This is a genomic window from Mesorhizobium sp. P2_B5 (assembly GCF_056404775.1).
This window is the reverse complement of the sequence record NZ_JBFUDJ010000001.1, coordinates 219,235-276,905: the sequence shown is the minus strand read 5'-3', so window position 1 is coordinate 276,905 and position 57,671 is coordinate 219,235. Positions and strand designations below refer to the sequence as shown.

At 63.3% G+C, this 57,671-nt stretch carries 47 protein-coding genes, 1 pseudogene and 1 riboswitch (2 of these 49 only partly in view); of the genes and pseudogenes, 29 read left to right on the top strand and 19 right to left on the bottom strand.

The genetic code is table 11. The features are described 5' to 3' along the window. Positions 1-639: the 5' portion of a hypothetical protein gene (locus tag AC1D1N_RS01400; protein WP_477347346.1), read on the bottom strand. 18 nt of this gene lie to the left of the window's left edge; the window shows 639 of its 657 coding nt (coding positions 1-639); its start codon is at positions 637-639; the stop codon falls past the left edge of the window. Between the two features lie 714 nt (positions 640-1,353). Between AC1D1N_RS01400 and glmM the strand changes: the two genes are divergently transcribed. The 5 genes from glmM to serA all read left to right on the top strand — a co-directional run bounded on the left by glmM (position 1,354) and on the right by serA (position 7,815). Then, entirely contained in the window at positions 1,354-2,706 is a 1,353-nt protein-coding gene (glmM, locus tag AC1D1N_RS01395) for a phosphoglucosamine mutase (RefSeq protein ID WP_112559651.1), read from the top strand. 252 nt (positions 2,707-2,958) lie between these two features. Next, the gene (locus AC1D1N_RS01390; RefSeq protein ID WP_436261793.1) at positions 2,959-3,768 is read left to right on the top strand and encodes an outer membrane protein; all 810 of its coding nucleotides are present in this window, start codon (positions 2,959-2,961) and stop codon (positions 3,766-3,768) included. 228 nt (positions 3,769-3,996) lie between these two features. Further along, positions 3,997-4,770: an outer membrane protein gene (locus AC1D1N_RS01385; RefSeq protein ID WP_436261792.1), complete on the top strand. Its 774-nt coding sequence runs from the start codon at positions 3,997-3,999 to the stop codon at positions 4,768-4,770. A gap of 201 nt (positions 4,771-4,971) precedes the next feature. Next, positions 4,972-6,147 (top strand): phosphoserine transaminase, encoded by a 1,176-nt coding sequence (locus AC1D1N_RS01380; protein ID WP_436261791.1) that lies wholly within the window; start codon positions 4,972-4,974, stop codon positions 6,145-6,147. A gap of 66 nt (positions 6,148-6,213) precedes the next feature. Next, positions 6,214-7,815 (top strand): phosphoglycerate dehydrogenase, encoded by a 1,602-nt coding sequence (gene serA / locus AC1D1N_RS01375; RefSeq protein WP_477346218.1) that lies wholly within the window; start codon positions 6,214-6,216, stop codon positions 7,813-7,815. A gap of 110 nt (positions 7,816-7,925) precedes the next feature. Here serA and AC1D1N_RS01370 read toward each other — a convergent pair whose 3' ends face one another. Next, positions 7,926-8,849, bottom strand: a complete 924-nt coding sequence (locus AC1D1N_RS01370; protein WP_477346217.1) for a DMT family transporter — start codon at positions 8,847-8,849, stop codon at positions 7,926-7,928. A 212-nt stretch (positions 8,850-9,061) separates the two neighbouring features. Here AC1D1N_RS01370 and AC1D1N_RS01365 point away from each other — a divergent pair, with 212 nt between their 5' ends. Beyond that, positions 9,062-10,360, top strand: coding sequence for an adenylosuccinate synthase (locus AC1D1N_RS01365; protein ID WP_436261789.1), 1,299 nt, complete (start codon positions 9,062-9,064; stop codon positions 10,358-10,360). 76 nt (positions 10,361-10,436) lie between these two features. Continuing rightward, positions 10,437-12,113 carry a hypothetical protein gene (locus AC1D1N_RS01360; protein ID WP_477346216.1) on the top strand — a complete coding sequence of 559 codons (1,677 nt, stop codon included), beginning with the start codon at positions 10,437-10,439 and terminating at the stop codon, positions 12,111-12,113. A 53-nt stretch (positions 12,114-12,166) separates the two neighbouring features. Here AC1D1N_RS01360 and AC1D1N_RS01355 read toward each other — a convergent pair. From AC1D1N_RS01355 to AC1D1N_RS01345, 3 genes and pseudogenes are all read right to left on the bottom strand, one after another. Further along, positions 12,167-12,367: pseudogene (locus AC1D1N_RS01355) on the bottom strand (type II toxin-antitoxin system CcdA family antitoxin); the annotation flags it as partial. Between the two features lie 98 nt (positions 12,368-12,465). Further along, the gene (locus AC1D1N_RS01350; RefSeq protein WP_477346215.1) at positions 12,466-14,286 is read right to left on the bottom strand and encodes an ABC-F family ATP-binding cassette domain-containing protein; all 1,821 of its coding nucleotides are present in this window, start codon (positions 14,284-14,286) and stop codon (positions 12,466-12,468) included. 1 nt (position 14,287) lies between these two features. Next, positions 14,288-14,947, bottom strand: a complete 660-nt coding sequence (locus AC1D1N_RS01345; protein ID WP_436261784.1) for a thiamine diphosphokinase — start codon at positions 14,945-14,947, stop codon at positions 14,288-14,290. Positions 14,948-15,051: 104 nt separating this feature from the next. Next, a riboswitch (TPP riboswitch) is annotated at positions 15,052-15,166 on the top strand. A gap of 43 nt (positions 15,167-15,209) precedes the next feature. Here AC1D1N_RS01345 and thiB point away from each other — a divergent pair. The 4 genes from thiB to AC1D1N_RS01325 all read left to right on the top strand — a co-directional run bounded on the left by thiB (position 15,210) and on the right by AC1D1N_RS01325 (position 20,475). Then, positions 15,210-16,217 (top strand): thiamine ABC transporter substrate binding subunit, encoded by a 1,008-nt coding sequence (gene thiB, locus AC1D1N_RS01340; protein ID WP_477346214.1) that lies wholly within the window; start codon positions 15,210-15,212, stop codon positions 16,215-16,217. Positions 16,218-16,395: 178 nt separating this feature from the next. Continuing rightward, positions 16,396-17,973 carry a thiamine/thiamine pyrophosphate ABC transporter permease gene (thiP, locus tag AC1D1N_RS01335; RefSeq protein ID WP_477347344.1) on the top strand — a complete coding sequence of 526 codons (1,578 nt, stop codon included), beginning with the start codon at positions 16,396-16,398 and terminating at the stop codon, positions 17,971-17,973. Positions 17,974-17,981: 8 nt separating this feature from the next. Further along, positions 17,982-18,734 carry a thiamine ABC transporter ATP-binding protein gene (thiQ, locus tag AC1D1N_RS01330; protein ID WP_477347342.1) on the top strand — a complete coding sequence of 251 codons (753 nt, stop codon included), beginning with the start codon at positions 17,982-17,984 and terminating at the stop codon, positions 18,732-18,734. A 334-nt stretch (positions 18,735-19,068) separates the two neighbouring features. Continuing rightward, positions 19,069-20,475: a M48 family metalloprotease gene (locus AC1D1N_RS01325; protein ID WP_352590108.1), complete on the top strand. Its 1,407-nt coding sequence runs from the start codon at positions 19,069-19,071 to the stop codon at positions 20,473-20,475. A 59-nt stretch (positions 20,476-20,534) separates the two neighbouring features. Here the strand turns inward: AC1D1N_RS01325 and AC1D1N_RS01320 are convergent, their stop codons facing one another. Further along, the gene (locus AC1D1N_RS01320) at positions 20,535-22,859 is read right to left on the bottom strand and encodes a caspase family protein (protein WP_477346213.1); all 2,325 of its coding nucleotides are present in this window, start codon (positions 22,857-22,859) and stop codon (positions 20,535-20,537) included. Positions 22,860-23,022: 163 nt separating this feature from the next. Further along, positions 23,023-23,886, bottom strand: coding sequence for an RNA polymerase factor sigma-32 (locus AC1D1N_RS01315; RefSeq protein WP_352589996.1), 864 nt, complete (start codon positions 23,884-23,886; stop codon positions 23,023-23,025). Between the two features lie 402 nt (positions 23,887-24,288). On the opposite strand from AC1D1N_RS01315, the gene AC1D1N_RS01310 reads away from it, so the two are divergent. The 3 genes from AC1D1N_RS01310 (at position 24,289) to AC1D1N_RS01300 (ending at position 26,652) form a co-directional block, all read left to right on the top strand. Then, on the top strand, positions 24,289-25,062 hold the full coding sequence (locus tag AC1D1N_RS01310) for an amino acid ABC transporter substrate-binding protein (RefSeq protein WP_477346212.1): 774 nt from the start codon (positions 24,289-24,291) through the stop codon (positions 25,060-25,062). Positions 25,063-25,207: 145 nt separating this feature from the next. Further along, positions 25,208-25,888 carry an amino acid ABC transporter permease gene (locus tag AC1D1N_RS01305; RefSeq protein ID WP_192247526.1) on the top strand — a complete coding sequence of 227 codons (681 nt, stop codon included), beginning with the start codon at positions 25,208-25,210 and terminating at the stop codon, positions 25,886-25,888. Further along, positions 25,885-26,652 carry an amino acid ABC transporter ATP-binding protein gene (locus tag AC1D1N_RS01300; protein ID WP_477346211.1) on the top strand — a complete coding sequence of 256 codons (768 nt, stop codon included), beginning with the start codon at positions 25,885-25,887 and terminating at the stop codon, positions 26,650-26,652. Before AC1D1N_RS01305 ends, AC1D1N_RS01300 begins: the two co-directional genes overlap by 4 nt. 129 nt (positions 26,653-26,781) lie before the next feature. Here AC1D1N_RS01300 and AC1D1N_RS01295 read toward each other — a convergent pair whose 3' ends face one another. The 6 genes from AC1D1N_RS01295 to AC1D1N_RS01270 form a co-directional block, all read right to left on the bottom strand. Further along, positions 26,782-27,363 (bottom strand): CarD family transcriptional regulator, encoded by a 582-nt coding sequence (locus AC1D1N_RS01295; RefSeq protein WP_112559634.1) that lies wholly within the window; start codon positions 27,361-27,363, stop codon positions 26,782-26,784. Between the two features lie 371 nt (positions 27,364-27,734). Further along, positions 27,735-28,073 (bottom strand): ferredoxin FdxA, encoded by a 339-nt coding sequence (gene fdxA, locus AC1D1N_RS01290; protein WP_027031582.1) that lies wholly within the window; start codon positions 28,071-28,073, stop codon positions 27,735-27,737. A gap of 149 nt (positions 28,074-28,222) precedes the next feature. Continuing rightward, on the bottom strand, positions 28,223-28,609 hold the full coding sequence (locus AC1D1N_RS01285; RefSeq protein ID WP_192247532.1) for an RNA-binding S4 domain-containing protein: 387 nt from the start codon (positions 28,607-28,609) through the stop codon (positions 28,223-28,225). A 15-nt stretch (positions 28,610-28,624) separates the two neighbouring features. Beyond that, positions 28,625-32,071, bottom strand: a complete 3,447-nt coding sequence (locus AC1D1N_RS01280; RefSeq protein ID WP_477346210.1) for a helicase-related protein — start codon at positions 32,069-32,071, stop codon at positions 28,625-28,627. A 707-nt stretch (positions 32,072-32,778) separates the two neighbouring features. Continuing rightward, positions 32,779-33,504: an acetoacetyl-CoA reductase gene (gene phbB / locus AC1D1N_RS01275; protein ID WP_477346209.1), complete on the bottom strand. Its 726-nt coding sequence runs from the start codon at positions 33,502-33,504 to the stop codon at positions 32,779-32,781. 126 nt (positions 33,505-33,630) lie between these two features. Continuing rightward, positions 33,631-34,815 (bottom strand): acetyl-CoA C-acetyltransferase, encoded by a 1,185-nt coding sequence (locus AC1D1N_RS01270; RefSeq protein WP_477346208.1) that lies wholly within the window; start codon positions 34,813-34,815, stop codon positions 33,631-33,633. 298 nt (positions 34,816-35,113) lie between these two features. On the opposite strand from AC1D1N_RS01270, the gene phaR reads away from it, so the two are divergent. After that, entirely contained in the window at positions 35,114-35,728 is a 615-nt protein-coding gene (phaR, locus tag AC1D1N_RS01265; protein WP_112559628.1) for a polyhydroxyalkanoate synthesis repressor PhaR, read from the top strand. Between the two features lie 48 nt (positions 35,729-35,776). On the opposite strand, the gene AC1D1N_RS01260 is transcribed toward phaR, so the two are convergent. Both AC1D1N_RS01260 and AC1D1N_RS01255 read right to left on the bottom strand, forming a co-directional pair. Beyond that, a complete protein-coding gene (locus AC1D1N_RS01260; protein ID WP_477346207.1) occupies positions 35,777-36,238 on the bottom strand; it encodes an N-acetyltransferase family protein in 462 nt (153 codons plus the stop codon). 77 nt (positions 36,239-36,315) lie between these two features. Further along, positions 36,316-36,735, bottom strand: a complete 420-nt coding sequence (locus tag AC1D1N_RS01255; RefSeq protein ID WP_436261775.1) for a rhodanese-like domain-containing protein — start codon at positions 36,733-36,735, stop codon at positions 36,316-36,318. An 87-nt stretch (positions 36,736-36,822) separates the two neighbouring features. On the opposite strand from AC1D1N_RS01255, the gene ftrA reads away from it, so the two are divergent. After that, positions 36,823-37,821, top strand: a complete 999-nt coding sequence (gene ftrA, locus AC1D1N_RS01250) for a transcriptional regulator FtrA (protein ID WP_436262083.1) — start codon at positions 36,823-36,825, stop codon at positions 37,819-37,821. Between the two features lie 59 nt (positions 37,822-37,880). Here ftrA and AC1D1N_RS01245 read toward each other — a convergent pair whose 3' ends face one another. Then, on the bottom strand, positions 37,881-39,020 hold the full coding sequence (locus AC1D1N_RS01245) for a citrate/2-methylcitrate synthase (protein ID WP_436261774.1): 1,140 nt from the start codon (positions 39,018-39,020) through the stop codon (positions 37,881-37,883). Between the two features lie 92 nt (positions 39,021-39,112). On the opposite strand from AC1D1N_RS01245, the gene AC1D1N_RS01240 reads away from it, so the two are divergent. Together AC1D1N_RS01240 and AC1D1N_RS01235 are read left to right on the top strand one after the other, a co-directional pair. Further along, a complete protein-coding gene (locus tag AC1D1N_RS01240; RefSeq protein ID WP_477346206.1) occupies positions 39,113-40,201 on the top strand; it encodes a citrate synthase/methylcitrate synthase in 1,089 nt (362 codons plus the stop codon). A 217-nt stretch (positions 40,202-40,418) separates the two neighbouring features. Continuing rightward, entirely contained in the window at positions 40,419-41,549 is a 1,131-nt protein-coding gene (locus tag AC1D1N_RS01235; protein ID WP_477346205.1) for a patatin-like phospholipase family protein, read from the top strand. Here AC1D1N_RS01235 and AC1D1N_RS01230 read toward each other — a convergent pair. After that, complete coding sequence (locus AC1D1N_RS01230) at positions 41,540-42,136, bottom strand: TetR/AcrR family transcriptional regulator (protein ID WP_436261771.1); 597 nt, start codon at positions 42,134-42,136, stop codon at positions 41,540-41,542. The genes AC1D1N_RS01235 and AC1D1N_RS01230 overlap by 10 nt on opposite strands. A gap of 119 nt (positions 42,137-42,255) precedes the next feature. Here AC1D1N_RS01230 and AC1D1N_RS01225 point away from each other — a divergent pair, with 119 nt between their 5' ends. From AC1D1N_RS01225 to AC1D1N_RS01190, 8 genes are all read left to right on the top strand, one after another. After that, positions 42,256-42,717, top strand: coding sequence for a (2Fe-2S)-binding protein (locus AC1D1N_RS01225; RefSeq protein WP_112559621.1), 462 nt, complete (start codon positions 42,256-42,258; stop codon positions 42,715-42,717). Between the two features lie 2 nt (positions 42,718-42,719). Beyond that, on the top strand, positions 42,720-44,993 hold the full coding sequence (locus tag AC1D1N_RS01220; protein ID WP_477346204.1) for a xanthine dehydrogenase family protein molybdopterin-binding subunit: 2,274 nt from the start codon (positions 42,720-42,722) through the stop codon (positions 44,991-44,993). After that, a complete protein-coding gene (locus tag AC1D1N_RS01215; protein ID WP_436261769.1) occupies positions 44,990-45,589 on the top strand; it encodes a hypothetical protein in 600 nt (199 codons plus the stop codon). Before AC1D1N_RS01220 ends, AC1D1N_RS01215 begins: the two co-directional genes overlap by 4 nt. Positions 45,590-45,790: 201 nt before the next feature. Further along, positions 45,791-46,975, top strand: a complete 1,185-nt coding sequence (locus tag AC1D1N_RS01210) for an efflux RND transporter periplasmic adaptor subunit (RefSeq protein ID WP_436262082.1) — start codon at positions 45,791-45,793, stop codon at positions 46,973-46,975. 75 nt (positions 46,976-47,050) lie between these two features. Next, entirely contained in the window at positions 47,051-50,221 is a 3,171-nt protein-coding gene (locus tag AC1D1N_RS01205; RefSeq protein WP_477346203.1) for an efflux RND transporter permease subunit, read from the top strand. A gap of 97 nt (positions 50,222-50,318) precedes the next feature. Further along, a complete protein-coding gene (locus tag AC1D1N_RS01200) occupies positions 50,319-50,477 on the top strand; it encodes a DUF3309 family protein (RefSeq protein ID WP_112559617.1) in 159 nt (52 codons plus the stop codon). 151 nt (positions 50,478-50,628) lie between these two features. Next, positions 50,629-51,051: a DOPA 4,5-dioxygenase family protein gene (locus AC1D1N_RS01195; protein WP_352589946.1), complete on the top strand. Its 423-nt coding sequence runs from the start codon at positions 50,629-50,631 to the stop codon at positions 51,049-51,051. Positions 51,052-51,299: 248 nt separating this feature from the next. Next, complete coding sequence (locus AC1D1N_RS01190) at positions 51,300-51,641, top strand: hypothetical protein (protein ID WP_112559615.1); 342 nt, start codon at positions 51,300-51,302, stop codon at positions 51,639-51,641. Between the two features lie 76 nt (positions 51,642-51,717). Here AC1D1N_RS01190 and AC1D1N_RS01185 read toward each other — a convergent pair whose 3' ends face one another. Beyond that, positions 51,718-52,590, bottom strand: coding sequence for a hypothetical protein (locus AC1D1N_RS01185; RefSeq protein ID WP_436261767.1), 873 nt, complete (start codon positions 52,588-52,590; stop codon positions 51,718-51,720). A 314-nt stretch (positions 52,591-52,904) separates the two neighbouring features. Beyond that, complete coding sequence (locus tag AC1D1N_RS01180) at positions 52,905-53,972, bottom strand: cyclic nucleotide-gated potassium channel (RefSeq protein WP_477347339.1); 1,068 nt, start codon at positions 53,970-53,972, stop codon at positions 52,905-52,907. Positions 53,973-54,151: 179 nt separating this feature from the next. On the opposite strand from AC1D1N_RS01180, the gene AC1D1N_RS01175 reads away from it, so the two are divergent. The 3 genes from AC1D1N_RS01175 to arfA all read left to right on the top strand — a co-directional run. Beyond that, positions 54,152-55,033 carry a metal-dependent phosphohydrolase gene (locus AC1D1N_RS01175; protein ID WP_436261765.1) on the top strand — a complete coding sequence of 294 codons (882 nt, stop codon included), beginning with the start codon at positions 54,152-54,154 and terminating at the stop codon, positions 55,031-55,033. A 541-nt stretch (positions 55,034-55,574) separates the two neighbouring features. Further along, on the top strand, positions 55,575-56,501 hold the full coding sequence (locus tag AC1D1N_RS01170) for an ArsR/SmtB family transcription factor (protein WP_477346202.1): 927 nt from the start codon (positions 55,575-55,577) through the stop codon (positions 56,499-56,501). Positions 56,502-56,605: 104 nt separating this feature from the next. Then, positions 56,606-57,671, top strand: the 5' portion of a protein-coding gene (gene arfA / locus AC1D1N_RS01165; protein WP_436261764.1) for an arabinosylfuranosidase ArfA. 440 nt of this gene lie beyond the right edge of the window; only the first 1,066 of its 1,506 coding nucleotides appear in the window; its start codon is at positions 56,606-56,608; its stop codon lies off the right edge, out of view.

Here is a 57,671-nt window from a genome sequence, read left to right as displayed (position 1 = left end):
ATTGCAGAGGCTGTAGAAGCCGCCGCCCTTCTGGATCCAGCGCAGGCCATTCAGCGTGTTGGCATCCTTGTTGGCGTAGTAGAGCTCGAGGCAGGTATGCATGCGGCCCTTGGCCGGCGTCTCGCTGGCGTATTTCTTCGAGATCGCGGTCGGGAACTTCACGCCCTTGGGAGCGGTGACCGAGGGCTTCTCGGGCTCGCTGGTATAAGTCGCCTCGCTCGGAGCCGGGACGGTGTCGTCGTCATCGGCGCCGGCGCCGCATTCGGCCTTGCGGAAGTCGTTCCACTTCTTGCCGCCCAGCGTGTTGGCAGACTTGGCCGCCTGATACTTGGCGCTGCAATCGGCCATGCTCAGGCCCTTGCCGCTGCTGTCGGCAGCTGCCTTGGTCGTGGCCTTGGCCGGTGCTGCCACAGCGCTGACGCCGGCGGCGCATTCGGTCTTGCGGAAGTCGTTCCACTTCATGCCGTTGAGCGTGCCAGCGGCCTTTGCCGCCTGGTATTTGGCGCTGCATTCCTTGGCCGTCAGGCCCTTGGCGTCATCGTCGGCTGCGGTTGCAGCCTTGGTCGTGGCCTTGGCGGGTTCTGCCGTGGCGCTGGCGCCGGCGGCGCATTCGGTCTTGCGGAAATCGTTCCACTTCACGCCGTTGAGCGTGCCGGCAGCCTTCGCAGCCTGGTATTTGGCGCTGCATTCCTTGGCCGTCAGGCCCGTGGCGCCGTCGTCGGCGGCAGCAGCGGCCTTGGTCGTCTCCGCCTTGGCCGCGGCCGCCTTCTTGGCCGGCTTGGCGGTCTCGGTGGTGGCGGCCGCGTCGGTGCCGCATTCGGCCTTACGGAACTGGTTCCAGGTCTGTCCGTTCAGCGTGCCGCCGTCTTTGGCGGCATTATACTTGGTACTGCACTCGGCCATGGTAAGCGCGTTGGCGGGCGCCGCCATGAACAAGGTTGCGACGGCAAGACCCGTCAAAGTTGCAAGTCGATGGATGAGCATGGCGTTTCTCCCGTTGCTGCGCCGATGGTGTCCCTTTGGTGAATCAATAGCTCTCAACGCTAGGCTGCGCCGGATGCTAACTCAGGCCGAGACCCTCGCAAAGCGCGTCCTCCCGACAAGGTGATGAAATCATTGCGATCTGTGGCCTCGAAAAGAAGGGTTGCCGGACAACCTGCGCCGAGCGGCTTAGTGTGACTGCTATATTGCGGCAAGACCGTGTCACGGTTTTAGGTTGTGGAAACACTTGAACAGATCGCTACAATGATTTTCTAAGGATTGGTAACATACGATCATACATTGTGATGATTTGTGGTGCCCAATTTTGTGGCATTACGGGCAGCTGAAAAACCGACGGGGATTCTGGCTATCATGGCAGGGCACTATTTCGGCACCGACGGCATTCGCGGGCGCGCCAACAAATTTCCGATGACGGCCGAGATCGCGATGCGGGTCGGCATGGCCGCCGGCCTGTCGTTCCAGCGCGGCAGCCACCGCCACCGCGTCGTGCTCGGCAAGGACACGCGGCTGTCCGGCTACATGATCGAGAATGCGATGGTGGCCGGCCTTTGTGCCGCCGGCATGGATGTCTTCCTGCTCGGCCCGATTCCGACGCCGGCGGTGGCCATGCTGGTGCGCTCGCTGCGCGCCGATATCGGCGTCATGATCTCGGCCTCGCACAATCCCTACTTCGATAACGGCATCAAGCTGTTTGGGCCTGATGGCTACAAGCTCTCCGACGAGATCGAGGAGCGGATCGAGAGCATGCTCGACAAGGACATCGAGCTGGCGCTCGCCGATTCCGACGGGCTCGGGCGCGCCAAGCGTGTCGACGGCGTGCATGACCGCTACATCGAATTCGCCAAGCGTACGCTGCCGCGCTCGATGTCGCTGTCGGGTCTCAGGATCGTCGTCGACTGCGCCAATGGCGCCGCCTACAAGGTGGCGCCGGCCGCCCTTTGGGAATTGGGCGCCGAGGTCATTGCCATCAATGTCGAGCCGAACGGCTTCAACATCAACAAGGAATGCGGCTCGACCCATCCGGCCGGCCTGCAGAAGAAGGTGCATGAAGTGCGCGCCGACATCGGCATCGCGCTCGACGGCGATGCCGACCGCGTCGTCATCGTCGACGAGAACGGCACGATCGTCGACGGCGACCAGATCATGGCGCTGATTGCCGAATCCTGGCATCAGAACGGGCGGCTCGCCGGCGGCGGCGTCGTCTCGACGGTGATGTCCAATCTCGGCCTCGAACGCTTTCTCGGCGACATGAAGCTACAGCTGCACCGCACCAAGGTCGGCGACCGCTATGTCGTCGAACATATGCGCGCGCATGGGTTGAATGTCGGCGGCGAGCAATCGGGCCACATCGTGCTGTCCGATTTCTCGACCACCGGCGACGGGCTCGTCTCGGCGCTGCAGGTTCTCGCCTGCATCAAGCGGCAGAACCGCCCGGTGAGCGAATTGTCGAAGAAGTTCGAGCCGGTGCCGCAGCTGTTGAAGAATGTCCGCATCGCCGGCGGCAAGCCGCTTGAGGAAGCCCCGGTCAAGGCGGCGATCGAAGATGCCCGCAACCGTCTCGGCAGGGCCGGTCGACTGGTCATCCGGCCCTCCGGCACCGAGCCGCTGATCCGCGTCATGGCCGAGGGCGACGACCCGCAGCTGGTCGAAGCCGTGGTCAACGACATCGTCGACATCATCTCGGAAACGCGCAGCGCCGCCTGATCGCACCGCCTCCAGCGGCAGGCGCGAACTGCCGGCTCGAAGACCTCAAGGCCCGCCTCCAGGCGGGCTTTTTGTTTCGGGCAGGGTGGCCCCAGCATGATGCCGGCAGAGACTGTTTGCTAAAATATCGAGAATTCTTGGTTAATCGACAGGGTTAAACGCGTTTTAACTTTTGCAATTCATTATCCACAACTGAGGTCAATCATATTCGGGCGGGTTGGATTTTCCCGACGGTTCTCAGGGGTGACAAGCATGTTCAATACAGCAAAAATGGCTCTCCTTGCCGCGCTGTTCGCAGGCGTGGCCGGGCCGGTTTTCGCCGCCGATCTGGCGGAACCGCCGGTGGTCGAGGAAGCGCCTCCGCCGGTTGCCTATGAGCCGCCCGCCGATTTCGGTGGCTGGTACATCCGCGGCGACATCGACTATCATAAGTCGGATTTGCGCGGCATCGACTATATCACCTACGGGCCGCCTCCCGGCAGCAATGTTTTCGATTCCGGCGAGCTTAAGGGCGGCTTCTCACTCGGCGCCGGCATTGGCTACAAGATCAACGATCATTTCCGTACCGACCTGACAGCCGACTATTGGTTCGCTTCGGACTTCAACGGATCAACCAACGATGGCGTTACGACATCGGTCGAAGTGTCGAAAATGAGCGCATTGCTGCTCTTGGCCAACGCCTATTACGATATCGGCACCTGGCACGGCATCACGCCTTATGTTGGCGCTGGCATCGGCGGCGCGCACGTTAAATGGGATACCGTCCACGACCCGAACACAACCGAGACCAACCCCGGGTCGAAGAATTGGCGCTTTGCCTACGCGCTCATGGCCGGCGCGTCCTATTGCCTTACCGACAGGGTGATCCTGGATGCCGGCTATCGCTACTCTCACATTGAGGGAGGCCGCATGTTCGACTTCGACGTGAGCAGTTCCGGGCCCGGCTTCGACCATGGCATCAACACACATGAGGTACGCGGCGGTCTGCGCTATCAGTTCGGCGGCAATAATGGTTGCACATCGCCGGAACCCTACGTTCCGGAGCCGATCTACACCAAGTAGTCGCTTCGAAATCCTGGAATTCGCGAACCGCCCGGTTATGCCGGGCGGTTTTCGTTTGGCGATTGCGGTGCATTTCCATCCGCCGCCTGCGCTAAAGAAAGCCTGCCGAAATCAATTCGGTAACGCCGCGTTATCCTTAACCCGCACTTAACCACTATGGTTAACAATGCCTACTGAAACGGCGCTTGCAATCAAATGACGCGCGCCAATTTCAGGAGCCGGGGACCCATGAATTTCAAATCGCTGACAGCGCCGGCGCTCGCCGCACTCGTGCTTGCTCCGCTGACGCCGGCGCAGGCCGCAGACTACGATCCGCCAGTCTATGTCGATCAGGCGCCGGACTATCAACCGGTCGAGGTCGGTTCGGGCTGGTACCTGCGCGGCGACGTCTCCTATCTGGCGCAGAAGAGCTACCAGGATCAGGATTTCACCTTCGCGCCGGCGAGCTTCAGCGAAAAGCAGGATCCCGCCTTTGCCAGCATCGGCTTCGGTTATCATTTCAACGACTATCTGCGCGCCGATATCAATCTCGGCTATCTGCCGGGCAACAAGGTTGGCATCCACTATGACGACACCGCGACCGTGATACCGCCGGCCACGGCAACGGTGGCGTCGGCGTCCCTGGAGAATTATTCCCTGTCGGGGATGGTCAATGGCTATGTCGATCTTGGCACCTATGTCGGGATCACACCTTATTTGGGTGCCGGCATCGGGCTGGTCCGGAGCAAATACAAGCTGTCGGCGAGTTACTTCACCGACAATGTCGACCCTACTGATGATTTCGTCCGGAGCGACAACAAGACCCAGTATGCCTTGGCCTATACGCTGGATGCGGGCCTGGCCTATCAGGTGACCAAGAATGTTTCCGTCGATCTCGGCTATCAGTATTTTTCGGCGCCGGATGCCGAATATGTCACGGCCGCGAGCCTGACGTCGTATCCGATCCGAAAGGGCATCAGCAATCATCAGGTCAAACTCGGGCTGCGCTACGACCTCTGGTAGGCTGGCGATAGACACGAAGCCTGACGGCGGATCTTTTCGATCCGCCGTTTGCGTTTGGGCTCACGACATCCTGATCGCGGATCGCTTGTATCTTGTCCGCGACAAAAACTTTCCTCTTGACGCCTGATGGCTGAACGCATATCGCCGTCCGTGGGCCACCCCTCCCCAACGAGGGGCCACTATCTGGAAGGATAGACCACGATGACGACGCATACGAAGCCCGGACTCCGTCCGGCAAACCCCAATTTCTCCTCAGGTCCCTGCGCAAAACGCCCCGGCTGGTCGGTCGAGGCGCTGAAGAACGCTGCGCTCGGCCGTTCCCACCGCGCCAAGATCGGCAAGACCAAGCTCGAACAGGCGATCGAGCTGACGCGGGAAATTCTCCAGGTCCCAGCGGACTACCGCATCGGCATCGTGCCGGCGTCGGACACCGGTGCCGTCGAGATGGCGCTGTGGTCGCTGCTTGGCGAGCGCGGCGTCGACATGGTCGCCTGGGAAAGCTTTGGCTCCGGCTGGGTGACCGATGTCGTCAAGCAGCTGAAGCTCGCCGATACCAGAAAGATCGAAGCGGGCTATGGCGAGCTGCCTGATCTGGCGAAGATCGATTTCGACCGCGACGTGGTCTTCACCTGGAACGGCACGACCTCAGGCGTTCGGGTGCCGAACGGCGATTTCGTTCCGGCCGACCGCAAAGGGTTGACGATCTGCGACGCGACCTCGGCCGCCTTCGCCCAGAGGCTCGATTTCCAGAAGCTGGATGTCGTCACCTTCTCCTGGCAGAAAGTGTTGGGCGGCGAGGGCGCGCACGGCATGCTGATCCTCAGCCCGCGCGCCGTCGAGCGGCTGGAAACCTACAAGCCGGCGTGGCCGCTGCCAAAGATCTTCCGCCTGACGTCGGGCGGCAAGCTGATCGAAGGCATCTTCAAAGGCGAGACCATCAACACGCCGTCTATGCTGTGCGTCGAGGATTATCTCGACGCGCTCAATTGGGCGAAGTCGATCGGCGGTCTCGACGCGTTGATTGCCAGAGCGGATGCCAACGCCGCTGTGCTCGACGGCTTTGTCGACAGATCCTCATGGCTCGGCCATCTCGCAGTCGATGCGGCGACAAGGTCCAACACTTCCGTGTGTCTGTCCTTCACCGACGCTCAAGTCGCGGCACTCGATGCCGACGGACAGGCGGCTTTCGCCAAGGCGATCGTCTCGGTGCTCGACAAGGAAGGCGTTGCCTATGACATCGGCTCCTATCGCGACGCCCCGCCCGGCCTGCGCATCTGGTGTGGCGCGACGGTCGAGACAGCCGACCTCGAAGCGCTGCTGCCCTGGCTCGACTGGGCCTTTGCCGCGCAGAAGGCGTCGCTGAAAGCGGCGGCCTGAGATTTCTTGCGGCGGCCTTCGGGCCGCCCATTCCCACGGATCAAGTTCCATTTGAAGGAGGTCGCCATGGCGCCCCGCGTTCTCGTCTCAGACAAACTCTCCACCACCGCCGTGCAGATATTCAAAGACCGCGGCATCGAGGTCGACTACCTGCCCGATCTCGGCAAGGACAAGGAAAAACTGCTTGAAGTCATCGACCAATATGACGGTCTTGCCATCCGCTCGGCGACCAAGGTCACCGAAAAGCTGATCAACGCCGCCACCAGGCTGAAGGTCGTGGGCCGTGCCGGCATCGGCGTCGACAATGTCGACATCCCGGCGGCGAGCCGCAAGGGCATCATCGTGATGAACACGCCCTTCGGCAATTCGATCACCACCGCCGAGCATGCGGTGGCGATGATCTTCGCACTGGCCCGCCAGATTCCGGAGGCCAACGCCTCCACCCATGCCGGCAAATGGGAAAAGAACCGCTTCATGGGCATCGAGATCACCGGCAAGACGCTGGGTGTCATCGGCTGCGGTAACATCGGGTCGATCGTCGCCACGCGCGGCGTCGGGCTGAAGATGCATGTCATTGCCTTCGACCCGTTCCTGTCGGACAGCCGCGCCGAGGAGCTCGGCGTCGAAAAAGTAGAGCTCGACGAGCTGTTCGCCCGCGCCGACTTCATCACCTTGCATACGCCGCTGACCGACAAGACGCGCAACATTATCGACGCCGCCGCGATCGCCAAGATGAAGACCGGCGTGCGCATCATCAATTGTGCGCGTGGCGGGCTGATCGTCGAGGCCGATCTGGTCGCGGCGCTGAAGAGCGGCAAGGTGGCAGGCGCCGGCATCGACGTGTTCGAGGTCGAACCGGCGGAGAACCACGAATTGTTCGGTATGGAGAATGTCGTGGCAACGCCGCATCTTGGCGCTTCGACCACCGAAGCGCAGGAGAATGTCGCGCTGCATGTCGCCGAGCAGATGTCGGACTACCTGATCAAGGGTGCCATTTCCAACGCCATCAACATGCCGTCGATCACCGCCGAGGAAGCGCCGCGGCTGAAGCCTTTCGTCAAGCTGGCCGAAGTGCTCGGCGCCTTCGTCGGCCAGGTCACCGAAGATCCGATCAAGGAGGTTGAGATCCTGTTCGACGGCTCGACCGCGACGATGAACACACGGGCGCTGATCAGTGCGACGCTCGCCGGACTGATCCGACCGCAGGTCGCCGACGTCAACATGGTGTCGGCGCCGATCATGGTGAAGGAACGCGGCATCATCGTTGCCGAGGTCAAGCGCGACAAGTCGGGCGTGTTCGACGGCTACATTAAGCTGACGGTCAAGACCGAGCACATGACGCGCTCGATCGCCGGCACCTGCTTCTCCGACGGCAAGCCGCGGTTCATCCAGATCAAGGGCATCAATCTCGACGCCGAGGTCGGCCAGCACATGCTCTACACAACCAATGCCGATGCGCCCGGCATTATCGGCCTGCTGGGCACGGTGTGCGGCGAGAACGGCGTCAACATCGCCAATTTCCAGCTGGGACGTAACCGGCCAGGCGGCGACGCGATTGCGCTGCTCTATCTCGATGCGCCGTTCCCGGAGAATGTGCTGGAACAGGTCAAGGCGCACAAGTCGATCGACTCGGCCAAACGGCTGCAGTTCGACGTCAACGCGATGTGATCCTGACGTAGCGACGGTATCGAAGGCGCGGGCTTTGTTGGGCGCAATCCCAAGGGAAAGCGCTGCGCGCTTTTCCCGGGAAAACCGGTTCCCACTTTCCTGGGATTGCTCTAGTCCGCGCCTTCTTCGCTTAAGACCAGCGGCAGGTCCGCCATCTTGCGCCCGCTATATTCGGCGAGCGAGATGCCGCCCAGCACCAGGACGAGCGCCAGCGCCTGATAGAGCTGGAATGTCTCGCCGACGATCAGCACCGACAGCAGCGTGCCGAAGATCGGCACCAGGTTGATGAACAGGCCGGCCCGGTTGGCGCCGATCAGTTCGTTGCCCCTGATGTAGAGGATCTGCGAAATGACCGAGGCGCCGACCGCGGTGTAGACAATGATCAGCCAGCCGCTGATATCGGGGACGATGACCTTGCCAGCCGCGGCTTCCCACAGGACAAAAGGCAGCGAGGTGATCAACGCTGCGATCGACAGCGCCAGCATCAGGCTTTGCCAGCGCATCTCCGGTTTCAGCCGCAGCCCGACCGAGTAGCCGCTGTAGAGGATGACGGCGATCAGCATGATGGCGTCGCCGAAATTGAGTTCCAGCGTCAGCAGCCGGCGCGGGTCGCCGTGGCAGGCGGTCAGCACCACGCCCGCTATGGTCAGCACGACGCCGGCGACCTGCGCCCAGTTCACCCGCAAGCGGAAAAAGATGAAATTGGCGACGATGATCAGGATCGGCATCGCCGCCTGTTCGATCGAGACGTTGATCGCGGTCGTATAGTTGAGCGCCGTGTAGAAGATGGTGTTGAACAAGGTGAAGCCGCAGGCGCCAAGCGCGCCGAGCAGCAGCCAGTGTTTTCGCACCACCGGCCAGTCTTCGCGGATCGTGCGCCAGCCGATCGGCAACATAATCGCAACCGCCAGCACCCAGCGCAGGAAGACCAGCATCATCGGCGAGACATGGTCGACCGCCAGCTTGCCGGCGACGGAATTGCCGCCCCACAGCAAGGTGGTGACCAGCAGGAACAGGTAGGCGCGTCGATGCATTGGGGGATTCCGGCCGCCGCAGGAGTTGCGGCGTTTGCCGGCCTATTGCCCCCGCCAGTCCAAGTAAATGATGTCAAAGCCGAAAATTGTTGTGCCTCAGGGCATTTTCGGCGGCAAAGAAAGGTCGCACTTGCGAGGTCTTGACGCTATAGAGGCCTGTCGTTTCGAACCATATCCAGGCCGCCAGGGCGGCATCTCAAGGGAAAAGAAACATGGCCAATGTGGTGGTCGTCGGCTCGCAATGGGGCGACGAAGGCAAGGGCAAGATCGTCGACTGGTTGTCGGAGCGCGCCGACGTGGTCGTGCGCTTCCAGGGTGGCCACAATGCCGGCCACACGCTGGTCGTCGACGGTAAGGTCTACAAACTGTCGCTGCTGCCGTCGGGCGTGGTGCGGCAAGGCAAGCTGTCGATCATCGGCAACGGCGTCGTCTTCGACCCGCACGCCTTTGTCGCTGAAGTGGCAAAACTCAAGGCGCAAGGCGTCGACGTGACGCCGGACCGCCTGAAAATAGCCGAAAACACCGCGCTTATCCTGTCGCTGCACCGGGAGCTGGACGGATTCCGCGAGGACGCCGCGTCCAATTCCGGCACAAAGATTGGCACGACCCGTCGTGGCATCGGCCCCGCCTATGAGGACAAGGTGGGCCGGCGCGCGGTTCGGGTGATGGATCTGGCGGATTTGGAAACGCTGCCCCTCAAGGTCGACAGGCTGTTGACGCATCACAATGCGCTGCGTCGCGGGCTTGGCCATGGCGAAGTCACCCATGAGGCGATCATGACCGAGCTGACCTCGGTCGCCGATGAGATCCTGCCCTATATGGACCGCGTCTGGAAAATCCTCGACGACAAGCGCCGCGCCGGCGAGCGCATCCTGTTCGAGGGCGCGCAAGGCACGTTGCTCGACATCGACCACGGCACCTACCCGTTCGTCACCTCGTCCAACACCGTCGCCGGCCAGGCCGCGGCCGGTTCGGGCGTCGGCCCGGGCGCCATCGGCTATGTCCTCGGCATCACCAAGGCCTATACGACGCGTGTCGGCGAAGGCCCGTTCCCGACCGAACAGAAGAACGAGATCGGCGAATTCCTTGGCACGCGCGGCCACGAATTCGGCGTCGTCACCGGCCGCAAGCGCCGCTGCGGCTGGTTCGACGCCGTGCTGGTGCGCCAGGCCGTCGCCGTCAACGGCATCAAGGGCATCGCGCTGACCAAGCTCGACGTGCTCGATGGTCTGGACGAGATCAAGGTCTGCACCGGTTACCGGCTCGACGGTGAAATGATCGACTATCTGCCGGCCAGCCAGGGCGCGCAGGCGCGCGTCGAGCCGGTCTACGAGACGCTCGAGGGCTGGAAAGGCACCACCGCCGGCGCGCGCAGCTGGAACGACCTTCCGGCGCAGGCCGTCAAATATGTCCGCTACATCGAGGAGCTCATCGGCGCACCGGTTGCGCTCCTTTCCACCAGCCCGGAGCGGGACGACACAATACTTGTGACCGATCCGTTTCAAGACTAGTTTTCTGAAGCCTTTCCGGGCATCGCGGCTGATTTGCGGGGGCCGGCGCGGAAACAAAATACAGGTCGACTGAAGCATGGCAGATTTCGTTGCTATTCTGAAAAGGGCGCTCGACAAGCACGGCGACGAGACGCCCGAAAAGCGTACGCGCATTTATGACAGCGTTCGTACCATGCTGGCGAAGAAGCTTGCGGACTATTCGCCGCCGCTGGCCACCGAAGCCATAACCACGCAGAAACGCTCCCTGGAAGACGCTATTGCAAGTGTCGAGCGCGACTATGCCAAACCGGCGCCGGCATCCGATCCGCTGGCTGAGCTCGAGCACATCTTCTCCTCGATCGATCGCAACAAGAACCAGTCCAGTCATGTCAAGCCACCAGTCACGCCTGCACCCGCGCCGGCATGGCAGCCGGCGAAACCTGTGCAGCCGACACCGGTTGCTCGGACGGAGCCGAGCTGGCAGAGGCCCGCACCGACACCGCCGCCTGCGGCGCGTGCCGAAACCGTCAACGAGCAAGCCGCGGAGCTGGACGCCGACGACGATAGCGCCGATGTGTTTGCCAATAACGAGCAGCCGGCCGCTGACACGTTCCAGCGCCTGCGCCCGGCCGAGCGCAAGCGCAGCTATGGCGGGCTGATCGCCGCTGTTGTCGCGCTGCTGGTGGTCGCTGGCGGCGGCTACGGCATCTGGCTGAACAAGGATGCGTTTGGCTCGATGTTCGGTGTCGGCGACACCAAGACAGTCTCGACCGAACCGCTGGTGAAGCCGGCGCCGGCCAAGCCCGCGGCCGAGGCGCCCGCACCGGCAGCTGCCGGCGAGGGAACGAAATTCACGCAGCGCCTTACGCCCGAAGGCGGTGAGACCGACCCCGGTCCCGCGGCCGGCCAAAGCGGCATTGGCGAGGGCGAATCCGTCGCCGCGCTGACCACGCCACCGCCTCCGGCTCCGGCACCTGCGGCTCCGGCCCCTGCGGCGCCAGCGCCGGCGACCCCAGCGCCCGGCGATACCGCAGCCACGGTGGCGCCCGCAACGCCGGCGCCTGACGCTTCCGCCACGCCACCGGCAACGCCGCCAGCCGATGGCGCCGCGCCGCCGGCCAATGGGGCAGCACCGGCTGATGCCGCGGCCACGCCGCCAGCGCCCGCAACCGGCACGCCGCCCGCGGCACCGACGGCCGCCGCTCCGGAGCCAACCGTTGCGGTCGGCCAGAAGGCGATCTTCTATGAGGAACGCACCTCGACCGCGCAGGGCTCGGCCGAACCCGGGAGCATCGTCTGGTCCCTGGTGCAGGAATCGCCCGGCGGGGACCTGCCGCCGGAACCGGCGATTCGCGCCGAAGCGAGCATTCCCGGCAAGGACATCCAACTGCGCATGACCATCCGCCGCAACACCGACCAGACGCTGCCGGCCAGCCACATCATCGAGATGATCTTCCTGACACCCGAGGGCTTTGACGGCGGCGGCGTCGACAACATCCTGCGCGTTGCCATGAAGAGCTCGGAGCAGGATGCCGGCAGCCCGCTGATCGGCATCCCGGCCAAGATCGCCGACGGCTTCTTCCTGGTGGCGCTCAACGACACCAAGGCCGACGAGGACGCCAATCTGACCTTGCTTCGCGGCCAGGACTGGATCGACGTGCCGGTCGTCTACAAGACCGGACGCCGGGCGCTGCTGACCATGGAAAAGGGCATCCCCGGCGAGAAGGTGTTCGACGAGGCGCTGAAGGCCTGGCAGGCGAAGACGGCGGGCTGATGGGGCAGCGTTAAAGCTGCCTGCTCTTTCCCCGAGCGGCGAGCGGGCCTAGCTCAAAACGGGCGATGCTTGGCTGGCGGCAGCCCGTTTCGCCTGACGTAGTCGTTCCAGCTTTCGATGGCATCCTTGTTTTCTTCTTGCCATCGGCGTGTCTTTTCCGCAGCGATCGCCTTTGCAAGGCCGGTCTCGGCGGCGTGACCGATGTCGATCCCCAAGGCCCTCGCTTCTTCGATCAATCGGAGGTCAATGGAAAGTTTGAGCGGTTTTCACGACGACTGAGCATCAGCCATTTGAACAGCCCTATCCATACCTACGGACAAGAGCATGGCAGCTCGCTTGAAAGACTGCAAGCTCACCCCTCCATCTCTTCGCGCAGCATTTCCAGTTCCAGCCACTCTTCCTCGAGTGCTGCCAGCGTGGCGCGTTCCTTGTCGAGGGCGGCGATGGTCTTCTGGAATGAGGCGGGGTCGCGCTCGTAATAGGCGGGATCGGCGATGTTGTTCTCCAGCCGCGAGATCGAGGCCGCCACCGCTTCGATCTTCTTCGGCAGCGATTCCAGCGCGAACTTCTGCTTGAACGACAGTTTTTTCGCCGGCCCTTTTGGAGGTGCCAGCTCGCCTTTGCCAGGTGCGGGGGCGTCACCGGTTTCGGCTCTGGCGCGCGCCTTGCGATCGTCGAGCCTGGTGCCGCCGCGCTGCGCCAGCATGTCGGAATAGCCGCCGGCATATTCGATCCAGCGGCCGCCACCGTCCGGCGCGATGATGCTGGTCACAGTACGGTCGAGAAAATCGCGGTCGTGGCTGACCAGGATGACAGTGCCGGCAAAACCGGCGACCAGTTCCTGCAGAAGCTCCAGCGTCTCCATGTCGAGATCGTTGGTCGGCTCATCAAGAACCAGAAGGTTCGCCGGCCGCGCCAAAACGCGCGCCAAGAGCAGACGCGCCCGCTCGCCGCCGGACAGCTCGCGCACCGGCGTGCGCGCCTGTTCCGGCTTGAACAGGAAATCCTTCATGTAGGAAACGACATGGCGCTGCTCGCCATTGATGACGAGGTTTTCGCCGCGCCCGTCGGTGAGGTATTGCGCCAGCGTCTCGGCTGGGTCTACCGACTCGCGCTTCTGGTCGAGCGTGGCGATTTCCAGATTGGTACCGAGCCGCACCGAACCCACATCCGGCTTCATCTCGCCGATCAGCATCTTCAGCAGCGTCGTCTTGCCGGCGCCGTTCGGTCCGACCAGGCCGACGCGATCGCCGCGCTGGATGCGGGTCGAGAAGCCCTTGACCACCGTGAGGTCGCCAAAGCTCTTCTCGATGTTCTTCGCCTCAATCACCAGCTTGCCGGATTCGGCGGCGTCGCTGGCCACCATGGTGGCCGAGCCTTCGACGCCGCGATGGCCGCGAAAACGCTGGCGCATGGTCTGGAGTTCGCCGAGGCGGCGCATGTTGCGCTTGCGCCGTGCTGTCACGCCGTAGCGCAGCCAGTGCTCCTCGCGCACGATCTGACGGCCAAGCTTGTGCTGCTCACGCTCTTCTTCTTCCAGCACAAGGTCGCGCCATTCCTCGAAATGGCCAAAACCCTTGTCGAGGCGGCGGGTCTGGCCGCGGTCGAGCCAGACGGTGGCGCGCGAGACGCGTTCGAGGAAGCGACGGTCGTGCGAGATGACGATCAGCGCCGACGAGGTGCGGACAAGCTCCTCTTCCAGCCATTCGATGACAGACAGATCGAGATGGTTGGTCGGCTCATCAAGCAGCAGAATATCTGGCTCCGGCGCCATGACGCGGGCAAGAGCGGCGCGGCGCGCCTCGCCGCCGGAGAGGTCGTTGGGGTTTTCCGTGCCGGCGAGGCCGAGATGCTCCATCAGATAGGTGGCGCGGTAGGGATCGTCGGCAGGCCCGAGCCCGGCCTCGACATAGGCGCGCACATTGGCAAAGCCCTCCATGTCGGGCATTTGCGGGAGATAGCGCACCGTCGCCGAAGGCTGGCGGAACACCTCGCCGTCCTGCGGCTCGATCAGCCCGGCGGCGATCTTGAGAAGAGTCGACTTGCCGGAGCCGTTGCGGCCGACCAGCGCAATCTTGTCGCCGGCGGATGCGGTGAGTTCAGCGCCGTCGAGCAGCGGCGTGCCGCCGAAGGTCAGTCTTATCCCGTCGAGGTTGAGAAGGGGCGGGGCCATGTCAGCTTTCAGGCAAGGGATAGGGATGAGCGAGCAGCAGTGCGCGGCCATGGCCAAGTGCGATTTCGAGCCGGCCCCCGGTCTTCTCTGACTTGACCTCGTTGGAGATGGTGAGCGACGAGCCGAAGGCAACCTCGACATGGTCGAGCGGCCATTTGGCGCCGGACACGGTAAGGCCCGAAAGATCGGAAAAGCCGAGCACGGAAAACAACGTGCCGTCGGCGTAATCGAAGTCGGCCTTGCCCGGCAGCAAGGGCACCCCCTCCTGCGCGCCGCTGGTCAACAGCACTTTTGTGCCGGTCTCGGCCAGCCGCAGGCTGAGCGCCAGATGAAGGTACGCATGGTCGGCGCGCTTGCCACCGAAAGCGCCGGCCAGCACCAGGCTGGTGGCGCCGCGCTCCAGTGCGGCGGCGATGGCCAGCTCGCCGTCGGTCTTGTCCTTTTCGGGCGGAAATACCTGGCGCGGCACAGCGGCGAGATCTGCAGGAAGGTCCGCCGGCACGGAATCGAAGTCGCCGACCCATAGCTCCGGCAGCAGGCCGAGCAGTCGGGCATGGCCGATGCCGGCGTCCGCGGCGATGACGCGCGTGCCTTCGACCTGGCGGTCGAGCCGCGGCGTGCGGACGAGATCGCCGCCAAGCAGGATGGTGAATGTGCTCATATCCGGTGGCCCTTACCAGCCCCGCCGGCGAAACGGAAGGCCGAGACCCACCACCGCCGGCAAAGTTCCGCTTGCGTGGCACCTTGGCCGGGCCTATGTGTCGAAACGCTCTAACGGGGTGCCGGACGCGATCTTCGCGGACCGGCTGAGAGGCAGTCTCGCCAACCCGCTGAACCTGATCCGGTTTGTACCGGCGGAGGGATTAGACGCTTCGGACAGACCGACGCCTCAATTCCTTTCAACACGAATGAAGGAGGCGCCGATGCGCATGATTTTGTCCCGTCTTGTCCCAGCCCTGGGTCTTGCTGTTTCACTTCTGGCAAGCCCTGCGTCCGCGCAGGACAGACTCACCATCTACACCTACGAGAGCTTCACCGCCGACTGGGGTCCAGGCCCTGCTGTGAAGAAGGAGTTCGAGGCCGAATGCGGCTGCAGCGTCGACTTCGTCTCGGTCGCCGACGGCGTCGCGCTGCTCAACCGCGTCAAGCTGGAGGGGGCATCGACCAAAGCCGATATCGTGCTTGGCCTAGACACCAATCTGACCGACGAAGCCAAGGCCTCCGGCCTGTTTGTCCCGCATGGCGCGGTGGCTGAAAACAGCGTGCCGGGCGGCTGGAGTGACGATACTTTCGTCCCCTACGACTATGGCTATTTCGCTGTCGTCTATGACACCGAGAAGCTGAAGAGCCCACCGAAGAGTCTCAAGGAATTGGTTGAGGGCAATGCCGAAGACAAGATCGTCATCCAGGATCCGCGCACGTCGACGCCGGGCCTTGGCCTGCTTTTGTGGGTGAAGTCGGTTTATGGCGACAAGGCGCCGGAAGCCTGGGCCAAGCTCAAGCCAAAGGTGCTGACGGTGACGCCGGGCTGGAGCGAAGCCTATGGCCTGTTCACCAAGGGCGAGGCGCCGATGGTGCTGTCCTACACGACGTCGCCGGCCTATCACATGGTCGCCGAAAACACCGAGCGCTACCAGGCGGCGTCTTTCGAGGAAGGCGAGTATCTGCAGATCGAGGTCGCCGGCATCACCACCACGGGTGCGAAGAACCCGCTGGCGGCAAAGTTTCTCGCCTTCATGACCGGGCCGAAATTCCAGAATGTCATTCCGGAGACCAACTGGATGTTCCCGGCGGGGAAAACCGACAAGCCGCTCAATCCGGCCTTCGACAAACTGGTCAAGCCGGCGAAGACGCTGCTGTTCAGCCCGGAAGAGGTTGCGGCCAACCGCAAGGCTTGGGTCGATGAGTGGCTGGCGGTGATGAGCAAATGACGGCGGTCTTCACCCTCCCCCTTGTGGGGAGGGTCGATCCGCGAAGCGGAGCGGGGCGGGGGTAGCGACGTTGAACCCAGCCTCACCCCCACCCCGGTTCGCGGACACCGCTTCGCGGCATCCGCGCCCCGACCCTCCCCACAAGGGGGAGGGTGGAAGGCGCGACTCTGACCCCCGCATCGCCGCCGGCATCGTTGCGCTCGGCGCAATAGCGCTGCTGATCGGCGGCGCCTTTGCCGGCCTCATCCTCGAAGGCGCGCACGACCTCCGCGGTGCTGCGTCCGCCTTCGATCTCTATCTCCTGCGTGTCGTCCGCTTCACGCTCTGGCAGTCAGTCCTTTCGACGCTGCTTTCCGTCGTGCCGGCGCTGTTTGTGGCGCGTGCTCTGTCGCGGCATCCGCGCTTCTTTGGCCGCGGTTTCATCCTGCAACTGTTCACCGTGCCGCTGGCACTGCCGGCCATTGTCGCGGCGCTGGGCATACTGGCGCTCTATGGCCGGGCCGGCTACTTCGCCGCGATCGGTGGCCAAAGCTGGCCCGATATCTATGGCCTGTCGGGCATCCTCGTCGCTCATGTCTTCTTCAATCTGCCGCTGGCAACACGGCTGTTCCTTGAGGCACTGGGCACGGTGCCTGCCGATCAATGGCGGCTGGCAAGCCAGCTCGGCATGGGGGCGAGACCAGCCTTCCGGTTGATCGAATGGCCGGTGCTGCGATCGGCTCTGCCGGGCATCGCCGGCCTTGTCTTCATGCTTTGCATCACCTCCTTCACCATCGTGCTCATCCTCGGCGGCGGGCCGGCGGCGACGACGCTGGAGGTCGCAATCTACCAAGCGCTGCGCTTCGACTTCGATCCCGCGCGGGCAGTCACACTGACATTGCTGCAAATTGCGCTGACCTTTGCCGTCGTGCTGGCGCTGACGCGGCTTGGCGCCAATGTGACCGGGGATGCGAACCTGCCTGTGGCGCGGCGCCGCTATCTCTCGGCCGGCCCGGTCGAAACGGCGCTTAATGTCGTATTGATCGCGCTCGCTCTGCTGTTCGTAGCCGGGCCGATGGCGGCAACCGTCGCATCAGGCCTTGGCGCCGATCTCAGCCGGCTGGCTGGCGAGAGCGCGGTGCGCCAGGCGACGCTGACCAGCGCCTGTCTCAGCCTGCTGGCGGCGCTGCTTTCGGTGTCGCTATCGCTGTCGCTGATCATGGCACGCCGGGCGCTGTCCCTGCACCGCCGTGGCGGCGCCCGCTCGCTGCTCGAACATGCCACCGACACCGGCGCCGGTTTTGTCCTCGTCGTGCCGCCCATCGTCATCGGCGCCGGCTGGTTTCTCCTGCTGCGCACGGTCGCCGATGTCTTTGCCATCGCGCCCGTCATGGTCGTCACCGTCAACGCGGTGATGGCGATGCCCTTCGCCATCCGCGCGATGCGTCCGGCCTATGATGCGGCAAGCGAGCGCCACGAAAAGCTGTGCGCACAGCTCGGCATTTCGGGCTGGAGCCGGCTGCGGCTGGTCGACTGGCCGTCGCTGCGGCGGCCGCTGGCCACCGGCTTTGCCTTCGCCATGGCGCTGTCGCTCGGCGATCTTGGCGTCATCGCACTGTTCGGCAGCGATTCAGTGCAGACATTGCCTTATCTCCTCTTGGCGCGCATGGGCAGCTACCGCACAGCCGACGCCGCCGGGCTGGCTTTGCTGCTCGGGGCGGTCTGCCTGGCTCTGGTGGTCGCCGCGGATTGGTTGGGACGAGGAGAAAAATCGTGACTTCCGCCATGGAAAAAGGCGCGGTCGTGCGGCTGGACAAGGTCTCGTTCAGCTATGGCGAGGCGCCGTTCCTGTTCGATGTCGAATTCGCTGCCTCGAAAATCACCGCCATCATGGGGGCGAGCGGTTCGGGAAAGTCGACCCTGCTCAACCTGGTGGCCGGCTTCGAGACGCCGCAATCCGGCCGCGTTCTGATCGGCGGCGCCGATGTCGGCGCTTCCGCACCATCGGCACGACCGGTGTCGATGGTGTTCCAGGAAAACAATCTGTTTGCCCATCTCTCGGTCGAGAAGAATGTCGGCCTCGGCCGCTCACCGTCGCTTAGTTTGACGCAAACCGATCGCGCGGCAATTGCCGAGGCGCTCGAGCGTGTCGGCCTTGCCGGCAAGGAAAAGCGGCTGCCGCGCGAGCTCTCCGGCGGCGAACGGCAGCGCGTGGCACTCGCCCGCGTTCTGGTGCGCGACCGGCCGGTGCTGTTGCTCGACGAGCCGTTCGCTTCGCTTGGGCCCGCACTGCGCGACGACATGCTCGACCTCGTGGCCGGCGTCCATGCCGAGCGGGCGATGACGGTGTTGTTCGTCACGCATCAGCCGGAAGACGCGCGCCGCATCGGAGAGCAGATGGTTTTTCTGGACAATGGCAGGGTTGCCTCAACGGGATCTGCCGCCGATTTTTTCGACGGCACTGGTCCTGAAGCGTTTCGGCGCTATATCGGCGCAAGTTCGGGCGGATCACGCGATATTGCCCGGAAGCGGACATAATTTACGACCAAACCGGCTACAGGTGATGTGGCGCTTGCTTGCCATGGTCCAACTGATGTGGCTAGGTCCGCCCAGTATTGGTCCGGCACGAGCCGTGATTTGCCCCCTACAGCGCCGCATCCATCCGGGTGTGTAAAACGCTGTAGGTTTTTTGATTTGTGCAGGATTGCCACCGAGAATTCGATTTTCGCTGGCGCGGACCCCTGGGTCCAGGTCATGCGCCGAGAGCTGAAGGGACGCCGTGCTGTCGACCGGCACTGACACTTTGAGACGCAGGCCGCTGGCGCGCTTCCTCGCGCTGGCCGGCCTTGCCGTGGCGCTGGCCAGTTGCCAGATGTTCACGCCTCCGGAAGTGCAGGAATCCGGTTTCCAGCCTTCCGACAAGCCGATCACGGTCGACAATGTCGCCGCCAACAGCAAGCTCGCCGAACTGGCGAAGGCGCAGCATCCACGCATCCTCGCGACGTATGGCGGCGAATATTCCGATCCCAAGCTCGAGCGCATGGTGGCCAAAGTCGTCGGCAGCCTGACCGTGGTGTCGGCCAATCCGACCCAGACCTATCGCATCACCATCCTCAATTCGCCGAACGTCAACGCCTTCGCGCTGCCGGGCGGCTATCTCTATGTCACCCGCGGCCTCCTGGCGCTGGCCAATGATTCGGCCGAACTCGCCGCCGTCATTGCGCATGAGATGGGCCACGTCACCGCCAACCATGGCCTGCAGCGCCAGCAGCTCGAGGCCGAGGAAGGCCTAGCGACCAAGGTGGTTTCCGACGTGCTCGGCGACAGTCCGACCGCCAAGGCGGCCCTGATCCGCGGCAAGCTGAGGCTGGCGCAGTTCTCGCGCAACCAGGAGCTGGAGGCCGACGCCATCGGCATCAAGTCGGTCGGCGAAGCCGGCTACGATCCCTATGCCGCCGGCCGCTTCCTGCAGTCGATGTCGGCCTATACCGATTTCCGCTCGATCAGCGGCGCCACTGATGCCAGCCTCGACTTCCTGGCCACGCACCCCAACACGCCGCAGCGCATCGATCTGGCGCAGCGCCACGCCCGCCAGTTCGGCGCGCCGGGCGTCGGTACGCGTGACCGCGATTCCTTCCTGGCTGGCATTGACGGCCTGCTCTATGGCGATACGCCGGAAGAGGGCTATGTGCGCGGCCAGACCTTCCTGCATCCGGGCCTCGGCGTGTCGTTCACCGTGCCGGACGGTTTCATCATCGATAATACGGCCGCGGCGGTGACGGCGACCGGCCCCGGCGACATGGCGGTCCGCTTCGACGGCGTGTCGATCGACAAGGATCGGGCGCTGACCGACTATATCAGAAGCGGCTGGGTGGCCGGTCTCGACGAGACCAGCGTGCGCCAGGAGACGATCAACGGCAACGAGGCGGCGACCGCGCATGCCGGCGCCGATGGCTGGCAGTTCGACATTGCGGTGATCCGCGCCGGCGGCCAAGTCTACCGGCTTTTGACGGCGGCGCCCTCGGCCAGCACTACGCTGGATCCGGTGGCGCGCTCGGTCAGCGGCTCGTTCCGCATCCTGAGTGCGGCCGAGAAGGCGGCGCTGAAGCCACTGCATATCCGTGTCGTTACCGTTCAGGCGGGCCAGACCATGGGTTCGCTGTCGGCGCAAATGGTCGGCGTCGACCGCAAGCTCGATCTGTTCAGGGTGCTCAACGCGATGTCGCCGGGCGCCTCGGTTTCGGCCGGCGACAAGGTCAAGATCGTCACGGACAAGTAGCGCAGTCCGGCTTCGATGGGGCCTGCCCGTGCGAAGCAGGGCTGCGGTCACTGCCACTCTCAGAGGTTGCTGTCGGTGTTCGTGCCGGTATCGGTACCGCTGTCAGTGCCTTCGCTACTGGTGTTCTCACCACCACCGGGATTTGAAGCACGGCGCTCGGAACCATCACCGTTGTTGCCGCTCCAGGCCGCCCGGCCGGTTTGCGGCACGGGTTTCGGGGTCTTCGGTCTTGGCGCGGGTATGGGAACCACCTTTATTTTCGTGATGATTTTCGGGGGCCGGACCTTGCACGCCGGAATCGCCAAGGCGACCCGCTTCGGGGTGCTGAGAACACCCAGGGAATACATCTGCTGCCGCTCCATTCCGGCTCTGAAGAAGGCGAGCGCGCGGTCCGGATCAGTTGGAACACCATTGCGACCTTCCATGAAGATCGATGCGAGATCGTTCATGGCATCGATATGCCCCATCGCCGCCGATTTGAGCAGCAAGTCCAACCCCTTGGCGGCATCGCGCTGGACGCCGCGCCCATTGAACAGGGTGCGTCCCCACGCGGTCATGGCGTAGGGGTCACCCTTTTCGGATGCTTCTGAATAGAAGCGGTTGGCCTGTTCGGGATCCGCGGCCGTCCCTATTCCCGACGAGACGATGGAGCCGAGCGCGAAAACCGCGCGGACGTATCCCTTGTCGGCGGCCTGCTGGATTGCCTGCCTGGCCTCATTGACCTTGCCCGAGGCCAGCAACGCCCGTCCGAGTTGGTAACGGAAGCGGGCAATCTCTGGATAGGCCTTCACCGAGGCCTGGCAGAGCTCAACCGCGTCGTCGCCAATCTCGTTCGCCAACCGGCCCGGGACAATGCCTTGCAGGTCGAGAGGTTCGCCAGCCGCTCGATCGCAGGGATCGACGCTTGGCGACAGTTTCAGCGTCGCCGTCTTCGATGTATTGTCGGCGCGGATCTGAAAGCCGATCTCGACCGGCGTCGCGGAGCCGATCTGCGCCTCGTAGCGCAATTTGTCGACATCGTCGGCCATCAGGCTCGATTGAGGCGACAGGATGCGGTCCGGCAGGGACAGTGTCCCGGTTGCCGGATAGCTTGCAAGCTTCAAGCTGATCGACGGATCCTTGGTCGGGAAATCCAGCTTGAGCGGAATCGGACCGACGCCGACGGGGATTTCGATGTCGCGGTTTTCGATCGCTTCGGCGGCGCCGGCGATACGAATGCCGCGCTCAACCACCGCCTGCTTTTGCTCGGCGGCGATTGAGGCCATGAGTTGCTTGCCTTCAGCGCCCGCGCCGTTTCTGATCCGCAACAGCAGAACGCCCTGGGATTCGCCACCCCACTCGTTGTGCGTGGTGTAGGCCAGCGTTTCCACCTGTTCCTGCCCACCCGCCAATGCGGGGGCGTCCATGCGCAGACGCGGGAGGTCGGTACCCTCGATCCTTTCGCCCATGGCCAAGGGCTTGCCATCAAGTGTCAGCCGTCCGAGTGTCGGCAGGCTGTCGATGCTGACGCTGACCGCGCCACCGTCGACGTCAACTGGCGCCGGCAGATCGAGCGCTACTGGCCCGACGCCGGACGGCACGATTTTCTCCAGTACCGGCGGCAGCGCCGGGCGGTTGGCGCGGGGCATCAGAAAGACATCGTCGAGAAGCGAGGAATTTTCCCATGGAACCTGCTTGCCACCGGTTGCCTTGACCACATCGCGGCGCACGGCGGCCATGACAGCCCTGATCTCCTGGTTCGGCGCCAACGCACGACGGGAGAAGGCGGAGGAAAATGGGCTGAGATTGCCGCTCCCGTCATAGGCAACGGCTCCCGGCTCGGTGGCAAAGGCGATCAGCGCGTTCTCAGAACCCTTCACCTGCGCCAATCCGCTGCCGCTGGCGACGATCAGCTGGTCGCGAAGCCAATAGTTCTTACGCGGAAAAGGATTGTTGCGGCAGGCGTCGAGGATGATTACCTGGATTTTCGATTTCGAGCGCATTTGCTGCAGCATGTCATCGAGCTTGATTGCCTGAACTTCCACGTCGGCCGCATCCTTAAGTGTGGCGTCGACCGGGATGAGAAAGTTCTCGCCGCCGATCTGGAAGCCGTGGCCCGAATAATAGACCACCGCGAGATCGGCACCGTCCGCCGCCGCCAGATAGGTGCGGAAACGCTCCTCCAACTGAAGCCTGGTCAAATCCTTGGCGACGAAAACGTCGAAGCCGGCCGTCCGGAACGTGCCTGCAATGTCTCCGGCGTCCTTGTCCGGGTTCTTGAGCGCCGGAAGTTCACGGTATTCGGAATTGCCGATCACAAGAGCAACCCTTCGATCGGCGCTGGCCTCGAAAGTCGTCAGGGTCACAAGGATCAAAGCTGCAAGAAACACGCAGAGTCGCGACATGGCAAATCCTCATCCGCTATGATCTGGTGAACCCCAACAGACACCCTGCCGCTCAGCAGGTCTGTTAAAGAATTCACAATCTGCGAATGAGAGGCGAGGAAATCTGATGTGCTGGTCTTATGTGCTGATCGGAAAATCTTAATACTGCTGCCAGCCGGGAATTTCAGGCTGCCTGCGTCTGAAATTCCGGGTTCTGCTTGACCAGCGCGACCTTCAGCTTTTCCATGGCGCGGGCCTCGATCTGGCGGACACGCTCCTTGGAAATGCCGAGCGTCTCGCCGAGCGCTTCCAGCGTAGCGCCCTCGTCGGTCAGCCGGCGTTCCTCGATGATCCTGAGTTCGCGGGCATTGAGCGCGCCAAGCGCTGCTCTCAGCCAGAGCAGGCGGCGTTCGAAATCGATGGTGTCGCTGGCGACTTCGTCCGGCAGCGGATCGTCCGAAATCAGGAAGTCCATGCGCTCGGTGGTGCCGCTGTCGTCGGCGAGCGGCGCGTTGAGCGAAGAGTCAGGCGCGGAAAGCCTGGAATCCATCATCGCCACGTCGGCCTCGGAGACGCCGAGCGCTACCGAGACTTCGCGATAGAGCGTGGCGTTGGAGATCGGCTCGGCGCCATTGGCCAGCCGGGCGCGCAAGCGCCGCAGATTGAAGAACAGCGCCTTTTGTGCCGAAGAGGTGCCGCCGCGCACGATCGACCAGTTGCGCAGGATGTAGTCCTGCATCGAGGCGCGGATCCACCAGGTCGCATAGGTCGAGAAGCGCACCTCGCGCTCCGGCTCGAAGCGCGCCGCCGCTTCCAGCAGCCCGACATGGCCTTCCTGGACCAGATCGCCGAGCGGCAGTCCGTAGTGGCGGAATTTCGAAGCCATGGAGATGACCAGCCGCATATGCGCGACGGTGATCTGGTGCAGCGCCTGCTGGTCCTGATCTTCCTTCCAGCGCAAGGCGAGAACATGTTCCTCGTCGCGCTCGAGATAGGGGGCCTTCATCGCCGCGCGGACCATGGTCCGTCCTGCCGTGTCTTCGATCATGTCGCGCTCCTGCTCCCGGACATTTTCGGACGGCCTGGCGGCCGCTGGCTCTATCTTGACGCAATCCCGGACGGAAAACCGGTTTCCCACTTTTCCTGGAATTGCTTTGGGTCTGGCGCAGCTAGGGTTCTTGAAATGGAAACGCAGCGCCCTACAACAGGGCATGAACGTGCCACACCGGGGATTGGTTCCGCCGCCGATGGTGGTTGTTTTATGCTATCCGACAGCGCGCGCCGACAGCACAAAAAACGGGGCGATCGGCACCAATCTGAGTTACTTTGAGAATCTGATTTCTGGATCGCCATTTTTTTGAAATCTGGTTCCTTATTTTGCGGCTCTCTATCTGTCAGTTTCCGGCTCTCACAAGCGCCGGACACCGGCCAAGGACGGGATCACAGAAAAATGAAATGGCTCAATTCGCTCATCGTCGCCGGAACGCTGCAGGTTCTGGCTGTCACAGCCGGCCACGCCGGCGCCAACCTCGACCAGATCAAGCATGCCGGCACCATCAAGGTTGGCACCGAAGGCACCTACGCACCCTTCACCTACCATAATGATGCCGGCGCGCTGGTCGGCTTCGACGTCGAGATCGCCAAGGCGATCGGCGACAAGCTCGGCGTGAAAGTCGAGTTCCTCGAAGGCAAATGGGACGGGCTGATCGCTGGTCTCGACGCCAACCGCTACGACGCCGTCATCAACGAGGTCGGCATCACCGACGCACGCAAGGCCAAGTACGACTTCTCCGATCCGTACATCGCTTCCAAGGCGGTGCTGATCGTGCGCGGCGACGACACCGCCATCAAGACCTTTGCCGATCTCAAGGGCAAGAAGGCGGCGCAGTCGCTGACCTCGAATTTCGGCAAGCTCGCCGAGACCAACGGCGCCGAACTCGTCGGCACCGATGGCTTCGACCAGTCGATCCAGCTTTTGCTCACCGGTCGCGCCGATGCCACCATCAATGACAGCCTGTCCTTCCTCGACTTCAAGAAGCACAAGCCCGACGCCAATGTGAAGATCGCCGCGCAGGAAGAAAACGCCGACTATTCCGGCGTCATCGTGCGCAAGGGCGATCCGGAGCTAGTGGCCGCGATCAACAAGGCGCTGGCCGACATCAAGGCCGACGGCACCTACAAGAAGATCGCCGACACCTATTTCGGCCAGGACGTGTCACAGTAACGAAGGTCTCCGGCGGTTTGCCGGCAATGACACAATATAGCGGCGGGCCGTCTTTGATGGCTCGCCGTTTTTCGCATGATATGACAACCGCACAATCGCACTGCCGGACCGGTCTAGACGGCATTTGCAAGGAGAGGAGCCGCTCGTGCCGCACTGGCTGCAACTGATGCTGGACTCGTTGCCGACGCTGTTGTGGGCGGCGCTGATCTTCACCGTGCCGCTGACTCTTCTGTCGTTTGCGCTCGGCCTGTTCGTCGGCCTGGTTGTCGCCCTGGTGCGGCTGTTCGGGCCGAAGCCGCTGGTCGCCGTGGTGCGCTTCTATGTCTGGATCTTTCGCGGCACGCCGCTTCTGGTGCAGCTGTTCCTGATCTTCTACGGCCTGCCCTCGGTCGGCATATTGCTCGATGCCTTTCCGGCGGCGCTGATCGGTTTCACCCTCAACATCGGCGCCTACAGTTCGGAAATCATTCGCGCGGTGATCGGCTCGGTGCCGAAGGGCCAGTGGGAGGCAGCCTATTCGATCGGGATGACCTGGAGCCAGGCGATGCGGCGCACCATCCTGCCGCAAGCCGGCCGGGTCGCGGTGCCACCGCTGTCCAACACCTTCATCTCGCTGGTCAAGGATACGTCGCTCGCCGCCGCCATCACCGTGCCGGAAATGTTCCAGGCAGCGCAGCGCATCGTCGCCACCACCTATGAGCCGCTGATCCTGTATGTCGAGGCGGCGATCCTTTATCTGGCAATGAGCTCGGTGCTGTCTGCCCTGCAGACGCGGCTGGAGGAACGGCTCAACCGTTACGGCGGCTTCCTGGAGGCGCGCTCATGATCGGCCTCACCGACATCGAAAAGCGCTTCGGCGACAATCTCGTGTTGAAGGGCGTAACGGTCACCATCGCCGAAGGCAGCGTCACCGCGCTGGTCGGTCCGTCCGGCGGGGGAAAGAGCACGCTGCTGCGCTGCATCAACCTCCTGGAGATCCCGACCTCGGGCACGGTGCGCGTCGGCGACGAGACGCTGGAATTCCGTCCCGGCATCAAGATCCCCAGTCGGGACATCCAGCGCCTGCGGCTGCAGACCGGCATGGTGTTCCAGAATTTCCAGCTGTTCCCGCACCGCACCGCCATCGAGAACGTCATGGAAGGGCTGGTGACAGTGCTGAAATGGCCAACGGCAAAGGCGCGTGAGCGGGCGCTGGCGCTGCTCGAGAAGGTCGGCATGGCGCACAAGGCCGATGCATGGCCGGTGACTCTGTCGGGCGGCCAACAGCAGCGCGTGGCGATTGCCCGCGCGCTGGCGCCGTCGCCCAAGGTGCTGCTCTGCGACGAGCCGACCTCGGCGCTCGATCCTGAGCTGGCACAGGAAGTCGTCGACGTGCTGGGAAAACTCGCCAGCGAAGGCACGACAATGGTGATGGCGACGCACGACCTGCGCCTCGCCTCGAAGATCGCTCAAGAAGTGGTGTTTCTCGACGCTGGCGTGGTCGTCGAGAAGGGGCCGTCCGCCCTGGTGTTCAGCAATCCGGAGCGCGAACGGACGAAGCGCTTTATCGCAACACTGAAGCAGGAAGCGGCGAAGGAAGCCGGCGGCTGAGCCCTCTGCCCTCCCCTTGTGGGGAGGTCGGACCGAAGGTCCGGGTGGGGGGCCGTGCCGCACCTCAGGCCCAAAAACAAAAAACCCGGCGCGAGGCCGGGTTTTTCATGAATTCAAATGTGAAAGCGATCAGGCAGCTTCTTCCTGTTCGGATTCCTCATTGTCGGCCTTGGCGCCGCGCTTAGGGCCCTTGTTGAGGTTGACCTCGATCAGGCGCACGGCTTCGGTTTCCGACATGCGGTTAACTGCGGCGATCTCACGGGCCATGCGGTCGAGTGCCGCCTCATAGAGCTGACGCTCGGAATAGGACTGCTCCGGCTGGTTGTCGGCGCGGTAGAGGTCGCGCACGACTTCCGAGATCGAGATCAGATCGCCCGAATTGATCTTGGCATCATATTCCTGGGCGCGGCGCGACCACATGGTGCGCTTGACCCGGGCGCGACCCTGCACGACCTTCAGCGCGCGCTCGACATAATCCTCCTCCGACAGCTTGCGCATGCCGATGGAGGTCGCCTTGGCGACCGGCACTTTCAGCCGCATCTTATCCTTCTGGAAGTCGATGACGAACAGTTCCAGCTTGTGGCCCGCAACTTCCTGCTCGTCGATCGAGACGATCTGGCCGACGCCGTGCGCCGGATAGACGATGTACTCGCCGGTCTTGAAACCGTGACGTGCCGCGGTGGACTTCTTCTGCGGGGTGATCGTTGCCATTACGCCCTGAACTCCTTGTTGTGGCACCGGCGGCCTGCCGGTCCGAACGCGTGCGATCGGGGACGCCGATCGTTAGCCGCACAACAGATGAACCCATCGGAAAAAGCCGGGACCGGCAAACCGCATACATAGCGACTGCCTAGCCCAGATCGCTCTGGTCCGATTGGGGATTTCACCTTTCAGTGATTTGGGGCGCTTGCGCCATAAATCGACGTTGTGTCACCGGCATGTTTCAGCAGATGTAGCACAAAAAGTAGGAAGAATCAAGGTTTTGCTGCAAACGCGAAGGTCGAGCGACATCACCGCCTGTCAAGGCCGTTGATGTATGATGCGCGTTACGCCGCGTTATGACGGCCAAGTCGGCCGTAGCATCAGTCGCCTTCGCCTGGCTCAGCGGAGAAATATTTCTCGAACTTGCCGGCCTCGCCGTCGAAGGTCTTGGCGTCTGCCGGAGGCTCCTTCTTGGCGGTGATGTTGGGCCACTTCTCGGCGTATTCGGTGTTGACCTGCAGCCATTTGTCGAGACCCGGCTCGGTGTCGGGCTTGATCGCATCGGCCGGGCATTCCGGTTCGCAGACGCCGCAGTCGATGCACTCGTCGGGATGTATGACGAGCATGTTCTCGCCTTCGTAGAAGCAGTCGACCGGACAGACCTCGATGCAGTCCATGTACTTGCATTTAATGCAGTTGTCGGTCACGACATAGGTCATTGGTCGGCTCCGGGACGTCCCGTTCTTGCTAGGCTTTTTTGGTGAGGTAACGCCTTTGCCTGCCGCTTGCAAGGGCGGCCATGCCTGGCGGCACCGGCGCTTCCGAAATGGAATTGCAGATCGCCGGCATGGCGAAGAGCGCCAAGGCTTCAGTCTTCGCCGAACAGCCGGTCGGTTTGCCTGCGTTCTTTCTTGGTCGGACGGCCGCTGCCGGCCTCGCGCAGCGCGGGAATGGCATCGGCAACAGCCTCGCCTTTCGGCGCCGGCGGCGGTGACAGATCCTCATAGAGCGTGCGCGCTTCCTCGGCAGGGCCGCGTCGCACACCTGTAGCCAGCACCTTCCAGACGAAGATGCGGCGCTCATGCGTGATGGTCAAAACATCGCCGGCCTTCACCAGATCCGAGGCCTGCGCTGCTTTGTCGCTGTTGATGCGGACGCGTCCGGCGACGACAAGCTTGGCGGCCAGCGAGCGCGATTTCACCGCACGCGAAAAGAACAGCCATTTGTCGATGCGCTGGCGACCCTCAGCAACCATCGAACCGTGCCGTGCCTACTTCTTCAGCTGGTCGCGCAAGGCGGCGAGCTTGGCGAAGGGTGAGTCCGGATCGAAGCGCACCGGCCGTTCCTCCCGCGGCTTGGCCTGGAAGGCCGGCTTGCCGCCCTGCGGACCGCCTTTGCCTTCCGGCCTGCCGCCCTTCCAGTCAGGCCGGCCTTCGCGACGCTCGCCTTGCGGCTTGCCATCGCGGCGCTGTTCGCCTTCGGCCTGCGGCTTGGGCTTGAACTTCGAGCGGTCGAAGCGCGGCTTGGCGGCACCGTCGCGCTGGTCGCGCCGGCCCTGATAGGCCGGCCGTTCGCCCGGTGCCGGCTGTCCGCCGGCAGCGTCGGCAGGCGCACCGGTGCGAGCAGCCTGGCCGTTGCGCGGGCGATTGTCCCGGCGGTTTTCGTGACGATGACGCGGGCGCTGCTCGAAACGGCCCTGCCGCCACAACAGGATCGGTTTTGGTTCTTCAGCCTCTGGCGCGGCTTGGCTTGCTTCACCCTCCCCCTCGTGGGGAGGGTCGGCGCGCAGCGCCGGGGTGGGGTCAGCGCCGGCGTCGCCGCTTGCATCTTCAGCGTCGGCGGCGTCAGCACGACCTGCTTCGTCAGCGCCGTCACCCCCACCCGCGTCGCTTCGCGCCGCGACTCCCCCCATCGAGGGGGAGGTAAGGGCGTCGGCGCCTTCGGTGACAGTGACGTCGGCGAAAGCTTCTGTAACGGGCGGGACTTCTTCCGCGATTTCCGCGGGAGCTTCGATTTGCTCTTCAGAACCAGCCTCCGCTGCCGGTTGGGCGACGGACTCTGCGGTATCCTCTGACGTAACTTCTGCGGCGGTAGCTTCAACAGCCGCATCCGGCTCCACACCCTCGGCCGGTGCTTCGGTGACAGCATCCGCTGCGGCGGCTTCCGCCGCAGCCTTTGCAGCCGCTTCCGCCAGCTTTGCCGCAGCCGCTTCCCGCGCCGCATTGTCCTGCGCTTCGAGCCGCGCCTTCACCTCTGCAGGCGGCTTCGGCTCGGCGCGGTAGCCGAGACCCTTCAGGATCTCTTCCATGTCGTCGGTGGTGGCGCCGAGGATCGACATCATCGGCGGCGTCACCATGAAGGACTGGCCGTCATAGGCGCCATCCGGGCGCTGGCCAAGGCCGGGCTTCCAGTTGGTCGCGGGGCGGATCAGGTCGGCCAGCCGTTCCAGAATGTCGATGCGCACAGCGCGGCGGCCGAGATTGCGGTAGCCGGCGAGCTTGTAGAAGGTCTTGTCGAAAGCCGGGTCGATGACCACCGAGGTGCGGCCGGAGGCCAGCGCGTGCACCACGTCGCCGAAGCCGGGCTTGTCCTTGCCGTCATTCTTCAGCGCCCACAAAAGCGTAATCAGGCCGGCGGGTGCGGGCTTGATCAGCGCCGGCACGAAGACGTGGTAGGCGCCAAAACGCACACCGAGCCGGCGCAGGGCAGCGCGTCCCTCCTGGTCGAGCGACTTCATCTCTTCGGCGATGTCGCGGCGGTTGATGAGGCCGAAATGCTCGACGAGCTGGAAGGCGATGCCACGGCCGATGCCGGTGATCTGCTCGGCATTCTTCAAGTCGACCAGCGGCTTCAGCAGCGACTCGATCTGGAAATTGACGAAACGCTCGGCGCGCGCAGCAACCTTGTCGCGGGCGGGGCCGGTCAGCTGCTCGTCTGCCAAAAGCACCAGGCGCGGCTTCAGCGCGTCCTCGCCGGCAACCAGCGTGCCGATCGGCGCGCCGATCCAGCGCAGCGTGCCGTCGGAGCCGAGCGCCAGGTCGCCATTGGCGCAGGCGCCGAAGCGTTCGGCGCGCGCCTCGAACTCAGCGGCAAGCGCCTTTTGCGCCGCCGTGCGCACGGCCTTGGCGTCTTCGCCGCCGGCGCTCTGGTCGGCGGTGAAGCGGAACCCTTGCAACTCGCCGACATGATGGCCTTCGACAAGGACGGTTCCGGTAGGACTGATTTCGGCTTCAGGCATTGTATTTTCTCTAAGGCGCCGCATGAGGACGGAAGTCCTGCGGTCTACAAACCGTTTCGTCAACCGCTCATGCAGCGCATCCGACAATCTGTCTTCGATTTCGCGCGTCTTTTCCTGCCAGTGTGCCTGATCGGCCAGCCAGCCGGGCCGGTTGGACACAAATGTCCAGGTGCGGATCTGGGCAATACGGTGCGACAGCGTGTCGATATCGCCTTCGGTCGTATCAGCCCGGCGCACCTGCTCGGCCATGTAGTTCTCGTCGACATGGCCGTGTTTGGCGAGGTCTGTGTAGATCGAGGCGATGAGGTCGGAGTGCTGGGCCGGCGCGATCTTGCGGTAGTCCGGCAAGGCACAGGCTTCCCACAGCAGCGCCACGCGCTTGGCATTGGTGGCGAGCGCGCGGATGTCCTCGTCGCGGGAGAGATGCTCGAGCGCCTGCGCATCGACCGCCGGCAGCGCCCGCGTCAGGCCTTCGACCGGCGCATTGATCTCGATCGAGCGCTTCAGTGCGTCGAGGCTGGCGAAATCGAAATGCGCGGTGCGCCACTGCAGTACCTTCACCGGGTCGAACTCATGACCCTCGATGCGCTTGACCAGTTCCTCGTCCAGCGGATCGACCTGGCCGGTGACGCCGAATGTGCCGTCACGCAAATGCCGGCCGGCGCGGCCGGCAATCTGGCCGAGCTCGGCCGCTGTCAGATTGCGGTACTGGTAGCCGTCGAATTTGCGGTTCTGGGCAAAGGCGACATGGTCGAGATCGAGGTTGAGACCCATGCCGATGGCGTCGGTGGCAACGAGATAATCGACGTCGCCCGCCTGGAACATTGCCACCTGGGCGTTGCGGGTGCGTGGGCTGAGGGCGCCGAGCACGACGGCAGCGCCGCCCTGCTGGCGGCGGATCAGTTCGCCGATGGCGTAGACCTCGTCGGCGGAGAAGGCGACGATGGCGGTGCGACGCGGCAGGCGGGTCAATTTCTTCGAGCCGGCATAGGCGAGGTGCGACAGCCGCGGCCGCGTCACCACCGAAACGCCCTTCAGCAGGCGCTGCAGAATGCCATGCATGGTGGCGGCACCAAGCAGCAGCGTTTCCTGGCGGCCGCGCAGATGCAGGATGCGATCGGTGAAGATGTGGCCGCGTTCGAGGTCGCCGGCAAGCTGCACCTCGTCGATGGCGACGAAGGCGGCGTCGGTCTCGCGCGGCATGGCCTCGACGGTACAGACCGAATATTTCGCGCCGGGCGGCTGGATTTTTTCCTCGCCGGTGATCAGCGCCACCTTGTGGGCGCCGACCTTTTCGCAGACGCGGGCGTAGACTTCTCGCGCCAGCAGCCGCAGCGGCAGGCCGATGATGCCACTCTCATGCGCGACCATGCGCTCGATGGCGAGATGGGTCTTGCCGGTGTTGGTCGGACCCAGCACGGCGGTCACGTCGCGGCCCGACAGGATCAGCGGCTCGGTGTGTTTCGGCTGGATGTTCATCGGCCCGGAAATGAGGCTTTCTGCATCGTGTTGTCGGGAGCGCGCCTCGCATGGCGCGTATGACACGCGACACATAGGGATTTCGGGCGCGAAGCGAAAGCGGAATGTTCCGGCCGTCAGTTCGGGAGTCTCGTTCGAGGTCCGGATTCGCTCCCGATTAACAGTTGGAACGAGTCTGGAACGAATCGGCTACGAATCAGTGACTCCAGCAGATTCAGCTTTTGTTCACGGCTACATGTGGATTTTGCGACCGGGAGTCTCACCACATGCTGAATCCATTGAACTGGCCCGATTCATGCAGGGCGGGCTTTGCCATTAACCTTCGCCAGCGAAGAATGGCCACTGCTCAGCTGTCGTTGGCCAAGGTTATGAAATTATTATCTTTTCTTAACCAGCTTTAACCATTTGGCAGAGCTTTTCGGCCTTCGCCATTAACGTTTCGGTCAAAGCCGGAACGAATCGGCGACGAATCAGCGATGGGCGGGTTTTCCCGATTTGTTCACCCCAATATGTTGTGTTATCCACAGCTTGCCCACCGAGAATTCACAGCTTGTGAAGCGGGTTTCACACAGCCTGAGCCGGCGCCGTTAATCTTTGCGTGCCGGAACGGGGCAGTGCCGACATGGAAGCCTGAGAGCGTTGCCTGTCGACGACGAAAAAACGGGCGCGAGCCGGCCCGTTTTTTCTCTCAGGCGAAATGCTGTCGCTCAGGCGAAGTACTGGCCGCCATTGGCGGTGATGGTCGAGCCGGTGATGAAGCCGGCGTCCTCGGAGGCGAGGAAGACGACGCAGCGCGCGATCTCTTCCGGTTCGCCGAGGCGGCCGACCGGGATCTGCGGCAGGATGCGCTCGTTGAGCACCTTCTCGTCGATCGCTTTGACCATCTCGGTGGCGATGTAGCCGGGGCAGATGACGTTGACGGTGATGCCCGCGCGAGCGCCTTCCTGGGCAAGCGCCTTGGAGAAGCCGATGTCGCCGGCCTTGGCGGCGGAATAGTTGACCTGGCCGGCCTGGCCCTTCTGGCCGTTGATCGAGGAGATGGTGATGACGCGGCCGAACTTGCGGTCGCGCATGCCGCCCCACAGCGGATGCGTCATGTTGAAGACGCCGGAGAGGTTGGTGTCGATGACTTCTTTCCACTGCTCGCGCGTCAGTCTGTGGAACATGGCGTCGCGGGTGATGCCGGCATTGTTGACCAGCACCGAGACCGGGCCGAGATCGGCCTCGACCTGTTTGATCCCGGCGGCGCAGGCATCGTAGTCGGCGACCGACCATTTGTAGGTCTTAATGCCGGTTTCCCCGCTGAACTTCCCCGCAGCCTCGTCATTGCCGGCATAGTTGGCGGCAACCGTGTAACCCGCATTCTTCAGGCCGATCGAAATGGCGGCGCCGATGCCGCGTGATCCACCGGTGACGAGCGCTACTTTGGTCATGAAGTTCCTCCTCCCTAAAGTTTTTGGTGAATGGTCAATTTGGTGAATGGTCAATAGTGAATGGTGAATGGCGAGCGATGTGCCGCCTTCGACCATTCACCATTGCCTATTCACCATTCACTCTTTTCACAGCGCTTCCACGCACAAGGCGACGCCCATGCCGCCGCCGATGCAGAGCGTGGCGAGGCCCTTCTTGGCGCCGCGGCGGCGCATCTCGAAAACCAGCGTGTTGAAGACGCGCGCGCCGGAGGCGCCGATCGGATGGCCGATGGCAATCGCCCCGCCATTGACGTTGACGATCGACGGATCCCAGCCCATGCCCTTGTTGACAGCACAGGCCTGCGCGGCGAAGGCCTCATTGGCCTCGACAAGGTCGAGATCCTTGACCGACCAGCCGGCCTTCTCCAGCGCCCGCTTCGAAGCGGGAATAGGTCCGGTGCCCATGATCGCCGGATCGACGCCAGCGGTCGCCCATGACGCGATGCGCACCAGCGGGGTGATGCCGCGCCGCGATGCTTCGGCCTCGGTCATCAGCAGCGCGCCGGCAGCGCCGTCATTGATGCCGGAAGCGTTGGCAGCGGTCACCGTGCCGTCCTTGTCGAAGGCCGGCTTCAGCTTGGTCATGGCGTCGATGGTGGCGCCGTGGCGGATGTATTCGTCCTGGTCGACAATGGTGTCGCCCTTCCTGCCCTTGATGGTGACGGCGACGATCTCGTCCTTGAACTTGCCGGCCTTCTGTGCGGCCTCGGCCTTGTTCTGCGAGGCCAGCGCGAACTGGTCCTGGTCGTCACGGGTGATCTGGAACTGGCGGGCGACGTTCTCGGCGGTGTTGCCCATGTGGTAGCCATTGAAGGCGTCCCACAGGCCGTCCTTGATCATGGTGTCGATCATCTTGTAGTCGCCCATCTTGACGCCGGCGCGCAGGTGCTCGGCGTGCGGCGACAGCGACATCGATTCCTGGCCGCCGGCGATGATTACCTTGGCGTCGCCGGTGGCGATCTGCTGCATGCCGAGCGCGATGGCGCGCAAGCCCGAACCGCAAACCTGGTTGAGGCCCCAGGCGGTGGTCTCCTTGGGCAGGCCGGCATTGATCGACGCCTGGCGGGCTGGGTTCTGGCCCTGGGCTGCCGTCAGCACCTGGCCGAGAATGACCTCGTCGACTTCGCCCGGCTCGACGCCGGCGCGCGACAAAAGCTCCTTGATGACCACGGCGCCAAGCTCATGCGCCGGGGTGGCGGCGAAGGCGCCGTTGAAGGAGCCGACAGCGGTGCGCGCGGCACTGGCGACGACGATTGAATTGGCATCGGACATGTTTCTCTCCAGACTTCGAGGTCGTATTCTCTAGTTGTTGGGACTTTTCTTGCCCGTTCCACACCCCAAGTCAAACCGGAAATGGGCATGCCGGCCCTGCGCCGCAAGCAGGGCACGAGCGGCCGGCGCGGTCGCCGGGCCTTTGCTGCGCAGCATATTTAGCCTGCCATGCAGCATTAAATGATGCCGCACTGCACAAACCGCTTGGAATTATGGAGCTTTTGCGCATATCCTTAAAAATGGCGCAATCGTTACCGGCGGCTTACTCAGGCACGCCGGTGTCCCCGGGAGGATGCTGATGGCCGCGAAAGACGACCCAATCATTATCAAGAAATATGCCAACCGCCGTCTCTACAACACCGGCACCAGCACCTATGTGACGCTCGAGGACCTGGCCGAAATGGTCAAGAAGGGCGAGGAGTTCACTGTGCAGGACGCCAAGACCGGCGACGACATCACCCATCCGGTGCTGACCCAGATCATCTTCGAGCTGGAGAACAAGGACGGGCAGAACATGCTGCCGATCCCGTTCCTGCGCCAGCTGATCGCGTTCTACGGCGACCAGATGCAGATGATCGTGCCGAGCTTCCTCGAACAGTCGATGATCGCCTTCTCCAAGGAGCAGGAGCGCTTTCGCGAGCAGATGAAGGGCGCCATCGGCAAGTCGCCGCTGGATGTGATGAAGATCGCCACGCCGATCAAGGCGCTGGAAGAGCAGACGCGGCGCAACATGGAAATGTTCCAGAACGCCATGCGCCTGTTCACGCCGTTCCCGCCAGCCGCCTCGAATGGCACTGCCGCGGCTGCGCCCGAGCCGGCCCGCAAGGAAGCGCCGGAAAAGAGCGGCGACGACCTTCAGGAGTTGAAGGAACAGATCGCCGCCATGCAGCGCAAGCTCGACACGATGTCGTAAGACGGGCGCGGCCTGGCCTGACCGGCCCTACCGGTCGGGGCCTTGCCCTCACGGGTCGATTTTCAGCTGCCACGATTCCCAGATCTCGTCGGGCTGCCCGCTGAGTGAGCGGTAGAAGGCCTTCGCCGGCATGTTGGATTTCAGCACCGTCCATTTGATGGCGGACGCGCCGATGCCGGCGGCGTATTGGCAAAGCTGTTCAACAAGCGCATGGCCGACCGCCATGCCGCGCGCTGCCTCGGCGACGTAGAGTTCCTTAAGCCAGACAACCGGCTTCAGGTCGTAGGTCCACGGGATGATGTAGTGGACGGCGATGCCGACGATCACGTTCTCTCGCTCTGCCACGAGCACGCCGAACCGGGGCGATGGCCCCAGCCCGTGTTCGACAAGGTCCGCTTCGGTGAGGCGGAACTTGTCGTCATAGCCCTCGAAGATGGCCAGCGCCCGCATAAGCGCGAGCACCGCGCCGACATCCTGCCGTCCGAACGGACGGACCATAATCGCCGCCATCTGCCTGCTTTCCCTTGTCTTCAAGATCGACCATATCGCGTGCGCGCTCCCGCGCCAGCCTGGTGCTGAACCAAGGCTCATGCGTGCAAGACGCCTGGCTCCTTGCCGGAAGTGAAGGGGAGTTCCTCGTCCTGCCAACCGGTTATGCCGCCGATCATGATCTTCACGGGACGACCGAGGCTCGCCAGCTTGAACGCCGCCCGATCCGCGCCATTGCAATGCGGTCCCGCGCAATAGACGACGAACAGCGTCTCTACCGGCCACTCTGCCATCCGTTCGGCCGATATTTCGCGGTGCGGCAGACGCAGCGCGCCCGGCACGTGCCGGCGTTCATAGGCTTCCGGCGAACCGACCACATGCAAAAGGACAAAATCTTGATCGCCGCTGCGCAGCGCCGCGGCGACGTCGGAACAGTCGGTCTCGACGGAAAGCCGGCGCAGGAAATGGTCCCGGGTGATTTCCGGCGATGCCGCCGGAATGTCTGTCACGTAGCTCATTCGCGTATCTCCATTGCTGATGCGTTGGAGATAAAGCAGGAAGCAGAGCGATTGCAGCTGGCAGCTTTGCCATATATCGTCAAGATCATGCCAAATATGCCTTCCGCAAATCCGCGCCCTGCGAACCCTCTCGTCGTTGCCATTGCCTATGACGGTCTGTGCACGTTCGAGTTTGGCGTGGCGGTTGAGATCTTCGCCTTGCCCAGGCCGGAAATGGGAACGGATTGGTACCGTTTTGCCGTTGCCGGAATCGATGCCGGAGAAATGCGCGCGCTGGGCGGCGTGCGCATCGTTGCCGACGGCGGGGCTGATCTGATCGGCCAGGCCGACACGGTGATCGTGCCTGGCTGGCGCGGATCGGAGGCGCCGGTGCCGCCGGCGCTGATCGAGGCGCTTCGCAAGGCGAACGAGCGCGGCGCCCGCATTCTTTCGATCTGCTCGGGCGTGTTCGTGCTTGCCGCCGCGGGCCTGCTTGCCGGCAAAAGGGCGACAACGCATTGGCGCTATAGCGATAAGCTGACGGAGATGTACCCAGACATCACCGTGGTTCCAGATGTTTTGTACATCGATGAGGGAAATGTCCTGACATCGGCCGGCAGTGCCGCGGGCATCGACCTTTGCCTGCATCTGGTGCGGCGCGATTTCGGTACCAAAGCGGCAAACATGGTAGCGCGTCGTCTGGTGGTGCCGCCGCACCGTGACGGCGGCCAGGCGCAGTATGTCGAGAGTTCCGTTCCCGAGCCGCATGAGCGCAGCCGGCTCGGGCCTTTGATCGACAGAATGCGCGCGGATATTTCCGCCGACTATCCCGTCGCCGTCCTGGCCGAACTAGCCGGGATGAGCGAGCGGACATTTCTGCGCCGGTTCGCGGCCGCAACCGGCGTTACGCCGGCGCGCTGGCTGCTCTCGGAACGGCTTTCGCGGGCGCGCACGCTGTTGGAAGACACCGCCATGCCGATCGAGCGGATTGCCGAGACCGCCGGCTTCGGCGCGGCAGGCACGTTGCGGCATCATTTTCGTCAGCAGTTCGCCACGACGCCCGTCGCGTACCGTGCGCGGTTCGGGAGCACTTCCAGGTCGGGCTGAGGGGGTTCTATTTTACGCAATTCCGGACGGAAACCGCTTCACACTTTTCCTGGAATTGTTCAGGTCAAAGACCCTTCATAGCGGCCACGCGGCCTGATGATGCTGCCGCTCATGATCTGCTCGACCGTATGCGCGGCCCAGCCGACGCTGCGCCCAAGCGCAAACAGCTGGAATGGCGCATCGCGCGGCAGGCCGAAACTACGCGTCAGCGCGGCCAGGGCGAAATCGATGTTCGGGTGCGTGCCGGTCGCGGCGATAGCGGCCTTTTCCAACTGTTGCAGCGTCTCGTCGACAGGGACGACTGCCAAGAGTGCTGCAGCACGGGGGTCGCCATCGGGATAGAGCGGATGGCTGAATGCCGGCAAGGGCCGGTCGTGGCCGAGCCAGCGCCGGATCGCCGCCTCGGCGCCGTGCCGAGCCGCATCCTCCGCCAGCTGCATCACCGCTTCGCCGGCGCCGCCGTGGCGCGGGCCGGTCAGCGTCGCCAGGCCCGCCAGCAGGCATGCGGCGGGCGAGGCGCCGGTCGAGGCCGCGACGCGGGCAGTGAAGGTCGATGCGTTGAGTTCATGATCGGCAAGCAGGACAAGGGCGCAACGGATCGCTTCCGCGCCGATATCGTCCGCCGACCAGCCCCGCGCCAGACGCCGATGCATAGGCGCCGTGCCGCCCGCGGCGCCTAGCGATTGCGCCAGCGCCCCTATTGTGTGCGCGGCCTCGGTACACAGCGAGGCGGCGCTGCGTCCAAGCGACGGCCGCCCCTGGCTGGCAAGCATGGCAAGCTGCGCAAAAGCCGAAGCGCGACCGGCTGGAGGAGGCGCCTCAGACGATGGTGTTTTGAAAGCCACCGGTTCGGGCAGGGCCCAGAGCAGAGCGGCGGTTTCCTCCAGCGTGGCGGATTTGGACAGCGCGACGGCATCCTGCCCCCGGTAGATGAGGCGACCGTGCACAACGGTCGAAATCGCCGTTGCGATCGACGGCTCGCCCCAGGCGATCGCGCTCTCGGCGATGGCCGAGGGACTGCGGCCGCGCGCCCGCCGGGTGGCAAGTGCGGCGATGTCGTCAAGGCGATACTGGCTGCGGCGCGGGTCGGTCTCATCGGGCCGCATGCCGATGCGGCCACGGCTGACATAGGCGTAGAGCGTCTGCGGCCGGACCTTGAGCCTTTCCAGCGCCTCTTCCCGCGACAGCCATTCGGACATTTTGACCCCTGATATTGATTATATTGATCAAGATTGATGAGCGCGTGGTCAACCTTTATATCTCGCCGAGCAAAGCTGCAAGGAGATGAGACATGGCAAACGGGCTCGATGATGTGGTGGCGGCGGAGACGGTGCTCTCCGATGTCGATGGCATCGGCGGCCATCTGACGATAAGGGGCCATGCCTTGCCGGAATTGGCCGGCCGCTGGCGCTACGCGCAGGTGGTTCGCCTGCTGCTAGACGGTTTCTTCGACGATCTGCCCAGCGATGCGGAACTGGCGGCAAGACTGGGCGAAGCTCGCGTCGAGGTGTTCGAGCGGCTCAAACCTTCGCTGCCGCTTCTGTCGCCGCTTGACGTCTACAGCGCCATGCGCGCCGGCATGGCGCTGCTGCCGGACGGCGAGACGCTAGCGGACGCGTTGCGGCTGATCGCGGCGCCCACGGTGCTGACGCCGGCCCTGCTGCGCTTCAAGCGCGGCGAGCAGCCGATCGCACCGGACGCCAAGGCCGATCATGCAGCCGACATGTTGCGAATGCTCAAGGGGGCGGTCCCGTCGCCGGCTTTGACAAAGGCGCTCGACACCTATCTGGTGACCGTCTGCGACCACGGCCTCAATGCCTCGACTTTTGCTACCCGCGTCGTCGCTTCGACGCAGGCCGGGCTGACATCTTCTGTTTTGGCCGGGCTAGGCGCGCTCAAGGGGCCGCTGCATGGCGGCGCCCCCGGCCCGGTGATCGAGATGCTCGATGCAATCCAGGCGCATGGCGATGCCGCCACCTGGCTGCGCGACGAAGTCCAGCATGGCGAGCGCATTATGGGCTTCGGCCATCGCATCTACCGCGTGCGCGATCCGCGCGCCGATGTGCTGAAAGCGGTGGTGCGGCGACTTGGCGGTGAAGGCGATACCGGCCGCCGGCTGGCCTTTGCCGAAAAGGTCGAGCAGACCGCGCTCGAGGTGCTTCGCATCGCCAAGCCGCAGCGCTCACTGCAGACCAATGTCGAGTTCTACACCGCGCTGGTGCTGGAGGCGGCGGGCTTTCCGCCAGCGGCGTTCAGCAATGTCTTTGCCGCCGGGCGCGTCGCAGGTTGGATCGCGCATGCGCGCGAACAGCAGACTACGGGCCGGCTGATCCGGCCGCAGTCGCGCTATGTCGGGCCGGGGCCGAAGCTTGTTGCCTGAGGCTCCAGGCCTATTTCGGAAGAACATGGCCTCTCCGCCTCACGGCGGAGAGGCTTTTCTTTTATGACCAAAATTTCATGTGATCACGCGACCGTGTTCGTGTTCTTGCCTCGGCCATCCCTTATATGCTGCACTGCAACATAAGTCCGCTGCAGTCGAACCCGCCCGATTCCCGGGCGGGATAAGGCAGCAGCGACCAAACCGATACAGGAACGCCATGACGAAGAACGGCAAGGCGGAGGAAACCAAGAAGATCAACATCGCGCTGCAGGGCGGCGGCTCGCACGGGGCTTTCTCCTGGGGCGTGCTCGACCGGCTGCTGGAGGATGGCAGGCTCGACATTGCAGCGGTGTCCGGCACCAGCGCCGGCGCCATGAATGCGGTGGCGCTGGCCGACGGGTTTGTGCGCGGCGGCGTCGACGGCGCGCGGCAGAAGCTCGACGATTTCTGGCGCGCGGTGGCGGCGAAGGGCCGGTTCAGCCCGGTGCAGCGCATGCCCTGGGACGTCGCCTGGGGCAACTGGTCGATCGAGAACACGCCCGGCTATTTCTTCTTCGACACCATGTCGCGGGTATTTTCGCCCTATGTCGCCAATCCGCTCGGCCTCAACCCGCTGCGCGACGTGGTCGAACAGGAGATTGATTTCGGTAATGTGCGCGCCTGCAAGTCGATGGAACTGTTCATCTCGGCGACCAATGTCGAGACCGGACAGTTGCGGGTCTTTTCCGACGGCGAGATCGATCTCGACACGGTGATGGCCTCGGCCTGCCTGCCGCAATTGTTCCGCGCCGTCGAGATCAAGGGCGTGCCCTATTGGGATGGCGGCTATGGCGGCAATCCGGCGCTTTATCCGTTCTTCAAGACGGCGGCGACCGAGGACGTGCTTCTGGTGCAGATCAATCCGGTGGTGCGCGAAGGGACGCCGAAGAGCGCCAACGAAATCCAGAATCGCATCGACGAGATCACCTTCAATGCCGGACTTTTGCGTGAATTCCGCTCGATCGCCTTCGTCAAGGAACTGATCGCCGCCGGCCGCCTGCCGCGTGGCGAATACCGCGACATCCGCATGCATCGCATCGATGCCGACGAGGCGTTCAAGGATCTGTCGGCGTCGTCGAAGGTCAATGCCGAATGGGCCTTCCTGACCTATCTGCGCGATCTTGGCCGCATAGCGGCGAGCGACTGGCTGGAAGAGAACTACGAGGCTGTCGGCAACCGCCCGACACTCGATCTTTCCGGCGAACTCGACGACGGCTTCAAGCCGGTGCGCGGGCCGGCGCCGGGTCGGCGGGTCAAGGAATTCCTCGCCGCGCGCAAGAAGCCCGAGGCAGAGCGCCGTCAGGCCTGAAGGGCGAGGTCGATCACCTTGACCAGCGCGGCCGCGGCCGTGCGCTGTTCGTCCGGGTCGCTGATGCGCGCCTTCATGCCTTCCAGCCCGTCAAGCAGCATGTCGGCGAGCAGCCGCGCCGACAGGCCCTTGGCCGCCAGGTCGGTGCCGTTGCGCCTGGCCTCGTTCTCGATCGCCATGCCGATATGCGCGCCAAGGCCGTCGCGCCAGCAGCCGACGAGATCGGCAAGGCTCGACTTCATGTCGAGCAGCTCGGCGCCGTGTGGCGAGGCAATGACGGTGCGCATCATCGAGATCAGCGCTTCGTCGATCGCTTGCGTCGCCCGCTCGGCGAAGGTGCCATCGCGGGCCAGCGCCATTTTTGCCGCCTCGACCGAGCGCGACAAAATCATCATCGCTATGGCGCGAAAAATGTCGGTCTTGTTCTTGAACAGCAGATAGAGCGCGGGCCGCGACATGTCGGCGGCACGCGCAATGTCGTCCATGGTGGTGCGCGAAAAACCATAGGCCAGGAACACCTTCAAGGCGCCGTCCAGGATGCGGACGCGCCTGGGGTCTGTGGTGGTGATGTCTTCGATCTGATTCACGGCTGCGACACTATCTGCGGAACCTCTATTGACAAAATTACGAAATTTGTCAACGTGTAAGGGCGAGATGGCAGTCGACCATTTCGCCCGGGCTATGGACGACAACGAAGGGTATCCCCATGCGCCTCACAGTCGACGGCCAGTCGTTCGACATCGATGCCGATCCCGAAATGCCGCTGCTGTGGGCACTGCGCGATCTCATCGGCAAGACCGGGCCGAAATTCGGCTGTGGCATCGCCGCCTGTGGCGCCTGCACGGTGCATGTCGACGGCCAGCCGGTGCGTTCCTGCTCACTGCCGGTCGGCCAGGCGACAGGCGCCATCACCACCATCGAGGGCATCGGCACGCCCGGCAAGCTGCATCCGGTGCAGCAGGCCTGGCTGGAGGAGCAGGTCGCGCAATGCGGCTATTGCCAGGCCGGCCAGATCATGAGCGCGGTGGCGTTGCTCGACGAAGTCGCCGATCCGACTGACGCCGACATCGACAATGCCATGGGTGGCAATCTCTGCCGCTGCGGCACCTATCCGAAGATCCGCGCCGCCATCAAGAAGGCGGCCGTCCTCAAGACGGCGAGGCTCTGATCATGGCCAGTGTCGGAAAGATCGCGCGGCGCAGCTTTCTCATCGGCGCGGCCGCCATCGCCGGTGGCGTCGCCGTCGGCTATTACTACTACCGCAAGCCCTATCCGAACCCGCTGCAGGGCGATCTCGCCGCTGGCGAGGCGACTTTCAATCCCTATGTGAAAATCGGCGCCGACAACACGATCACCATCGTCGCGCCGCGCGCCGAGATGGGACAAGGCATCTCGACCACACTTGCCGTCATGGTCGCCGAAGAGCTCGATGTCGGCCTCGACCAGGTCAAGGTCGAACACGGCCCGGCCTCCTACGCCTATTACAATGCGGCGATCCTGGAAGAGGGCGGCCCGTTCGCTTTCTTCGACGAGAGCATGACCGCGGAGGCGGTGCGTTCTGGTCTCGGCGTGGTCGGCAAATTCCTCGCTTTGCAAGGCACCGGCGGCTCGGCCTCGACGCGCGATGGTTTCAACAAGATGCGGCAGGCGGGCGCTGCCGCGCGGCAGATGCTGATCGCGGCGGCGGCGCAGAAGCTTGGCGTCGCTGCTGCCGATCTGGAAACGGCCAACGGTTCAATCCTGCACAAGGCCTCAGGCAAGTCGTTGACCTATGGCGAAGTGGCCGTCAGTGCTGCCGCGATGGCGCCACCGGCCGAAGTCCGGCTCAAGGACAAAGCCGATTGGAAACTGCTGGGCAAGCCGCAAAAGCGGATCGACATGCTTGCCAAGGTCACCGGCGCGCCGATCTTCGGCATCGACGTCAGCCTGCCGGACATGGTCTACGGCACGGTGAAGATGAGCCCGCGCTTTTGGTCGAAGCCGGTCAGCGCTGACCTCGCCAAGGCCGGAAAGATGCCCGGTGTGATCAAGATCGTGCCGCTCGAAACCAACTATGGCCACGGCTTCGGCATCATCGCCGAAAACACCTGGGCGGCGTTCAAGGCGGCGGAAGCGATCGACGCGCGATGGGCCAATGCCGAATATCCGCCGGACAGCGCAGCGATTGCCGGGGTGCTGAAGCAGGCGCTTGGCGCCGAGGGGTCGGCGATGCGCGACAATGGTGATGTCGCCAGGGCCTTTGCCGGCGCACCGCCCGAAAAAATCATCGAGGCCGACTATGCCGTGCCCTATCTGGCGCATGCAACGATGGAGCCGATGAATGCGACGGCACGGCTGAAGGACGGCGTGCTCGACATCTGGTGCGGCAACCAGGCGCCGACCCTGGTGCGCCAGCTCTGCGCCAACGTCCTCGGCATCGAGCAGGACAAGGTAACGGTCCACACCACTTTCATGGGTGGCGGCTTCGGCCGCCGAGTCGAGATGGACTATGCGCTGTGCGCGGCGCTGATGGCGAAAGCGGCCGAGGGACGGCCGGTCAAGGTGACGTGGACGCGCGAAGAGGACATGCGCCACGACGCCTATCGGCCGGCGGCTGTCGGCAAGTTCCGGGCGCGGCTCGGCGATGACGGCCTGCCGGTCGCCGTCGACATGACGATCGCTTCGCCATCGGTGATCGCCGGCACCTTGCGCCGGCTGTTCCCTTCGATATCTCCGATCGGGCCAGACAAGACCATCGTCGATGGCGCCTACGACCAGCCCTACACCATCCCGAATTACCGGGTGAGCGCCATTGCCGCCCCGGTCACCATCCCTGTCGGCTCATGGCGCTCGGTCGGCAGTTCGATCAACGGCTTCTTCCACGAAGGATTTCTGGACGAAATCGCGGTGGCCGGAAAGACCGACCCGGTCGCGTTGCGCAAGACATTGATGGCCGCCTATCCGGCGGCGGTGGCGGTGGTGGAGAAGGTCGCCGCGATGGCGAAGTGGGATGAGGCGCTGCCGCCCGGCAAGGCCAGGGGTATGGCCTTCTCGCTGTCCTTCGGCAGTTGGGTCGGCGAGATCGTCCAAGTCGCCGACACGCCCGCCGGCATCCGCATCGAGAAGATGTGGATCGCCGCCGATGTCGGTACCGCGCTCGACCCAGGCATCATCGAGGCACAGCTTATCTCGGCCGCCATTTACGGGCTGTCGGCGGCCATGGGTCAGGAAATCACCTTCGCCGACGGCATGGTCGAACAGTCGAATTTTCACGACTTCGATGCCATGCGCATTTTTCAGTGCCCGGCCTTCGAAGTCGCGATATTGGAGAATTTCCACAAGATGGGCGGCGTCGGCGAGATCGGCACACCGCCGGCGGCGCCGGCACTGGCCAACGCCATTTTCGCGCTTACCGGCAAACGCATCCGGACGCTGCCGCTGTCGAAGGCGGTGGCCTTCGCATGAAAAAGCTCCTCATCATCCTGACGTCTGTTGCCACCCTGTTGTCAGCGGCGCTCTTTGCAACCGCACAAGAAAGCCAGACACCGGCGCCGATTGCGGTCGACACCGCCAAAGGCTTGCCCGAATGGGACAAGATCTACGCGGTGTTCTCGCATCCGCGCTGCGCCGACTGTCATGTCGCCGACGACCGGCCGCGCTGGTCCGGCGCTCATTATGGCGGCACGCGCGTTCATGCCTTCAACGTCCAGCGTGGCGCCGACGGCTCCGGCTCCGGCAATCCGGGCCTGCGCTGCACCACATGTCATTTCGCCAGCAATTCCAGTGCATTGCACGGACCGCCCGGTGCCGAGAACTGGCATCTGGCGCCCGCCGAGATGGTCTGGTTTGGCAAATCCTCGGCGGAAATCTGCGCCGAGATCAAGGATCGCAACCGCAATGGCGACCGCAGCCTGGAGGATGTTGCGCTGCATGTGCGCGACGACAAACTGGTCGCCTGGGGCTGGGCGCCAGGTGCCGGTCGTGAGCCGGCGCCCGGCTCGGCCGAAGCGACCTATCAAGCAATCGAGAACTGGATGGCGGCAGGCGCGCCGTGTCCCTGACGCAATGATCGCGCAACTTTTGTGACTATATTGCGCTGCAACTTTGATGTAGAAGCGCGGGTCGCCGTTCACGGCAAATTGAACACGGCCCAGTGCGCACCCATATCGGCGACGCGCCCGAGTTGAAAGACGCGGAAGCTCCTACAAGACGGCCCTCTGTTAGAAAACGATTTGGCCGAACCCCGCAGTGGAAAAACAATGATGCCGAAAATCAGGTTTCACAAGCTTGCCGCTATTGTTGTGCTCATCGGTTTCGCCGCCTGGATGGGCACAGGCGCGTTCTCGTCCGTCGGTAGCGCCGCCGTCGAAGGCGCGGCCAAGAGAGGCGATCAGGCGAAGCCAGGCGATCAGGCCAAGGCGCCGGATGCAGCCAAGGCCAAGGCCGCAGAGGCCGAGCCCAAGGCGCCGCTGCGCACCGTCGCGGTGGTTACGCCGCCGCGCAAGACCTATTCCCGCGCCATCCGCATTTCCGGACTGACCGAGGCTGACAAGCGGGCGGTGCTGGGGACGCGCGTTGCCGGTGTCATCGACAAGTTGCCAGTCAAGCAGGGCCAGCACGTCAAGACCGGCGATCTGGTGCTGATGCTGGCGGCGGAAGAAAAGATCTCGATGGTCGACAACGCCAAGCAATTGGTTGTGCAGCGCCAGGCCGAGTTGGACGCAGCTCTGAGACTGATGAAGTCAGGCAATTTGCCGAAGCTGCAGCTCGACACCGCGCGCTCGAACCTGACCTCCGCGCAGTCGCTGCTGGAAACGGCACAGGCCCTACTCGAGCGCAATGAGGTGAGGGCGCCTTTCGACGGCGTTATCGACCGGGTGCCGGTGGAACTTGGCAGCTCCATCATGGAGGGCGGCGAGGTGGCGACCATCCTCAAGCTCGATCCGGTGATTGCGCGCGGCGAAATCAGCGAACGCGACCTTGGCTACCTCAAGCTCGGCGACAAGGCCACTGTCCGGCTGGTCAGTGGCCAGACCGTTGAAGGCACCGTGCGCTACATCAGCCGCGACGCTTCGTCGGCAACCCGCACCTTCCGCATCGAGATTGCCGTTCCCAATGCCGACGGCGCGGTGCCGGCCGGCATGACGGCCGAGATTTCGCTCAGTGCGCAGCCGACCGACGCCGTCATGCTACCGCGCTCGGTAGTGACGCTCGGCGACAAGGGGGACCTCGGCATCCGCGCCGTCGACAAGGACAACAAGGTGGTGTTCTTCCCGATCGACCTGGTCGACGATTCACCTGGAGGCCTCGTGCTTGGCGGCATTCCCGCCGATGCCCGCGTCATCGTCGCCGGCCAGGAGCTGGTCAAAGAAGGCGACGTCGTCAAGCCGGTCGAGGCCGACCAGGCGACCATCCAGAAACTGTTGGGCGAAGCGACAACGCAGTAGTGCCGGGATTTCCCCCCGGGAGGGGACAACCGGCTGCAAACGCGGCTCCTGAAATCTTGAGAACAGGCGTTAGCCATGGATATCGTCAAACTCGCGATCAACAATGCCCGGCTGACCATTTCGGTCCTGGTGTTCCTGCTGCTGGCGGGCTGGGTTGCCTATGAGTCGACGCCGAAGGAAGCGGAACCCGACGTTCCGATTCCGATGATGTATGTCAGCCTGGTCTATCAGGGCATTTCGCCGGAGGATTCCGAGCGCCTTCTGCTGCGGCCGATGGAAAGCAAGCTGAAGAGCCTGAAGGGCCTCAAGGAAATGCGCTCGGCCGCCTTCCAGGGCGGCGGCTATGTGCTGGTCGAGTTCCAGCCGCAGACCAATCTGGCGACCGCGCTGCAGGACACGCGCTCCAAGGTGCAAGACGGCAAGGCCGACCTGCCGCAGGCCGCCGAAGAGCCTGTCGTCACCGAGGTCAACATTTCCGAATTCCCGGTGCTGGTGGTGACGTTGTCGGGCGAATTGCCCGAGCGCGTGCTGACGGCCGCCGCGCGCGAATTGCGCGACCGCATCGAGGAAGTGCCGGGCGTTCTCGAAGGCTCTCTGCAAGGTTCGCGCGACGACCTCGTCGAAGTCGTCATCGATCCGATGAAGCTGTCGTCCTATGGCCTGCAGCTCGACCAGCTGATCGGCGCGGTCGGCGCCTCCAACAGCCTGGTCGCGGCCGGCAACATCGAAGGCTCGGAAGGCAAATACGCGGTCAAGGTGCCGTCGCTGATCGAGACGCCCGAGGATGTCGCGTCGCTGCCGGTGGTCGCCGGACCCAATGCCGTTGTCCAGGCCAAGGACATCGCCACGGTGCGTTCGACCTTCGCCGATGCCGAGACGATCACCCGCCTCAACGGCAAGCCGGCCATCGCCATCGAAGTCAAGAAGCGCATCGGCGCCAATCTGATCGACACGCTGGCCAAGGTGCGGGAAGTGTCCGACGCCTACGTCAAGACCATGCCGGAAGGCATGAATATCACCTACACGCAGGACAAGTCGGTCTTCGTCAACCAGCTGCTGGGCGACCTGCAGAACCATGTGATGATCGCCGTCATCCTGGTGTTCATCGTCATCCTCTATGCGTTGTCGGGCCGCGCCTCGCTGCTGATCGGCCTTGCCATTCCGTCATCCTTCCTGATCGGCATCCTGCTGCTTGCGATGATGGGCTACACGATCAACATGATCGTGCTGTTCAGCCTCATCCTGGCGGTCGGCATGCTGGTCGACGACGCCATCATCGTCACCGAATTCGCCGAACGGCGCATGGGCGAAGGCATGCCGAAGGCCGAAGCCTTCGCGCTCGCCGCCAAGCGCATGGCCGGTCCGGTCATCGCCGCGACGATGACGCGCATCGCGGCGTTTTCGCCGCTGCTGTTCTGGCCCGGCATCATCGGCGACTTCATGAAATACATGCCGATCACGCTGATCGTGACGCTGTCGGCCTCGATGCTCTACGCGCTGGTGTTCGCGCCGACGCTTGGTGCGATCTTCGCCAAGGCGCCGGAGCATCACGAGGGCGACAATCGCGACGGCTGGTACATGGCGCTGGTCAAGCAGGCGGTGCGCTTCCCCATCACCGTGCTGGTGCTCACCGCCGTGCTTTTGACCGGCGTCGGCTTCGCCTATTCGAAATATGGCGCCGGCGTCGAGTTCTTCCCCAGCGTCGAGCCCGATTACGGCCTGCTCTATGTGCATGCCCGCGGCAATCTTTCGTTGACCGAAATGGATACGGCAACCAAGATCGCCGAAAACCGGCTGCTCGGCTGGCCCGGCGTGAAATCGGTCTATACCCGTGTAGGCAAGACGCAGGGCGGCGGCCAGGACGTGCCCGAAGATGTCGTCGGCGTCATCCAGTATGAGTTCATCGACTGGCGCGAGCGGAAATCGGCGAACCACATCCTGGACGAGTTGCGCGCCGTCATGGCCGGCATTCCCGGCGTCGATGTCGAGGTGCGCGTGCCGGAGGCAGGTCCGCCCACCGGCAAGGCGATCCAGCTCCGGCTTTCGGCCATCGATCCCAAGGGGCTCGACGACCAGGCCCGCGCCGTTGCGGCGCGCATCGCCAAGGTGCCCGGCGTCATCGATATTTCCGACGGTCTGCCGCCGCCCGGCGTCGACTGGGCGCTCGAGGTCGACCGCGCCAAGGCGGCGCAGTATGGCATCAGCCCGACCTCGGTCGGCACCGTGGTGCAGTTGGTGACCAACGGCTTGAAGCTGTCGGAATACCGGCCGGCCGGCGCCGACGATGCAGTCGACATCCGGCTGCGCCTGCCGGAGGACCGGCGCACGCTGTCGACGCTCGACGAGCTCAGGGTGCAGACCTCGCAAGGCTCGGTGCCGATCTCGAACTTCGTCGTGCGCAAGCCGGAGCCGACGGTCGGCATCCTCAACCGCATCGACGGCGCCCGCACCGTGGTGGTGCAGGCCAACGTCGCCGCCGGCACGCAGGTTGCGGCGGTGCAGGCGGAGGTGGCCAAGGCGGTCACCGACATGAAGCTCGACAGCGGCATACGCTGGAAGCTCGCCGGCTCGAACGAGGACAGCGCCGAAGCCAGCGCCTTCCTCGGCAAGGCCTTTGGCGCGGCGATCTTCCTGATCTTCCTGGTGCTCTTGATGCAGTTCAACAAGTTCACCAGCGTGCTTCTGGTGCTGTCCTGCGTGGTCATGGCGACGATCGGCGTGTTCCTGGGCCTGCTTCTGACAGGCGAGGCGTTCGGCATCGTCATGTCGGGCATCGGCGTCATCGCGCTGGCCGGCGTGGTGGTGAACAACAACATCGTTTTGATCGACACCTATGACCGGCTGCGTGAGGAAGGCTGGGACAAGATGGAGGCGGTGCTGCAGACGTGCCGCGAGCGCGCCCGCCCGGTCGTGCTGACGGCGGTGTCGGCCATTCTCGGCGTGCTGCCGATCGCCTTCGGCCTTGGGCTCGAAATCTTCCACCACGAGACGACGATCAACGCGCCGTCGACGCAATGGTGGATTTCGCTGTCCTCGGCGATCGTCTTCGGCCTGTCCTTCGCTACTTTGCTGACGCTGGTGGTGACGCCATCCATGCTGATGATCTTCACGCGCAGCAAGAACAGCCGCTTCTATGCGTTCTTCCGCAGGATATCCGGCCGCGACAAGAAACCCGATGCCCCCTCGAGTCCGAAACCGGGCCCGCTCGACGAGCCGGCAATCGCCTTCCCGAAAGCCGCCGAATAAGCCAGCTTCGGACAGTCGGACAAAAGGCCGTCCGGAACAACCGGGCGGCCTTTTGCATTGTCCCATCATATCCGCATTTCGCGGCGAGGGATTCTTAATGACCGTCAGCACCATCCTCATCATTGTTTTGATCCTGATCCTGATCGGCGCCGTGCCGACCTGGCCGCACTCGCGCTCCTGGGGTTATGGCCCCTCGGGCATCGCCGGCATCGTCCTAGTGGTGCTGCTGATCCTGGTGCTGATGGGCAGGATTTGATTGGAGGCAATCGCGGTAGCGGGTCTCTATGCAGCTAAGCCGGAGGCAGCATGGTTCGCTGCAGACGACAAGCACGCGCTACGCCCCCTTGGCCGGGTAGCTCCCTTGCGTATACGCTGTCCGCGGGACAATCATCGAGGGAGCCATCGAGGTGAACGCAGACGCCGCCAGCCCGCCAAGGCCTCTCGCCGAGATCGCCAGCTATCACGCCCATATCTACTATGACGGGCCGGCCGAGCGGCAGCATGCTGAATGGCTGCGCCTGCGCATCGGCGAACGTTTCCGCGTGCGGCTGGGAAATTGGCGCGACGAGCCGGTCGGCCCGCACGAGCAGGCCATGTACCAGGTCTCCTTCGCCACCGAGATTTTCGCTACGCTGGTTCCATGGCTGATGCTGAACCACGGTGGTCTCAGCATCCTCATCCACCCCAACACCACCAACCCCAAGCGCGACCATTTGGTCGACCCGATCTGGATCGGCCGACCGCTGGGGGTGCATGGCGAGGTGCTGGGCGAGGAGGATGAGGCGGAAGAGGCGCTGGAGGTGAATACCGAGCCGACGCTGGGGGCTTAGGGATAGGCAGCATTCGGCGTGGAACGGCTCGGCCTCGGACGGCATTCGCCGAGGGGCTGACGGCCTTGGCTGCGACGGCACCGGTTCCGCGCTGAACCGCGACTGATAAGCCATAGGTCCCAACAGATTCCAGAGGGTGGAAAAATTTCGATCCATCACTCACTTGAATGAACCATTTGTCGCCTACACCCCATACATTGAGAGAACCGGGTCGATAAACGTGTTGTAGGAAGCCAGGGGGCTGCGCGGTGAATCTGAGCGAAGACGAAGCGCGGCTTGCTGAACGCTATCGCCTTCTTTGCAGCCAGAACCATGCGTCTTCAGGTTATAACCTGGTCGCCCTGATCGCCCTGCTTGCAGGCGGCGTGTTTATCGTCACCGCGCTATTCTTTGGTGGCGGAGAGGAAGGCGACCCTCTCTTCATACTCGGTGTCGGCTTATGCTGTCTTATCGGTGGCGGCGGCCTTTGGTTCCATAGGCGCCAGGCCGAAAAGCGCCGCTGGAAGGAAATCAAGTCGATCATTCACAGGTTTCGCAGTCGCGGGCTTGGCGTCCAGTTGAACGGCCAAGTGCATCGCCTGTTCGGATAGCAATGCAGCAGCGCGTTACAGAGGATCTGGGCCACGCAACGCTGCGGTATCTTAAGGCTGAATGAGCACGGCCGTTCTACTGCGCCGTGTTGTGTGCCTTGAACGCCGCGCGAAGGCTTAGCGCCTCCGGGCTGGTACTGCCCAGCTTGGTGTCCCCGTTCTGTGATCCCCACGCATAGGCAAAATCAAACACGGGATTGGGTGAGTAAACGGCCCAGCGCGCGAATATCTGGTTCGCCTGGTCTGGTGTCGGTAGTTCATAAACGTCCATGGACGCGCCGGTATAGGTCTTCCATTTGCCGCCGCCGAAGGCTTGGAACACAGGCACAATTCTGTCGATCGGGATGCCGGCAGCAACGGCCGCCTCGACCGTCCGGTCGATGAAATCCAAATCGAAAGCCTTGCCGCGTACGGGATATGGATCAAGACCGAAGAAATCGATTCCGGTGTTGGCCGGATTAAACGTGTTCATAAAACCGGGGGCTTCGAAAGACCCCATGTCCATAAGGGTGATAAACGTCACCGCTCCTGGGACATTGGCCTTTATCCACTCGGCTTCGGCCTTGAGCGCCGCCGGGCTAACTGCCGGAGGATGATATTTGCCGGTGATATCCGGCTCATCACAGAGGCGAAAACCAAACAGCCTCGGGTTGCCTATAAAGGGCTTTACCTTCGCGATAAAGCGCGGCGTCACTCCGCCGGATTCGTCCAGCCATATCAGTCCCTTCATTCCCGCAGGCAGGGCATTGAGCTGCTCGACATATTGTACGTCAGCGAGGTTGAAGCCTGCGGTCACGATTGCAGCTCCTGAGCCGCCAGAGGTGTAATGAAGGGTCTTGTCGTGCTCTTCAGCGGACAGGGTGGATTGGCCGTAAATCAATATGATGAGCAATGCCGATACGCACAGCTTGCTCATGCGTATGAGCGTTGGTGGCAGCGTTGTTGGCATGGCACGTGCCTATTTTCTGGTCCGCGCGGGTGGGGACGCCGAGGAATGCCTGCAGGTTGAGCTCAGCGGCAGGCCTAAATTATCCAGCAATTCGTCCCGCATCGTTCGCCTTATAGTCTGTGTGAACGAACCCGGCTTCATCTGTTCGGTCGATGGCTCAACTTCGAGCGACTCCTGCCCTTCCAAGACAAAGTTTGTGCTAGCCATCTGGCTTCGCCTCTCATGGGCGCAGGCGATGAATGGCACGACAAACAGATCGGCGCGCAGAGCAGGTCATGTACAAGATCACTTTCGCGACCGGGACTGCAGTACGGTCAAGCCGTCGGCGCTGCGCTGCGCCGCTCAAGCGCGGTCTTGCGGATGATTTCCGCGATCTCCGGGCTGCTGCTGCACAGCATCTGGAAATCCACCGCGTGCAGCGACAGGAGGGAGACCGCCGTTGCGGCGCTGACGGTCGCCATACGCGGTTCGCCGCTGATCAGCGCCATCTCGCCGAAGAAGGCGCCAGGGCCAAGCTCCACCGGGTTCGGCGTCGCGACGGTGACGCGACCCTCCACGACGAAGAACATTCGATCACCGGGCTCGCCAACGCGGCAGATCACGGCGCCTGCCGGCACCGTGCGAGGTCTTAACGCGGCCACGATCTCGACCAGCACGGCCGGGCCGAGCTTCTGAAACAACGGCACGCCGGCGACCAATTGCCAATTGCGGACGAATTCCCCGCGACGAACTTCCTGATAGAAGCCCGTGGCAAGAATGCCGGCCCAGAGCGCGAAGATGCCGATGCCGCTCATCATGACCGCCCCGGCTAGGACGCGGCCGGCGAAGCTCTGCGGAATTTCGTCGCCATAGCCGGTGGTGGACAGCGTGACCACCGCCCACCACATTGACTGGGGGATGCTGCCGAACTGTTCCGGTTGGATGTCGCGCTCGATGAGATAGCCCGCGAGCGCGACACCGAACAGGACGACGCCGAACAGCGTGGTGACACCGATCAGGTTGCGCGCTTCGTTGGCCAGCACCCTGCCCAGCACCGGGAAGAAGGTCGAGTCGCGCAGCGGTTTCAGCAGCCAGACAGCACAGTAGAGGCTCCAGTCGGGCGTGCGGATGAACAGAAATGCGGCGAGTGGAACCAGGACCGCGAGCACATCGATGGCGATTTCGGCCGCGCTGTCCCGTGCGTCTCCCGCCCGGCGCTTGAGCAGCGTTGCGGCCATCTGCAGAAGATAGGCGCCCCAAATGACAGCGAGCAGGGCAACCAGGGCCAGTCTGGTTCGTCCCGAAATGTTCGGTGACGTGAGCGCAGCCACCGCCAGGAGCCCGGGCGCAGCCAGCGCCGCGTTCAGCGGCGCGTAAATTCTCAGGAAAGGCAGTACCGACATTTTATGCCCACAAGCGGTGACTACCCTGCAGAATAGGATGGCTTCAAGGCAAGCGCAAAGATGCTTGCTTCGGCTGCGATGCGCATCACCAACGCTGTGATAAAATCCACGCCGGAACCGTGCTAGGATGCCTGCCGCACGCGACTTGGCGTGCTTCACATTGGCCAGGAACGATTGTCATGCTCAATCCGATTTCCATCATGGCCGACCGGCTCGGCGACCATCTGTCGGAACTCTATCTGCAGTATTTCTCGCATCGCAATTCGGAGTATGCGGCCTACATAGGCGGCGCGGCCCGCCTTGTCCTGGAGCGCATCGGCAATTCGAACGCCCTCTATCACAACATCGAGCACACGCTGATGGTTACGCTCGCCGGCCAGCAGATCATCCGCGGCCGGCTGCTTTCGGAATCCCTGACCCCCGACGACTGGCTGCACTACACCTGCGCGCTGCTGGTCCACGACATCGGCATGGTGCACGGCATATGCCCGGGCGACACCGACGACAGCTTCGTCATCAACGAGGCCGGCGAGCGCCATACGCCACCGCGCGGCGCCTCCGACGCGGTGCTTGCGCCCTATCATATCGAGCGCGCCAAGATCTATGCGCGCCAACGCTTTGGGTCCTCGAAGTTCGTCGACGAGGAGCGCATTGTCGCGGCGATCGAGATGACGCGCTTTCCGGTGCCGGACGATCCGGCCTACCAGGCCACCAACACCGAGCCGGCGCTGGTCAGGGCCGCGGATCTGATCGGCCAGCTCGCTGATCCCTTCTACCACCGCAAGCTGCCGGCGCTGTTTGCCGAGTTCTCCGAGACCGGGATGGTGGAAAAGCTCGGCTGCAAGACCGCCGCCGATCTCGGCGCCATCTTCAGCGATTTCTTCACGCTGAAGGTCGAGCCCTATATTGGCGACGCGATCCGCTATCTGGAGTTGACGACCGAAGGCAAGCAGTGGGTCGCCAACCTCCACAGCAACCTCTTCCAGTCCGGACACCGCCCTGCCAGGATCGGCCCGTTCCCCGGCGTGCTGCAGCCGGCGAGCCTTTCAGTGGTGACTTAAGCGCCGGGGGTTGTTTCCTTTCCGCCGGTTCCGGCTGGCAGAACGCCGGCGCCGAGGTGCCTTACCCCCAATTGGCACGACAAACAGCTCGGCCCGCGTGAGCAGGCCATGGGCCAGGTCCCCTTCGCGACCATTGCGGATTGTTATACTGGTTCCCAGAAGCAGACGTCATAATTCCTTCGAATTGTCCGAGAGCCTCGGGCAGGGGCGCTTGATAGACGTCAGACTCGTTTCTCCCACGTGATGATCTGTGTTGGTGCCGGGGTGTGGGCCGATGCAACGCCGGAAAGCGGCGTCACGATCACTCCCGAGTCAGAGATCTTCGACGGCTTGGGTTTCGATGAATTCCATATCCTGCGTCGCCCTCGCCGCGGCCAGCCCGTTCGTGATCTTCCGCAGTTGGTGGAGATGTCGAAGATCAGACCTGCTGTCGATGAAAAATCTCGATCGGGTGCTTCTACGCGGTTCAATTCAGAACTGTCACCGGCTTTATCTGTATCTGATCTGCTGATACATAACCCGTGTGACGAGTGCGGGCCATATGTCGAATGAAATCATGGTTGTCGATCCGCTTGAGCGGCTCGACTTGTTGAAGAGCCTTGCGAGCGAGGTCCGGGTCCGGATTCTCGATCTGCTGCACCGCAAGGGGCCGAAAAACGTCAATCAGGTGGCCGAAGAACTGGGTCTTCCGCAATCGACAATTTCCGCAAACATCCAGGTTCTTGTCGATGTCGGTTTGATCGAGACGAAATCACAGAAGGCGCGCAAGGGAAGCCAGAAGGTCTGCTATTCGACCTTCTCCGAGTTGGTTGTCATCTTTAAGGACCGCACCCCGGCGCAGGATCTCGGCGTCATAGAAGTGGCGATGCCGCTTGGACTCTACACAAGATGCGAAGTTTCCGCCCCCTGCGGCCTGTGTTCAAAGGACGGCGTCATCGGACTTCTCGATGTGCCCGACACCTTCCTCGATCCTGACCGTATGCGGGCTGGGCTGCTGTGGTTCACGCGCGGCTTCGTCGAATACCAGTTTCCCAACAATGCGACGCTTGCCAATGCCAAAGTCGGCGGGTTGGAGCTGGCGATGGAGCTTTCGTCCGAGGTGCCGGGCACCTCGAAGGATTGGCCATCGGACATCACGGTCGCGATTAACGGACACGAGATAGATACCTGGACGGCGCCGGCCGACTATGGCGACAAGCGCGGCAAGCATACGCCCGGCTGGTGGAAGCTAGCCGGATCGCAGTATGGCGACCTCGTACACTGGCGCGTCACGAATAACGGCACCTATCGCGGCGATGACAAGGTTTCCAAATGCTCGCTGGCTGATCTGGAACTCGAGCGGCACCGCTCGATCCGGATACGAATCGGCGTGAGGGAAGATGCGCGTCACCCAGGCGGCATAAACATCTTCGGCAGCGGCTTCGGCAATTACAGCAACGACATCGTTCTGCGCCTGCTCAAGGCTTGAGAGCATACTGGACCCTTGACGGGCGGATGAACTCCGCCCTTAACTGACCCGCGACCCGGATACAAACCGGAAAGTCGGATTGATAGTCCGCAGTGGGAGGAATCATGAAAGCCAGAGTCACGGCGAACGCGGCCTACGCCGTCGCGGATATCGACAAACGTCTTTACGGTTCGTTTCTCGAGCATCTTGGCCGGGCGGTCTATACGGGCATCTATGAGCCCGGACATCCGCAAGCGGACGCAGAGGGGATGCGCAAGGACGTGATCGAGTTGGTGCGTGCGCTCGACACTCCGATCTGCCGTTACCCGGGTGGCAACTTCGTGTCCGCCTACAATTGGGAAGACGGCATAGGCCCAAAGGAGAACCGCCCGCGGCGCCTCGATCTTGCGTGGCGCACCACGGAGCCGAACCTGGTTGGAATCCACGAATTCGCCGACTGGGCCGAAAAAGCCGGCACCGAGATGATGCTTGCGGTCAATCTCGGTTCCCGCGGCCTCGACGAGGCGCGGGCCTTCGTTGAATATGTCAACCACCCGGGCGGCAGCTACTGGTCCGACCTGAGGGCCAAGAATGGACGCACGCAGCCCTGGAACTGCCGCCTCTGGTGTCTCGGCAATGAAATGGATGGTCCCTGGCAGGTCGGCCACAAGTCGGCGAGCGAATACGGCCATCTCGCCAACGAGACCGCCAAGGCGCTGCGCGGCCTCGACCCGACAGTGGAACTGGTCGTCTGCGGCTCGTCGCATTCCAATATGCCGACCTATCCGCAGTGGGAAGCAACAGTGTTGGAGGCGACCTACGAGCAGGTCGATTACATCTCTCTCCACATGTATTTCGAGAATTACGAGAAGAATACGGCCGAATATTTGGCTCTTCCAGCCAAGCTCGACCGCTACATTGGCACGGTCGCGGGCATCATCGACTACGTGAAGGCCAAGACCCGCTCGAAGCGGGACGTGAAAATCTCCTTCGACGAGTGGAACGTCTGGTACCATCAGCGCAAGCTGGACGCCGAGCGTATGCGCGCCTGGGACTGGCCGGAAGCGCCCAGGCTTTTGGAAGACATCTACAATTTCGAGGACGTGCTGCAGGTCGGCTGCATCATCAACACCTTCATCCGACGGTCGGATATTGTTCGCATCGCCTGCATTGCGCAGCTGGTGAACGTTA

What these genes read in the sequence shown, in the direction of transcription:
- AC1D1N_RS01180 (WP_477347339.1), bottom strand. Translation starts at nt 53,972, where the DNA reads ATGTCGGTACTGCCTTTCCTGAGAATTTACGCGCCGCTGAACGCGGCG.
- AC1D1N_RS01175 (WP_436261765.1), top strand. Translation starts at nt 54,152, where the DNA reads ATGCTCAATCCGATTTCCATCATGGCCGACCGGCTCGGCGACCATCTG.
- AC1D1N_RS01350 (WP_477346215.1), bottom strand. Translation starts at nt 14,286, where the DNA reads ATGGCCCCGCCCCTTCTCAACCTCGACGGGATAAGACTGACCTTCGGC.
- AC1D1N_RS01205 (WP_477346203.1), top strand. Translation starts at nt 47,051, where the DNA reads ATGGATATCGTCAAACTCGCGATCAACAATGCCCGGCTGACCATTTCG.
- AC1D1N_RS01320 (WP_477346213.1), bottom strand. Translation starts at nt 22,859, where the DNA reads ATGTCGCGACTCTGCGTGTTTCTTGCAGCTTTGATCCTTGTGACCCTG.
- AC1D1N_RS01220 (WP_477346204.1), top strand. Translation starts at nt 42,720, where the DNA reads ATGGCCAGTGTCGGAAAGATCGCGCGGCGCAGCTTTCTCATCGGCGCG.
- AC1D1N_RS01215 (WP_436261769.1), top strand. Translation starts at nt 44,990, where the DNA reads ATGAAAAAGCTCCTCATCATCCTGACGTCTGTTGCCACCCTGTTGTCA.
- AC1D1N_RS01255 (WP_436261775.1), bottom strand. Translation starts at nt 36,735, where the DNA reads ATGAGCTACGTGACAGACATTCCGGCGGCATCGCCGGAAATCACCCGG.
- AC1D1N_RS01200 (WP_112559617.1), top strand. Translation starts at nt 50,319, where the DNA reads ATGACCGTCAGCACCATCCTCATCATTGTTTTGATCCTGATCCTGATC.
- ftrA (WP_436262083.1), top strand. Translation starts at nt 36,823, where the DNA reads ATGCCAAATATGCCTTCCGCAAATCCGCGCCCTGCGAACCCTCTCGTC.
- phaR (WP_112559628.1), top strand. Translation starts at nt 35,114, where the DNA reads ATGGCCGCGAAAGACGACCCAATCATTATCAAGAAATATGCCAACCGC.
- AC1D1N_RS01365 (WP_436261789.1), top strand. Translation starts at nt 9,062, where the DNA reads ATGGCCAATGTGGTGGTCGTCGGCTCGCAATGGGGCGACGAAGGCAAG.
- phbB (WP_477346209.1), bottom strand. Translation starts at nt 33,504, where the DNA reads ATGACCAAAGTAGCGCTCGTCACCGGTGGATCACGCGGCATCGGCGCC.
- AC1D1N_RS01240 (WP_477346206.1), top strand. Translation starts at nt 39,113, where the DNA reads ATGGCAAACGGGCTCGATGATGTGGTGGCGGCGGAGACGGTGCTCTCC.
- AC1D1N_RS01300 (WP_477346211.1), top strand. Translation starts at nt 25,885, where the DNA reads ATGATCGGCCTCACCGACATCGAAAAGCGCTTCGGCGACAATCTCGTG.
- AC1D1N_RS01380 (WP_436261791.1), top strand. Translation starts at nt 4,972, where the DNA reads ATGACGACGCATACGAAGCCCGGACTCCGTCCGGCAAACCCCAATTTC.
- AC1D1N_RS01280 (WP_477346210.1), bottom strand. Translation starts at nt 32,071, where the DNA reads ATGAACATCCAGCCGAAACACACCGAGCCGCTGATCCTGTCGGGCCGC.
- AC1D1N_RS01270 (WP_477346208.1), bottom strand. Translation starts at nt 34,815, where the DNA reads ATGTCCGATGCCAATTCAATCGTCGTCGCCAGTGCCGCGCGCACCGCT.
- glmM (WP_112559651.1), top strand. Translation starts at nt 1,354, where the DNA reads ATGGCAGGGCACTATTTCGGCACCGACGGCATTCGCGGGCGCGCCAAC.
- AC1D1N_RS01225 (WP_112559621.1), top strand. Translation starts at nt 42,256, where the DNA reads ATGCGCCTCACAGTCGACGGCCAGTCGTTCGACATCGATGCCGATCCC.
- AC1D1N_RS01345 (WP_436261784.1), bottom strand. Translation starts at nt 14,947, where the DNA reads ATGAGCACATTCACCATCCTGCTTGGCGGCGATCTCGTCCGCACGCCG.
- AC1D1N_RS01210 (WP_436262082.1), top strand. Translation starts at nt 45,791, where the DNA reads ATGCCGAAAATCAGGTTTCACAAGCTTGCCGCTATTGTTGTGCTCATC.
- AC1D1N_RS01360 (WP_477346216.1), top strand. Translation starts at nt 10,437, where the DNA reads ATGGCAGATTTCGTTGCTATTCTGAAAAGGGCGCTCGACAAGCACGGC.
- AC1D1N_RS01185 (WP_436261767.1), bottom strand. Translation starts at nt 52,590, where the DNA reads ATGCCAACAACGCTGCCACCAACGCTCATACGCATGAGCAAGCTGTGC.
- fdxA (WP_027031582.1), bottom strand. Translation starts at nt 28,073, where the DNA reads ATGACCTATGTCGTGACCGACAACTGCATTAAATGCAAGTACATGGAC.
- AC1D1N_RS01310 (WP_477346212.1), top strand. Translation starts at nt 24,289, where the DNA reads ATGAAATGGCTCAATTCGCTCATCGTCGCCGGAACGCTGCAGGTTCTG.
- AC1D1N_RS01385 (WP_436261792.1), top strand. Translation starts at nt 3,997, where the DNA reads ATGAATTTCAAATCGCTGACAGCGCCGGCGCTCGCCGCACTCGTGCTT.
- serA (WP_477346218.1), top strand. Translation starts at nt 6,214, where the DNA reads ATGGCGCCCCGCGTTCTCGTCTCAGACAAACTCTCCACCACCGCCGTG.
- AC1D1N_RS01370 (WP_477346217.1), bottom strand. Translation starts at nt 8,849, where the DNA reads ATGCATCGACGCGCCTACCTGTTCCTGCTGGTCACCACCTTGCTGTGG.
- AC1D1N_RS01295 (WP_112559634.1), bottom strand. Translation starts at nt 27,363, where the DNA reads ATGGCAACGATCACCCCGCAGAAGAAGTCCACCGCGGCACGTCACGGT.
- AC1D1N_RS01325 (WP_352590108.1), top strand. Translation starts at nt 19,069, where the DNA reads ATGTTCACGCCTCCGGAAGTGCAGGAATCCGGTTTCCAGCCTTCCGAC.
- AC1D1N_RS01170 (WP_477346202.1), top strand. Translation starts at nt 55,575, where the DNA reads ATGTCGAATGAAATCATGGTTGTCGATCCGCTTGAGCGGCTCGACTTG.
- AC1D1N_RS01285 (WP_192247532.1), bottom strand. Translation starts at nt 28,609, where the DNA reads ATGGTTGCTGAGGGTCGCCAGCGCATCGACAAATGGCTGTTCTTTTCG.
- AC1D1N_RS01245 (WP_436261774.1), bottom strand. Translation starts at nt 39,020, where the DNA reads ATGTCCGAATGGCTGTCGCGGGAAGAGGCGCTGGAAAGGCTCAAGGTC.
- AC1D1N_RS01260 (WP_477346207.1), bottom strand. Translation starts at nt 36,238, where the DNA reads ATGGCGGCGATTATGGTCCGTCCGTTCGGACGGCAGGATGTCGGCGCG.
- AC1D1N_RS01390 (WP_436261793.1), top strand. Translation starts at nt 2,959, where the DNA reads ATGTTCAATACAGCAAAAATGGCTCTCCTTGCCGCGCTGTTCGCAGGC.
- AC1D1N_RS01235 (WP_477346205.1), top strand. Translation starts at nt 40,419, where the DNA reads ATGACGAAGAACGGCAAGGCGGAGGAAACCAAGAAGATCAACATCGCG.
- AC1D1N_RS01315 (WP_352589996.1), bottom strand. Translation starts at nt 23,886, where the DNA reads ATGATCGAAGACACGGCAGGACGGACCATGGTCCGCGCGGCGATGAAG.
- thiQ (WP_477347342.1), top strand. Translation starts at nt 17,982, where the DNA reads ATGGAAAAAGGCGCGGTCGTGCGGCTGGACAAGGTCTCGTTCAGCTAT.
- thiB (WP_477346214.1), top strand. Translation starts at nt 15,210, where the DNA reads ATGCGCATGATTTTGTCCCGTCTTGTCCCAGCCCTGGGTCTTGCTGTT.